We start from the raw sequence: 57,671 nt of genomic DNA, 5'->3' as shown, positions 1-57,671 counted from the left end.
AAGAAGCTAAGAAAAATGATAATACTTTGAACATCGTGAAAGCTATTTTTAAAAAGAAGTCTCTTATAAATGATTGTACGGATTTGACAATTAGTGATGAAGAAAAAGAATTGCTATTTAATTCCATCAAAAAGATTACTCCAAAAAGTTTGAAGAAAACGCTTTTGCACATAGGAAAACGAGAGGGTTTATTTTTAAAAAATAGCAAGTAAAAGTCATATACAAAATTTAAGTTGAATGCAACAGAATATAATAAGCTACAAAAGCATAGTTTCAATAAAATTGAGGATTATTTGTTTATTAATAAAATTAAAAAATGAATATGTGGAATAAAGGGTGATGTGAGAGTACTCATCTGCGCCAGTAACGACAAGAACGTAAAAATACGTTATTCGCGCAGAACGTAATCTGCAGGAGTAACGAAAGAACGGTATTGAGTGTTACTTGTGCAGTACGCTGACTGCGTCAGTAACGAAAAAACGTCATTGAGCGTTACTAGCGCAGAAACCAACCTGTACGTGTCTTAAAGACGCGTACAGGTTACTTATCTTCTTCGCGGCAGCTTTCGCATAAGCCAAATACTTCTAGCGTATGATCCACCACAGTGTACCCGTGAGATTCAGCTACTTTATGAATCCATCCTTCGTCGTCAGGCGGCTCAATGTCGACGGTTTTTCCGCAACGTTCGCACACTAAATGATGGTGATGAGTATTTTCATCGCAAATACGGAATAATTGCTGTCCATTAAAGCGCACGGTATCTACTTCGCCGCTTTGAGTTAAAGAATTAAGTTGACGATACACTGTTGCTAAGCCAATAATCTCCCCGTCTTTGGCGAGTATTCGGTGCAAATCTTGTGCAGAAACAAAATTACGAGACTCGCGTAAGTAGGAGAGTACTATTTCTTTTTGTTTTGTATGTCTACGCATAGGCTCACTAGACATTTCGCATCCTTTCGTCGTTTTTAGTCTAGCTCGTCGTCCCAGCAGCCTGTTGCATCTAATGCTGCAGCAGCGTCAACAGGATTATCGCATAGCACAGTAATATGACCCATTTTGCGATTCTTACGAACTTCAGCTTTTCCATAATCATGTATATGCCATTCTGGATGTTCCAAAATCAGCGAACGTGTAGGAGCCACATGTTGCCCAAGAACATTTACCATAACAGCAGGGGAAAGTAGCTTAGGCTTCTTTAAAGGCCAACCAACAATACCGCGAATATGTGCTTCAAATTGATCCATATCGCAAGCTTCAATCGTATAATGCCCGGAATTGTGAGGGCGAGGAGCAAGTTCGTTTACTACTACGCGATTATCTTTAGTGATGAAAAGCTCGATTCCTAATGTTCCTGCTAGTTCGAATCCTTTAGCTAAGCGCAAAGCTAATTCGTGAGCTGTTTTTTCAACTTCAGGATCAACTACTGCAGGAGCTAAAGTCATGTGCAAAATACTATTGTGATGCACGTTTTTTACTAGAGGATAAGTTACGAAATCCTTACCATTTCCAGAAACCAAGATTGATGCTTCAAAAGCAAAATCGACGAAACCCTCGAGAATTGAAGGAGGGAATTTTCCTCCGCGATCCGAGCGATGGTGAATGTTAGCAACGTCTTCTTCTGTGCGCAAAACATCTTGACCATGACCGTCGTAGCCGCCGCGACGAGTTTTAAGAATTGCTGGCAAGCCTATTTCGTCAATAGCAGCATCTAAGTCGTCCAAATTATTTACTTCACGCCACGGAGCTGTTTCGATTTTATGACTATTAATGAACGTTTTTTCACTGACGCGATCTTGAGTTACGCGTAACAGGTCAGTTCCTTGTGGGATTGCGGTTAAATGACGAACTTTATCAAGTGCGTCTGCGTTAACATTTTCAAATTCGTAGGTTAATACATCGCAACGTTCAGCAAGCTCACGCAAGCCTTCAGGATCGTCGTAATTAGCTTCAACCTGCAAATCTGCTACTTGGAACACAGGGCAGTCAAGCGTAGGGTCAAGAACACCAATACGAAAACCCATATGGCGAGCTGCAATAGCCATCATGCGCCCTAACTGGCCGCCGCCAATAATTCCAATAGTGGATCCTGGCATTAAACGTTCAACAGCGCCATTAGTTACTTCAGATAAGGTTGGCATTTGATTCCTCGACTTTTTCTTTTAGCTCATTGCGATATTCTGCTAGTTCTTTAGCAAGACGATTATCAGTTGTACTTAGAATACTTACAGCAAGCAATCCAGCATTTGTCGCACCAGAGTTTCCAACTGCAGTAGTTGCAACAGGAATACCTCCTGGCATTTGTACTATTGAAAGCAATGAATCCCAGCCTGATAGCGCATGCGAGCGTACTGGCACTCCAATAACAGGAAGCGTGGTTTGTGCCGCAATCATGCCAGGCAAGTGGGCGGCTCCGCCGGCTCCAGCAATAATAATGTGGAAACCGTTTGAGCGAGCATTATGCGCAAAATCTGCCATTAATTCCGGTGTACGATGTGCGGAAATAACTCGTTTCATATACGGAACTTGGAATTTATCTAGAATTTCACAAGCATGACGCATGGTTTCCCAATCACTTGAGGATCCCATTACGACAGCGACGGTTGGCTTTACTTCTGACACGATGAACCTCCCTGACGTGCACTTGTTACTTTACGCAACACTAGGGAGAACTCGCCGAAGTTTATCTAAAACTTAACAAATTATTTGTTCGCTTCATTGCTTTTTGGTCGCAACGATTTTACCATTTCTAGTATTTGTTTAGGATTAGCTTCCGGTAAATAGGCGTGAGTTACAGCTAGTGAAATCTGAGCTAATTTTGCAGAATCCATATAGCAAACATATACGGAACTTGCGGATGGCTGGAATTTTTTCTTGAAGAAATATAGCGATTTGAACCCATAAGCTGGTTCCAAAATGTCAGACATCATTTCTAGCGCATGATTAATAACGTTAGAAGATTTTTGACCATTTTCGTTCAATATGTCTTCGTTTATGCCAGCTAGAGGTGCTGCAGAAAGGCTCATAAATTCTACAGAACAGTCTGGGTTTTCTAATCCTTCATCTCTTAAACGTTCTGCCATTCTAGCAATTAATAATTCCATAATCCCATTAGGACTATCTGTGCGGTGACGCATAAAATCAAGTGTCCAACCAATAATTCGATTATTTCTATACGTTGGCATCCAGCTTGTTACTCCAAGTACCCTGCCGTCTTCATTAATAGCGTATAAAATTTTGACGCGGCTATCTTGAAGTTCGTCAAGTCCTCCGAGAGTAAATTTCATTTCTGGAAGAGCTTTTAACTCTGCCCATTCTTCTGAAATTTCTACAATTTGTTGCCGTACGTCCCAAGAGGCTTCGTTATAAGTTGTAAGTACGTCGGCAATTCCATCTCGTTTTGCTTTGTTTATAGCTGTACGAATATCTTGCCATTTTTTCCCTCGCGTCTGCCAAGTATTAGGGTCTACTAGCATGTCTGTTCCGACTTTAATAGAAGTAAATCCAAGTTTTTCTAGTTCTTGACGCGTTTTATCGTGCACAGCATAGAATGCTGGAGACCACGAATTTTGTTCGCAGAATTTAATAAATCCTCGAATATCTTGTGAATACTCTTTTTCATCTCCAAAAGGCTCTGTAAGAGTGAGTGCAATACCGTAATTTAGTCTATAGGCAATTGCAGATTGCCTGCTTTGAGAGAACCAATAATGGTTATTCGCCCAAGTCGTCATAAAGCTCATTGTGTTTCCACCAAGTTCTACTAATGAGCTTGCTTTTTTTCTATCGTTTTCGCTTGTAGAGATGCTGCTGCGGAACCACGTAAAGCAGACAATAAACAATATTGTCCAGAATATCACGCCCACGCTTTGTGCTAGTAAAGAAGATAGGGGTGTTTCAGTGCGAAGCATTGCGTTAGATCTGTTTCCAAATCCCATAGGCATCCAGCGCCCTGGTAAATCTCGCAATAAGTGGTAAATATCAGCAGATGGAGTAAATTCTTCAGGTATCATAAGACCAAAAGCAACATATCCAGCACCAGTTATATACAATGCTATAAAAATTGCTATTAGTCCCAAACGTGCCTGTAGTTTGCTCGTATGAACAGAAAAATGCTTTAAATTAATTATCAACAAAATAGTAAGCAATAATGGTGGGAGAGCGGTAAGCATAAAAGCAACAGCAACAGCATTATGTTGATGTTCCAAAATATTTTGTTTTGTGGCAATTAAAGGCAAAACAGTGAAATACATTCCTGCATATAGCACAGTCAGTGCGTTTATAAATATAGAAGTTAATGCAGCTAGTCTACGCCCTCGTAACATTCCCCACGCAATAATCATCAGTGTGATGCTTGGTAATAGAATGCGAATCCATAATTCGCCAATTGCAGCGTGATGTAGACCTGAATGAAGAAAACAATTATTTGTGCTGTAATTTGTCATGCATCGCGTAAGCCATGTCTTAGAGCCTAGTTGCGGTGACATAAACAAACCAAGAGTAGTAAGAATTCCTGCGTGAGAGCGCGAAGATAATGCCAACACTGGACCTAATGCAATAATGCTCTGAGCTACTGCAAAAAGCCTACGAATTTCGTAATCTGTACCTTCCCACCAGTTTACACTTCGTTTAACGCCTTTTGTTTTGCTCATAATATTGCCGATGATGTGTCCTGTAAGGGCTGCAATAATAGTGCAATAATCGCCTGGATTTCCACTATAAAGAAGCATTGCTGAAGTAGTAGCGTATCCAATTACTAAAGTTCTTCTGCGCCACAAAATAGATTCGTAAGATGCAGAAGCCATAAAAGCGCCAATAAACAGTGTGAATGGAGATAGTCGAATAGGAATCTTGGTAATCCAATGCATGTTTCGAATAATGATTGAAAGATTACCTATGATTGTTAATCCTACAATTATGCCAACAAGTGTGCTAAATATTGCAATATAAATAATATTAAGTCTACTTATACGAGTTTCTGCAACGCCAATAAGTACGGCAACAAGTAAACAATTAACCATAAGAGATGGCATATTATTTACGAAAATAAGCGAATGGCACACTTTTATCAGCAGCTCTGTGACGTTTCCGTGCCCGAAGAATAGGCTTGGACCTTTTGAATGATGATGTCGCATAAACAATTGTGCAAGAGTAGCGCTTGTGCCATAAGTATAAAAATGCATAAGTGCTAATACGAGCCAGTGTATGCAATTTATAACAATAAAAATGCATGTAAGCGTTAATGCAAAAACTTTATGTTGCATCCAGGTTATGAAATCGTGCATCAATATTTTTGTATGCCGAATTGCTGAATGTTTAGAATCAGAATCATTTTTCTTACAACGTTTATGAAAGAAAGACAGCATCATATTAGTCTCGATTCACTTGCTGGTTGATAAGAATTTGTACATTTTGGTAGGTATTAAGTTTTGGTGCAGTGCTTGAAATACCTGTTTTTTTGCAGAATTGATCAATTGCTATTTTTAATCCAGCTTTTACTGTGTGCCAATCATGACCATTGCCTTGAGAAAGCATGGTTATAACATTCATTCCAGCGCGATGTGCGCTTAGTGCGATGGTTGCCTGATTCGCTTGAGATTTAGTATCCCATGAGCCCGCAATAGCGTAATAATTTTGTTTCAAAGGAGCATTTTTACGCATTATCACGCTAGGTATATGTCGCTCATATTCTGATGTGTTTCCATTGAAATAATGATTAATTGTTTCTTGGCGATTCTTATATGTTGGTTCTAGTTCCCCTCCGGCAGAAAAAATGTTTCCAAATATATCAGGGTGAGATGGAACTAGTTGCGTTGAGCAAGTGCCTCCTTGTGAGAAGCCGCCCATAAGCCACATTTTAGGATCTTTGCTTACTGGCAAATGTTTGCGTATCCATTTAGGAACATCATTAATTAAATATGTTTCTGCTTTGCCGAACACATGTGTATCCGCACACAGAGAATTATGCGAAGATTCACCATTTTGGTCAGGGGCTACAACAATAGGTGCAAGACCGTAGTGATTTTTCGCGTAATTGTCTAAAGTATTTGCAATATCGCTTGCTGCAAAAAAGTGATTAGGGCTACCAGGTTGTCCTGCAAACATGACCATAACTGGCAGTTTTGGTGGTTTTTTAACAAGTGCAGCAGGTGGCAAGTATACGTTTGCTATTCTGGCATTGAAATGTGAAGCAGTGTTAGGGATATAAACTGAACGAACAATACCTTTTTTAGGCAGTTTTGGCAGTTTTTGTTGTGCTGCTAACTCTCTCCATTGTTTAATACTAGAGGATGCGGATTTTTGCTTATTAACTTCTAGTTTTGGAAAACCACCCATTCCAAATATTGAACCTATTGTCGTGTATTCCCCATAAATCATGTCTACATGAAGAGCTGTGCTTGCTAACGTCAAGATAATAGCTATTACTGCAACTAGTTTTCTCCATTTGTGTAAGAAAACAAATGCTGTTGCTGCAAAACCTATAAGCCCGAAGCCGCATGCAATAGAAAAAATAACGAGCCATCCAAGACTTACTTCGAATACAAGAAACACGTCAGAAATAAGCCAAGCAATTATTCCACCGACAAAAAATGTTATGACACCTATTGCAAGTTGTATTAGTAAGTGGAACATTTTCTTGCCGCGTTTTGTTTTCATAAAAAGCAACAAGACTAAAGAAATACCATTTACGCTAAAAAGGCTTACTGGTAGCCATCCTTGCAAAAGACTCACTTTTGCCAATTGCAGCATGTTTGACTCCTATACTTTCTAGTCTAATTTGCGTACCAGTTACTAATCTAAGCGACATGTACGCACAGTAATTGCCCAACCTAGTAATGTAATGCTAGTATCTGAAATTTTCCTCAATATTTGTTTTATTTTTTATTATTTATTCTATTTAAATAATAAATAACGAAACATATATTGTAATCAGTCCTAAGTATTAAAATTGCTATTTTTTCTTGTTTCAATGCATTGTTAAAAATTTATGACGATAGCAATAAGTAAACTTGCACATTATTAGTAATAATTAGTACGTGTGTGATTTATTGAGGATAGTATGAAGTCATTTTTGCGCTTGAAAGTTCCGTATTGGCTGTATGCATTTCTTTTCTTTGTTATTGACGGCATGTCGGTAATTATTGTGCAAATGGGTGTGCAGCGCGCTGGAAGAGTTGAGATGACTTCTGCAATGTCTGGTGGACGTTGGGGATTAATAACTAAAACCTGGAAAGAACTTAATTTCGTTATTGTTCTTAGTGCGCTCGTTGTTGCGATGATATACGGTTTAATTCTTTTGATTAGTAACCGATTTTGGATATCAAGTGCAATAATTCTAAGTGTTTCATTGCTTATTGCTGTTATTGAATATATGAAAGTAAATGTTCGTTATGAAACTATTCTTCCTGCGGACTTAAACTTTTTAAAAAGTAACACTGGTAATGTCGCTTCATTTTTGCCAGATAATGCTCCTATGGTCATTGGTGTTGCTTTAGGCGTTTTTATTTTGCTTTTAGTTACAACTGTTTGCTTACACATATTTGATACAAATCATGGAAAGATTGTGCGATTTAAAGATTGGCGTTATTCTGCTGGTATTCGTGTTGCAATTGCGTTGATTTTAATAGGGAATTTAAGCTGGTATATTGGCGGCGTTGGCACAGTTGACTCTTCGGCTAATGTTTTTTCTAAAATGCTTGGTGACAGTCCTGCTATGTGGGATTCTGTTTATGACGCTCAACGCAATGGTGCTATTGTGGCATTTTTGCGTAATGTAAATCCTAAAATTATGGATAGGCCGGCTGATTACAGTGAAGAAACTATGAAGGCTGTATACAAGCGTTATAACGATGAAGCTAAACGTATAAATCGTTCTCGTACAACAAATATGAACGATAATACTTTTATTCTTATCTTGTCTGAATCGTTCTCTGATCCTACTCGTGTTCCTGGTTTGAAGTTGAACAAGAATCCAATACCATTTATTAGCAATTTAAAGAAGCATACGGATAGTGGTTTGATGCTTTCTTCTGGTTATGGTGGCGGTACTGCAAATCTAGAGTACATGTCTTTAACTGGTTTGAGCATGGCTAATTTTGATCCTTCAATGACGAGTCCGTATCAGCAGTTGGTTCCTAATGCTCAATGGTCTCCAACTATTAATCAATATTGGGATGATTCTCGTAATTCTATTAAATCTATAGCTTTCCACCCGTATGAGCCGAGCATGTATTTGCGCGCTACTAATTACAAAAAGTTTGGATTTAGTAAGTTCTACGCATTGCAAGGACCTGATGTTATTGCTCACCGTGATGTTATAGATAAATCACCGTATGTTTCTGACGCATCAGCATATAAGAGTGCGTTAGAAAAGATTAAAGAGCATAAGCAACCTAGGTTCGTACAAATTGTTACTATGCAAAACCATATGCCTTATAGGGATTGGTATGCGAATAATGAATTCGAAGTGTCTTCTAAAGATGGTGCCGCTGATCTTGGTGATGATGAAAAAACTTCTATTGAAACGTATGCTAAGGGTGTGCAGCACACTGATGAGGCAACACAAGCGTTTTTGAAGAGTTTAGATAAACTAAATAAGCCTATTACTGTTATGTTTTATGGTGACCATTTGCCAGGAATTTACGGCACTGCAAGTTCAGATGAAAAGAATTCATTGTCTTTGCATTTGACTGATTATTTTATTTGGTCAAATAAAGTTGCTTTGGAGCGTAAAGAGCGTAGTGAGAAAAAATCTTCAAACAAAAATGTAGAGCATTCTAATACAAGTAAAGATGTAGATCGTACTAATAAGTATTCTTCACCTAACTTCTTTATTTCTCAGGCTGCTTTACATATGAACGCTAAAGTTTCTCCGTATCTTGCTTTCTTAACTTGTTTACATGAGCATGTGAGCGCTATGGAGCCTCCTGTTGTAAATACTATTCAAGGCTGGGATAGAATTCCTGAGGGACAATCAATTTATTTGGATAACGATGGTAATCCTATGATTTTGTCTAAGATGGATAAGAAGTCACGTCAACTTCTTCATGACTATCGCTTAATACAATACGATATTACTGCTGGAAAGCATTATTTGCGTAATACTGATTTTCTGAAATTACCGCGCTAAAAGCTAGTTTGATTATTACAATGCCCCTCGTTTGTATTTGATACATAGTATGTTTCAAATAGCGAGGGGCTTATTGATTTGCAATTTGTTAATGAAAACTATATCAATTAACAAACTATTTTAAGGCTTTAGATGCGATATCATGCCTAAAGAACATGTGTGGAAGATTAAGCTTATTTAATATGCTGTAGACGTTGTTTTGAGCGTCTTTTACGTCATCTCCATGCACTTGCACAAGAGCTACTCTACCTGAAGAAGTAAGAAGTTTGCCGCTTTCTTCATCGCTTTTTACTCCTGCATAATACACGTGTTGACCTTGATTTTCGTCAACAGGAATTTGAGGAAGAGGAGTTCCAGTAACTAAAGTGCCAGGGTAGCCTTCGCTTGCAATAATTACGCCGAGCGTAACACCGCTATCTTTCCAAGTAAAAGTAGGATTTTTATGCTGCAAAATATCCCATATAGCTGCACCAAAATCTGAAGTAAGGCGAGGAAGCACAACTTCTGTTTCTGGGTCTCCAAAACGAGCATTAAACTCAATAACTTTAGGACCTGTTGCTGTATCAATTAAGCCAGCATAAAGCACGCCAGTAAAAGGCGTACCCTCTTTAGCTAGTCCTTCAACAGTTGGGCGCACAATTTCGTCGATAGCACGCTGAACTGTTTCGTCGCTAATTTGCGGCACAGGGCTATAAGCTCCCATGCCTCCAGTATTTGGTCCTTTGTCTCCGTCATAAGCACGCTTGTGATCTTGAGAAATAGGCATAACCCAAAAATCAGTTCCGCTTACAAAACTCATAAGCGAAAACTCTTGACCTTGCAAAAATTCTTCAATAACAACTTTTGCTCCAGCTTGACCAAAACGATGATCTACGAAGATATCATCCAAAGCATCAACTGCTGTTTGCTCATCCATAGCAACAGTAACGCCTTTTCCAGCAGCCAAACCATCCGCTTTAATAACAATTGGAGCACCATGCTCAAGAACGTATGCGCGTGCCGGCTCCAAAGCGTCAAATGTTTTGTAGGAGGCAGTTGGAACGTTGTGACGAGCCATAAGCTTTTTTGCGAAATCTTTAGAGCCTTCAATTTGAGCTGCGGCTTTGTTTGGACCAAAAGCGGCAATTCCATGCGCTTCAAAATTGTCAACAATGCCATTCATAAGGGGAACTTCAGGACCAATGAACGCAAAATCGTAGTTATTGTCTTTAACAAACTTAATAAGAGCGTCATGATCTGATTGACTTATGTTTGCAGTTTGAATGCCATCTGCTGCAATACCAGGATTTCCAGGAGCAACAGTTACTTCTTCAACGCTTTCTCCTTTAAGTAGCGCGTGTGCAATAGCATGTTCGCGAGCGCCAGAACCAACTACTAAAACTTTCATTTTTGATCCTTTATTGCTTTAAGATTTTGCTGTTTTGTGGATTACAACAATTCGACTGCAACGTTTTCGCGCTTAGCCATTTTGCCAATAATATAAGCGGTTTCGTTATGCTCTTTTAGTATTCGCATTGCCTCGTCTGCTTTGTTTTCGTCAACTGCCAAAACCATGCCAATACCCATATTAAAAACGTTGAACATTTCAGCGTGAGCAACTTTTCCAGCTTTTTCAATAACTCCAAAAATAGGTGGAACGCTCCAGCTAGTGGTATCAATTTTTGCAGCCAAATCATCTGCGTACATGCGTGGAACATTTTCAATAAATCCGCCGCCTGTAATATGAGCAACTCCCTTAATAAGATGTTCTGCAAAAAGTGGCTTTAAAGCTTTTACGTAGATTCGAGTAGGTTCAAGAAGAACTTCGCCAAGTGTTTTGCCATTAAGCTCATCTAGCTTGGTGTCAACGCTAAAACCTGCTTCTTCAAACAAAGCTTTGCGAACAAGAGAGAATCCATTTGAATGAACTCCTGAAGAAGGAAGTCCGATAAGCACGTCGCCGGCAGTAATAGTGGAGCCGTCAACAATATTCGAACGTTCTGCAACGCCTACTGCAAAACCTGCAAGATCGTACTCGTCTTCGTCATACATTCCAGGCATTTCAGCAGTTTCGCCGCCAATTAAACCTGTCTCTGATTGCACGCAACCATCTGCAACGCCTGAAACTACTTGCTCAAGTATTTCAGGATTGTTTTTTCCGCATGCAATATAATCGAGGAAGAAAAGCGGCTCGGCACCTTGAGCTGCAATATCGTTTACGCACATTGCAACGCAATCAATGCCAATAGTGTTATGCTTATTCATCATTTTTGCAATCACAAGCTTGGTTCCAACGCCATCCGTGCCAGAAATCAGCACTGGCTCTTTGTAACCAAGAGATGCCAAATCAAATAAGCCGCCAAATCCGCCAATGCCGCCTACAACGCCTGGGCGCTTTGTGCGATTTACATGAGATTTAATACGACGTACTACTTCGTATCCTGCTTCTACGCTTACGCCAGCTTCTTCATATGCGTGTGGCATATTGGTTCCTTTCGTAACAATGTTATAAGTATTTTCTTAAGTTTTATTTATAAATTGCAATGAACAATTTAATTAATAAATAATCAAGTTATTAAGTTATATAAGATTTTCGTGTGAATATTTACTGTGCTTCCTTACTTCTTGCAAATGTTCGCGTTCTTCAGGAGTAAGGGAAGCCAAGAATTCTTCGCCATAATCGTCTAGTGCAGTAGGGTAGTCGCCATTAAAGTAAGCAACGCACAAACCGCCATAAGGAGCAGGCTTTTTTAATCCAATCGACTCGACTAATCCATCTAAAGACAAAAATGCTAAGGAATCAGCATCGATATACTCGCGAATTTCTTCAACTGAATGCTTTGCTGCAATAAGTTCCTTCGTAGTTTGAATATCGATACCGTAGAAGCAAGGATATTTAAGCGGAGGGGAAGAAATACGCATATGCACTTCTTTAGCGCCAGCTTCTCGAAGCAATTGCACAATGCGCTTAGAAGTAGTTCCGCGAACAATCGAATCGTCAATAACGATAACGCGTTTTCCTGCAACTACACCACGAACAGCAGAAAGTTTCATACGAACGCCTTGCTCGCGTAATTCTTGCGTCGGTTGAATAAAAGTGCGTGCAACATACTGGTTTTTAATCAATCCCATTTCGTTTGGAATTCCGCTTGTTTCAGCGTATCCTGCAGCAGCAGAAAGTGAAGAATTAGGAACTCCAATAACCATATCTGCTTCAACAGGAGATTCTTTAGCCAAACGTGCACCCATGCGCTTTCGTACAGAATGAACATTAATACCGTAAATATTAGAATCTGGGCGAGCGAAATAAATAAATTCCATTGAGCATACTGCATGCTGCACGTGCTTTGTATATTGCTCAATAGTGTAGCCATCGTCATTAATAACAATGATTTCGCCAGGCTCAATATCGCGAATAAACTCTGCTCGCACAATATCAAGCGCACAAGTTTCAGAAGCAAGCACGTACGCGCCGTTCTTCATACGACCAAGCGAAAGAGGGCGGAAACCATTTGGATCAGTTGCTCCGATTAGTGCATCTTGAGTAAGCAATAAGTAAGCAAAACCGCCATGAACAGTTTGTAAAGCTTCTTTTAGGCGATCCATAAAAGTTGCTTTACTGGAGTGGCGAATTAAATGCATCAATATTTCAGTATCAGAATTTGAGTGGAATATTGAGCCTTTATCTTCCAAGGAATTACGTAGGCTAGTGCAATTTGTCAAATTTCCGTTATGAGCAAGAGCTACGTCTCCATCGTGGAAACGGAATAGGAAAGGCTGAATGTTATCAACGCTTCCAGAACCTGCAGTAGCATATCGCACGTGACCGATAGCCCTGTTTCCAGTAAGACGATCCATAACTTGTTCATTGCTAAATACTTGAGTTAGTAATCCCAATCCGCGATACCCATGCAGTTTGCCATTGTCGTTAGATACAATGCCGGCACCTTCTTGTCCTCGATGCTGTAGCGCATGAAGTCCAAAATATGTCAGCCTAGCTGCATCTTGATGACCCCACACACCAAATACGCCGCATTCTTCGTGAATATCTTCAAGTTCTGCAGACATTCATACCCCCCTAATAATCGATGATTGTAATCGTCGAATTTTGTAGTTATTTTGATACAAGTCTTGCAACTGTAAACTAAAGCTCATGCAGTGAAATATTCAACGCCAGCTTCAAACAATGGTTGCTCGTGGAAATCAGGAATATTGACATACAAGTCACGACCTGCGCGCTCGCAATGTCCCATTTTTCCAAAAACTCGACCATCTGGGCTGGTAATTCCTTCAACGGACATAATCGATCCGTTTGGATTCACATTCAAACTCATGCTTGGAACGCCATTGCTATCAACGTATTGCGTAGCTACTTGGCCGTTGTTAATAAGCTTTTCCATAACTTCGTTAGTAGCAATAAAACGACCTTCTCCATGAGAAATTGCAACAGTATGCATGTCTCCAACTTGCGTATTTGCTAACCATGGTGAAAGATTTGAAGCAATTCTAGTGCGAACAATCCTACTTTGGTGTCTGCCAATAGTGTTGTAGGTAAGAGTTGGGCATTCGGAATTTATTGGGATAATGTCACCAAAAGGCACAAGACCAAGCTTAATAAGCGCTTGGAAGCCGTTGCAAATTCCAAGCATTAAACCGTCACGATTATTAAGCAAGTCACGAACTGCGTCTGTTACTGCTGGATTCCTAAAGAATGCTGTAATGAATTTTGCAGAACCGTCCGGCTCGTCCCCTCCAGAGAAGCCTCCTGGAATCATTACAATTTGACTCTTTTTAATCTCTTCAACCAATTTCTCAGCTGATTGTGCAATATCTTTTGCGCTTAAATTATTAATAATAAGCGTATGAGCGTCTGCTCCAGCTTTTTCAAAAGCAGCTTGAGTATCGTATTCGCAATTATTTCCAGGGAAAACTGGGATAATAACGTGAGGATGCGAAAGCGGCTTTAGTTTTCCTGTGTGCATGTGGTTTGTAGTAGAAACATTAGTTTCGTTATTAATAGTTTCTACAATCTCGCCAGGCTTTTTATACGGGAAGATTGAGGAAAGTTCGCTTTCCCAAACTTTTTGCAAATCACTTAAATCAATTTCTTCGCCATTCGATGAAGTAATCGCGTAATTTTCAGTTGTTTCGCCAACAATCTCAACGTCAACCAAGCTTGTATTCGCTAAAGACGGAACTTCAGCGTCTTCTTTAAGCTCAACGTAGAAGTTTCCATATGCTGGCTTAAATAAATCATCGTCGCTTAAATTGTTGAATAATTTAAGACCAATATGATTTCCAAGCGTCATTTTGAATAAGCTTTCTGCGCTAGCACCGTAGCCAGGAGTAGATATAGCAAGAGCTTGCTTGTTTTTCGTAATATTTTCTACAATCTCTAGTGCTTTCAGGAAGCTTTCTTTTTCTGGAGTAATTCCGTCGGATTTATATTTTGGAGCAATACGTATAACTTTATGATTTACACCCTTAAATTCAGGTGAAACAGTTAAACGTGCATCTCCAGTAGAAACAGCAAACGAAATCAAAGTTGGTGGCACATCCAGATTCTCAAAACTGCCGCTCATGGAATCCTTGCCGCCAATAGCTCCAACGCCAAAATCAAGCTGTGCACTTAAAGCACCAAGAACTGCTGCAGCTGGCTTTCCCCAACGCTCTGGAATATCGTGAGGCTTGCCAAAATATTCTTGCAAGCTCAAGTAAGCACGTTCGCGAGTGAAACCGCTAGCTGCTAGCTTTGCCAATGATTCAACAACCGCAACATAAGCTCCAGTAAACTGATTCTTTTCCATCAAATACGGATTAAAGCCCCAAGCCATTGCGGAAGCTGTGTTTGTTTCGCCAAATACTGGGAATTTAGCAACCATGGCTTGAGCAGGAGTAAGCTGGCGACGACCGCCAAAAGGCATAAGTACAGTAGCAGCGCCAATAGTAGAATCAAATCGTTCAGATAAGCCTTTATTTGAAGCAATATTAATATCCGAAACTAAGTTATGCATGCGCTTTTCTAACGGCAAATCTGACTGATTCTGCCATGGAGTTTCGTAAGATTCTCCACTTTCAATATGCAATATCTGCTGTTTTGCAGCGCCATTAGAAGCCAAGAATGCGCGGCTTAAGTCAACAATGGTTTTTCCACGCCAAGTCATTCGCATTCGTGCTTCTTCAGTAACAGTCGCTATTATTTCTGCTTCAAGATTTTCTTCACGAGCATACTTCAAAAATTCTTCAGCATCACTTGATGCAACGTCGACAGCCATGCGCTCTTGAGATTCAGAAATAGCAAGCTCAGTGCCGTCGAGACCTTCGTACTTTTTAGAAACTTTGTCGAGATTAATAGTTAAGCCGTCGGCAATTTCGCCAGTTGCGACAGAAATGCCGCCAGCGCCGAAATCGTTGCAACGCTTAATAAGTTGACAAGCATCCTTGCGTCGGAAAAGTCGTTGCAGTTTTCGCTCAATAGGAGCATTACCTTTTTGAACTTCAGCTCCGCACTCTTCAATACTTTCAACATCTTGAGCTTTAGAAGCGCCAGTTGCGCCGCCAATGCCATCTCTACCAGTGCGTCCGCCAAGAAGAATAATCACATCGCCAGGAGCTGGAGTTTCTCTGCGCACATGGTCGGCTGGGGTAGCGGCAACAACTGCACCAACCTCCATACGTTTTGCAACATAACCAGGGTGGTATAACTCGTGTACTTCGCCAGTAGCTAAACCAATCTGATTTCCGTAAGAAGAGTATCCTGCGGCAGCAGAAGTTACAATTTTTCGCTGCGGAAGCTTACCGTTTAAAGTCTCGCTAATAGGCGTGCGTGGATCTGCAGCACCAGTTACGCGCATTGCTTGATACACATAGGAGCGTCCAGAAAGAGGATCACGGATGCAGCCACCAATGCAAGTTGCAGCTCCACCGAAAGGCTCAATCTCTGTAGGATGATTATGTGTTTCGTTTTTAAACAGGAATAGCCAATCTTCGTCGTGACCGTTTACGTCCACTTTAACTTTTACTGTGCAAGCGTTGATTTCTTCTGACTCGTCCAAATTTTTAAGCTCGCCGGTATGCTTTAAGTATTTTGCGCCAATAGTTGCCATATCCATAAGGCAAACAGGCTTATTTTCGCGATTTAGTTCTTTTCGCAAATCAAGATAACGGCTAAATGCTTCTTGAACAGTGTTATCGTCAATAGAAATATCTGTAAGCTCGGTGCCAAAAGTCGTGTGACGGCAGTGGTCGGACCAGTACGTATCAATAACGCGAATTTCTGTAATAGTAGGATTTCTATGTTCTTCACGGAAATACTTCTGGCAGAACTTTGCGTCAGCCAAATCCATTGCCAAACCGCGAGTATTAATAAAGTCTTGTAATCCAGCTTCGTTTAAATCGTTAAATGAGCTAATTACTTCTACATCAGATGGTACAACTGCTTCTCGCTGTAAACTTTTTACCTCATCAAGTGAAGCTTCTCGCGCTTCAACAGGATTAATAACGTAGTGTTTAATATCGTTTAGTGCTTTTTCGTCAAGATCACCTTTTAAAGCGATTACTCTAGCAGTGCGCACTGTTGGGCGTTCGCTTTGACTAATAAGTTGAATGCATTCGCTAGCAGATTGCGCACGCTGATCGAATTGACCAGGCAAAAATTCTACAGCAAATACGTGCTCGTCGGTTTCAATAGGCAAGTAATCGTAAGTATTATCAACTGGAGGTTCGCTTAATACTGTTTGCACAGCATTGTCGAATAAATCTTTGCTGATACCTTCAACGTCATAACGGTTAATAATTCTTGCGGAAGTAATCGCGCTTATGCCAAGAATCTCCCTAAGCTCATGTAAAAGCTGTTGCGCTTGAACGTCAAAACCAGTGCGTTTTTCCACATATACGCGAAATACCACGAGAAACCTACCTTGTTGAATGTGCGGTATGAATGCAGTGTTTATTGTTGTATTGGTTTTAAATTATAAATATTAAATTATTCAAAATCACATTAAGAATGCATGTGGCTCGCACCCCCTAAAGGTACGAGCCACAACAATCATTATCGTTCTACGCAATCGTCAGGTTTGCGCACAGAGACATCCAAGCCTTCGCTTTGAGCTAAAGATGCAAGCCTATCGTAAATCTCTTCATAAGCAGGAATGATGTCGCCTAAATCGCGTCTGAACAAGTCCTTGTCCAAATGGCTTACCTCATTCGTACCAGCATTGCGCTTATCCCAAAGTCTGCAAGTATCAGGAGTTATTTCATCAGCGAGAAGAATATTACCTTGCGCGTCTACGCCCTCTTCAATCTTGAAGTCAACAAGCTGAACATCAATCTTGGAGAAAATATCCAACAAAGCATTGTTAACAGCATGAGCTTGACGAGTGACTTCCGTCATTTCTTCATCTGTTGCTAATCCAAGAGCTACAACGCCTTCTGGATTAATAAATGGATCGCCAAGCTCGTCGGACTTTACGCAGAACTCCAACAATGGCTTCTTTAAAGGTGTTCCTTCTTTAACGCTATAACGTTTTGCAAAAGAACCTGCAGCAGTATTTCGCATAATAATTTCCAGTGGGAACATGCGCATACGCTTTACAAGTTGTTCAGTATCGGAAATTCGTCCGAGGAAGTGGCTTTTTACGCCGCGCGCCTCAAGTAAATGGAATAGTAACGAAGTAATCCGGTTATTTAAACTGCCTTTACCTGCAATCTGAGCTTTCTTCAGACCGTTACCAGCTGTTGCCTGGTTCATGTATTCAACCCATAGCACATTGGTGTCATCGGTAGCATACAGTTTTTTGGCTTTGCCTTCGTACAACTTCTCAAGTTTTTCCATGATATGCCCTCTCTTATGTGCATTCACAGTTGTAGGCGCAAACCAACAATATTTGTAGGTTTACCTGACCTTTGCCAGCACGATTAGCGTAACAATTGTTACCTACAAAATTTCCCTTCGTGCATACCGTAAATTATTATCTTTTTTAACTCTTATGCCTTAATTTTCAATGTATCTAAGCATTTGTTTGTGTAGTTTTTAGCAACATGGCGATGCGTGTCGCATTTTCTCTAGCTTCTTCTTGCGTTAATCCAGTAGCTAAAGAAACTGCCATGCGTCTGTGACCATGCACAGAAGGCTTAGCAAAAATACGCAAGTTGCATCGATAATTTTCGCCAGATTGCAAAGCTTGAGCAATATTCGTAAAACCAACAGATTCTTCCGCCTTAATAACAATGGCGTGACTTGCTGCAACTTCATTATTTTTCAAAGAGAGCTCAGTATAGCTAGCTGTAACTGGAACTCCCAAAATAGCCAATGCATGCAATGCAAATTCACTGTAATGCTGCGAAATCATAGTTACCATGCCAGTATCGTGTGGGCGAGGTGACAATTCATTAAAAAGCAAAGAGCCATCAGTAAGCACGAATAATTCGACTCCATAAATGCCCCAACCTGTTTCGCCAGCTTCTTGCGCAATATCAGTCAAACCTTCTACAGCACGCTTTGCAATATCTTTCGCATTAGTGCGGATCGATTCAGGAATATTTGCAGGCTGCCAAGATTCTCTATAGTCTCCGTCTTGCTGACGCTGAGCGATCGGCTCACAAGTAGTAATTCCTGCGCAAGAGCTTATTGTAAGTACTGTAAGCTCATAATCAAGCGGAGCTAAAGCTTCAACAATAACGCGTGAACACTCATTTTCATGACCAGCTGCTGCACGCCTGCCATGCTGAGCTTCATTCCAAGCTGCAAGCAAATTTTCAGAACTACGAACTATTGACTGACCGTGACCAGAAGAGCTCATAACAGGCTTAACTACACAAGGATATCCAACTTTTTTAGCTCCATCCTCTAACTCTTCATAAGATGAAGCGAAACAATACGGTGTAGTAGGCAGCCCTAAATCTTCGTGCGCAATTCTACGCAAGCGCTCGCGATCCATTGCAATCGCGGCAATATCTGAGCTAGGAACGACTTGAATATTCTTTTTAGCAGCATCTTTCAAAACTTCAGTAGCAATAGCTTCAACTTCTGGAATAATAATGTCAGGATTCACATTGGAAATAAGTTCTTGCAATTCTTGCGGATTCGACATATCTAGCACGTGGTATTCGTGAGCTATTTGCATTGCAGGAGCGTTTTTGTAGCTATCGGCAGCGCATACTCGCACGCCTAATCGCATAAGCTCAATCGCAATTTCCTTACCAAGCTCGCCTGAGCCAAGAAGAAGTGCTGTCGTGTTGTTGCTATTTGCAGTTACGCCAAAAATGCGTTGATTTTGCTCAGAAAAACTCATACACCCATTGTTGCATTTGCCATTGTCGAATAATTGATGTTGCTACTACGACGCGCCGAAGTGTGTTGCTCTGGCGGAAATCTAGAAAATCGTGTATAGTATCCCTTTGTTGTGTGATTATGTATGTTTTCACGCGCATGGTGGCTATAGCTCAGTCGGTAGAGCATCTGATTGTGGTTCAGAAGGTCGCGCGTTCAAGCCGCGTTAGCCACCCCACTTAAACGGCTGGTAATTGACCAGCCGTTTTTTGTTAGTTTTGTAACCCTTCAAGCCAAACAGTACATAGGGTAAACTGATATGGTTAGGGTGTTTCCCGACTTAAATTGTGCGTGCGCAATGAAGTAATGCACAGAAGGAGTATTTATGGCTGGTAAGGCTTCACCTAGTGAACCATTGTGGGAGACAATTCTCCTGTTTGTGCCTAGAACTTTAGGAAAGTTAGTGCGCTCGCTTTTTGGTGTTGGAGAATACGATGAGGCATATCGCAGGGACGGTTTGTGCTTCGTTATGCTTGTTCTTGCGATTTTGTTCTGCGCATCAGAATGGTTTAGAGTTAGTGGGTTTATTGGAGTAGGTCTCCATTTTGTGTCTTCTAGTTTGCTTGGAATTATGAGCGTTGTTCTGCCTGTGTGGTTAAGCGTTGTTGCTTTTAGGTTGATGCGTAACAGTGGAGCTGGCTCTGGTAATCCTCGTGTTATTAGCGGATTTATTATTCTATTGTTGTCTGTTTGCTCAATTCTTGATATTTCTTCTGCACCTCGCGGAAAAGCGTTTAATTTAGACACTGTACAGAAGTCAGGTGGGTTATTAGGATTTGTGCTCGGATCTCCGCTATCGTGGGGTCTTTCTCGTATTTTTGCAATTATTATTTTTGTAGTAGCTGCTATTTTTTCGATATTAATGATTGCTCACCTTCATGTAACTGATATAGCTCAAAGTGTTGTTACTATTTTTGCTAAATATAACAGTAAAAAGTCTTCTGAAGATTTAGGAAACTCTGAAGAAGATAATTCTGAAAGCAAAACCAATTCTTTGGAATTTGCAGATGGCGTGCCAACTCACAATGAAGAATCGCCTAAAAATAATAGCGGATCTTCTCAAATGTCTTCTGTATTGAAACTGTTTAAATCATTCTTTAAGCGTAAAAACAGCAATAATAATGGGGAATTGCTTGACGAATATGCTGGAGATGACGCATTTTCGCATGCTGCTTCTCACGGTAATAGTGCAGATAATCCTGAAAGAGTTGAACCTCGTAAAGCAAGAACTGTGAGCAGCTCTTCAGACAATAATGCTGCAAATAATTCTCAATTTGAAAATGCTGATAATAATTCGAGTCGACTTACACCTAGAAGTGTTTCATCTTCATCAAAGCCTGTTCCTGAAGAAATATTGCCAAAAGCTCCTATGAGTGATTCCTCTTTATCTGCAAGCGATCCGTGGTCAAGTATTCCAGCTGAACGTATGGATCAATATCGCAGGGATCAAGAAGATTCAGATGATGAAAATGCTGCCGGCAGTGAAAGTGGTGCTGGCAATAATAATGAGCCTTCTTTTGATTCTTCCTCTGAACCTTACAAGCTCCCTGATTTGAATCTTTTGGCTTATGGCAAGCCTCATGTTGCGAGAACTCCAGCAAACGATAACGTTATTCGTGCGCTAACTTCTACTTTTGAGCAATTTGACGTCGACGCTCACGTTATTGGATTCCTTAGAGGGCCATCTGTTACGCAGTACGAGGTTGAGCTTGGTCCTGGTGTAAAAGTTGAAAAAGTTACGAATTTGCAAAAAAATATTGCATACGCTGTAGCTAGCACGGATGTGCGTATTTTGTCGCCAATCCCAGGAAAGTCTGCTATTGGTATTGAAATTCCAAACGTCGACCGCGAAATTGTGCATTTGGGAGATGTTCTGCGCTCGCAAAAAGCTATGAATGACCCTAATCCTATGCTTACAGGCGTTGGAAAAGATGTTGAAGGTCATTTCGTAACTGCAGCTCTCGATAAAATGCCGCATTTGCTTGTTGCTGGTGCTACTGGTTCTGGTAAGTCGAGTTTCATTAACTCAATGCTTACTTCGATTATTATGAGGGCAACTCCTGAACAAGTTCGCATGATTATGGTCGATCCTAAGCGCGTGGAGCTTTCTGCTTATGCTGGCATTCCGCATTTGCTTACTCCGATTATTACGGATCCTAAGAAGGCTGCGCAGGCTCTTGAGTGGGTTGTTAAAGAGATGGATGCTCGCTACGACGACTTGCAATTCTTTGGTTTCCGTCATGTTAAAGATTTCAACAAGGCTGTTCGTGAAGGAAAGGTTCATGCTCCGGCTGGATCTGAGCGAAAAGTTGCTCCATACCCGTATTTACTTGTGGTGGTAGATGAGATGGCTGATTTGATGATGGTTGCTAAGAACGATGTGGAAAGTTCTATTCAGCGTATTACTCAGCTTGCTCGAGCTGCAGGTGTGCATTTGGTTCTCGCTACTCAGCGTCCGTCTGTTGATGTTGTAACAGGTTTAATTAAGGCGAATATTCCTTCTCGTTTGGCTTTTGCTACTTCGTCTGCTACTGATTCAAGGGTTATTCTCGATACTGTTGGCGCAGAAACCTTGATTGGTCAAGGCGACGCTTTGTTCCTTCCAATGGGTGCTGCTAAGCCTCAGCGTGTGCAGGGTTCGTGGGTGAGTGAATCTGAAATTCGTAAGGCTGTTGAGTATGTTCGCACGCAGCGCAAGCCAAAGTATCGTGAAGATATTGAGCAAATGGCTCAAAAAGCTGATGCTCAAGCTCAAAGCAAGCTTAAAACTAGCGATATTGGCGACGATATGGATGAGTTGCTTCAGGCTGCTGAGCTTGTTGTTAGCTCGCAATTTGGCTCTACTTCAATGCTTCAGCGCAAGTTGCGCGTTGGCTTTGCAAAGGCAGGTCGATTGATGGATTTGCTTGAATCTCGAGGAGTAGTGGGACCTTCTGAAGGTTCTAAAGCTCGCGAAGTTTTGGTTCAGCCGGAAGATTTGCCAAAAGTTTTGGCTTTTATTCGTGGTGAGTCAGATTCGTTATAAGATATTGTATTGTTATGTGCAGTACCAAGTTGTGTGATGTGCTAGAAGTTTTTACTTTGCAGTAGAATGAAGGTTATGTGTATGAAGAAAAAAGCTAAGTCATCATTTTTTGCTGGCTGGAATTATGCTCCGAATATTGTGACTTATATCCGTATTTTGCTTTCGCTTGTTTTTATTGTTTTATATTTGAAAGCAGGTATATGGGGTTTTGATTCAGTTTCGTTGCGTTGGGCTGCGTTTGTGCTGTTTGTTGTAGCTGCTTCTACGGATAAGCTTGACGGGTGGATGGCTCGTAAATATCATAAGGTTACAGAATTAGGTAAGTTGCTTGATCCAATTGCGGATAAAATTCTTATTTTAGCTGCGCTTATTATTGCTTCTGTTTTCGGCGAAATTTATTGGTGGATAACCATCTTGTTCATGATTCGCGAAATTGCCATTACTCTTGTGCGAATTTATGTTGTTCATGTTCGTGGAAGGGTAATTGCTGCATCCTCTGCAGGAAAATATAAGACTCTTACGCAGTCGATTGGTATTGCAATGATTATTGCACCTCTTGTTGCAACTCTTCATGCTAATCCATTGCCTTCTTGGATGGTTTCTTACTATGCAGTTGCTTTTGGCTTGCTTGGTATTTCTTTGGGCTTTGCTTTCTATTCTGCAGTTTTGTATGTCTATAGTGCTTTCTTTGAGGGTTCTTCAAATAGCGAATCTCAAGTTGATGATGCAAAAAATGCAGTGCCTTTGTCTCCTGTGAAGTAAATAAAATATAACGAGTTAAACTTCTTGTTTGTAGCTTACGGTTTTTCATAGATTATCCCTAAAGGGTTTATGTTTTGGAAAATCGTAAGCTACAATCATATCGAGCGTATTATGAATAATTCTTCAGGTTTTAATACAGTTTCTTTAGCTGCGAATCTATTGGAAAAAAGTTTTATTAAAGGAATGCATATTGCTTCAGCAGAGTCATTAACTGGCGGGCTTTTGGCTGATGCTTTTGTTTCTGTTCCTGGTGCGTCACGAGTTTTTTGTGGATCTGCTGTCACTTATGATATTCATGCTAAATCCAAAATTCTTGGCGTAAATTCTAATCTTTTACAATCTGAAGGCGCGGTTTACCAGGATGTTGCTTTTCAAATGGCGATTGGAGCTGCTCAAATATATCGTGGCAGTGGATGGGCGTATGAGGAAGATTGTGAGTGTTGTGCAAATTTTCCTATTATTGGCTTGTCTACAACTGGTGTTGCAGGTCCTGGTCCTGATGGTAATAAACCAGCAGGTTTAGTTTATGCTGGAATATTTTTGCCTCAAGTTAGTGATGTTATGGATTCTGTTAAAGATGTAGCTCGTAAAGAACTTGAAAATGGCTGTGTGAGTAACGTCTATGATTATGATTTTGCTCAAATCGAAAGTCAAAGCGTAACTAAAATTGCGCCATCAAGTGCTGCTTTTGTTTTTGAATTGAGATTATCTGGCAGTCGTCAAGAAGTTCGCGAATCTACTGTATTTCAGTTATTGAGAATAGCCAATGACTTGATTGCTTATGTCGAAGATTGTAAGTAGTTGAGGTGTAATCAAGACACGCGCTATCGAACAAATGTTCGCATATGTAGTATACTTATGTTTGTCGAGATGATTTAAGCTGAGTTAAGTGTTTAAGTGCTTGGATTAAATGTTTTATCCACATTGCACAAAAATGCTTGTACTTGAATCTAGTATGGAACTAAGGTCGTTCGATACATAACGGCATGCGAAAGGAGTAGCATACATGGCGCAAACAAAAAGTAAAGGCAGTATTAATCGCCTTATTGATGCGGATAAAACAGATCCACGTCGCCAAGCAGCGTTAGAAACTGCTTTAGCCAATGTTGAACGACAATATGGAAAAGGTTCTGCAATGCGCTTAGGTGATAGACCTATGCAAGATGTAGAAGTTATTCCTACTGGTTCATTAGCGTTGGACACTGCTTTGGGGATTGGCGGTGTTCCTAGAGGGCGAATAGTTGAAGTCTACGGTCCTGAGTCTTCTGGTAAAACAACTCTTGCTTTGCATATTGTTGCAAATGCTCAAAAAAATGGTGGGGTAGCGGCATTTATTGATGCTGAGCATGCGTTGGATCCTGTCTATGCGCGAAAGCTTGGAGTAGACACGGATGCTCTTATTGTTTCTCAGCCAGATAATGGTGAGCAGGCATTGGAAATTGCTGATATGCTTATTCGTTCTGGTGCGTTAGATGTTATTGTTGTTGATTCTGTAGCGGCATTAGTTCCTAAAGCTGAAATCGATGGCGATATGGGAGATAGTCATGTGGGCTTACAAGCTCGCTTAATGAGTCAGGCGTTGCGTAAGATGACTGGTGCTCTTTCACAAGCTGGCACTACTGCTATTTTTATTAATCAGCTTCGTGAAAAAATTGGCGTATTCTTTGGTAATCCTGAAACTACCACTGGTGGTAAAGCTTTGAAGTTCTATGCGTCTGTGCGTATGGATATTCGCAGAGTTTCTACTATTAAAGAGGGCGAAGAAGCTGTTGGCAACCGAACTAAAGTTAAGATTGTCAAGAATAAAATGGCTCCGCCTTTCAAAACTGCTGAGTTTGATGTTCTTTACGGAGAAGGTATCTCGACTGAAGGTTCTGTTATCGATATGGGACTGCAAGCTGAAGTTATTAAGAAATCTGGTTCTTGGTTTACTTATGAAGGTGAGCAGCTTGGACAAGGTCGTGAAAACGTCCGTAAATTCTTGAAAGATAATCCAGCTATTACTGAAGAAATTAGCGAAAAAGTCAAAGCTTCGTTAGGTTTAATGCATCCTGAAGATCAATTCGCTGAAGATTCTGAACTAGATCAATTCGATGATGATTCTGTAGCTAAAAATTCTGCACAAAAGTCATCCGAATCGAAGTAATAATAAGATTACAGTGTAAAGCGAATGCAATATGCCTATTAGTGTAGAGAATTTTCTTCGCGATCATCCAGTAGAGCGTGCTGAAGAAAATGACGAAAGTAATAGTGTAGTGACACATACTCGCAAAAAAATATCGCATAAGTCAGTACTTTTAAGCGCAAAAAATAATACAAAAAACATGCCGTATGTAAAAAACGCTAAAGTAAGTGATTTAAGCGACGAACTTTGCAATAGTAGTGAAGATGATTGCAGGGAAGCTGCTTTAAGGCTTTTAGATTATGCTCCTCGCTCTGTGATGAACATGCGCAAAAGGCTTAAAGAAAAAGGTTACACGGAAGTTGCTGTTGACGCGGTTATTCATCGCTTGCTTGAATTGCATCTTCTCGATGACAATCAATACGCTCAAATGGTGATTCGCTCTTGCGCAGTGAGGCTTCTTGGTGCTAGAGCTACTCGAATGGAATTGCAGCGTAAAAATGTTGATCCTGCTGCTATTTCACAAAATGTAGCTTCTGCTCAAAACTCTGGAGTATTCACTGAAGCAGCGTGGGAACTCGGTCGCAAAACGGCTTCGCGCACGAGAAATCTTGAGCCTTTAGTTCGAAGACGAAGATTTTTCGCAGCAGCTGCAAGAAAAGGTCATGATTTAAACGTTATTAACGAAGTGTATGCAGCTTTATTTGAAAGTAATAACGAATGAATAGTAAAAGAGGCTGGATTATACAAGTAAACCAGCCTCTTTGGCTTAAAACTTTATGATTATTTTGCGAAATTATGCGCTTGAGCTAAAACATACTCAGGCATATCTTCAACATTAATAACATCATTAAAGCGTGGAGTTTTATTTTCAAGATTTCTAAGCATGCTTGGAGCTTTAGTTCCTGTAGCTTTACTAAGAGCGTCCATGCATTTGAAATCATTCATATCTTGCACATGCTCAATATTCAAAGCTTCAGCAACAACGCGAGGGAATTTGTATGGGCTTGCAGTGCTTAGCAATACTCTAGGTGTGCTTTCGTCATGTGGAATATTTTGCATAACGAAGAATCCGCAAGCAGTATGTGGGTCGATTACATACTTGTACTTGTTCCAGCAGTCATAAATAGCTTCGCGAATTTGATCTTCATTTGCCCAACCGCAGCCAAACAGTGAGCGAATCTTTGCAAGCACATTTTCTGGAATCTCAAAAGCGCCCCACTGCTGTAAATCGTTCATAAGCATTTGTATTAAACGCGTGTCTTTATCGCACATGTAATAAAGCATTCGTTCCAAATTAGAAGAAACCAAAATATCCATAGAAGGAGCAACAGTGTGATGGAATGAGCGCTGACGGTTATAAGTGCCGCTTACCAAAAAATCAAACAAAACATTATTGCTATTGCTTGCAACAATAAGATGTTTTACAGGAAGACCAAGCATTTTTGCGTAATATCCAGCAAGAATATCGCCAAAATTGCCGGTTGGTACGCAAAACTCAGCTTCGTCTCCAAGAGCTATTGCTTTACGCTCAACAAGTTGCTTATAAGCCGCAAAATAGTACACGACTTGCGGCACGAGTCGTCCAACATTTATTGAATTAGCAGAAGACAATTCAATATTCGCAGATTCTTCAATATTTTTATTAAGCTCACTATTGGTGAAAATCTGTTTTACGCCAGTTTGAGCATCGTCAAAATTGCCTCGAACTGCGCAAACTTTCACATTTTCGCCCACCTGCGTAGTCATTTGCAATTCTTGAACGCGGCTAACTTTTCCTTCTGGATAAAAAGTAACCATAGAAGTGCCTGGAACATCAGCAAAACCAGCCAAAGCAGCTTTACCTGTATCTCCAGAAGTTGCAGTTAGAATCATAACGCTTTTTTCAATATCAGATTCGTTCTCGTGTTGAGTTTTAGTGCGAGACATTAATTGTGGCAACATTTGCAAAGCAACGTCTTTAAACGCGCAAGTAGGACCATGGAAAAGTTCCATAACAAAATCGCTAGTGTTTCCAAGCTGCTGAAGTGGAGTAATAGCGTTATTAGCCCATTGATTGCCGTATGCCAGTTTAATGCAAGAAGAAAGCTCTTCTGAAGTATAATCAGGCAGCAACAGTTGCAAAATATCCTGCGCAATTTCTTGATACGATTTGCCTTGCAATTTAGAAATATCGTAACGTTCGCTACCAAGGCTATCAGCTACAAATAATCCGCCATCTTCAGCAATTCCTTTACGTATTGCCTCTTTTGATGTGCATGTTGGCTTAAGCGAACGAGTGCTATGGAAAATAGTTGTATCTGCTGCCATAATAACTCCGTAACCGTCTGTTTATAAAAAATATTTTTTACTTACATAGATTATTTATGTAAATTATTTACACAACTTATATCAAATTATGGTACCTGAAGTACTGGGCGAATGGGCGTGTGCTAATCTCATATGTATAAATGCTTTTGTTTTACTATTAATTAATTGGCGATTAGGCAAATAATCTATAGGGGGAAACGTTGTCTGTTGATGATTTAGTGAATGCTCGTGCGGATTGTGCGCGCAAAGCGTGGCGTAATTTTGCTCATGCAGACACTCGCGCAAAAAATGCGCTTCTCGAAAAAATGGCAGATGCCTTAGAATCTTCAGCTTCAAATATTGCTGAGGCTAACAAAAAAGATCTTAAAGAAGCTGAAGCTAAAGGAATGGATGCTGGAAAGCTCGACAGGCTTAAATTTGACGAAGAGCGAATCCAAGCTTCTGCAAAAAGCGTGCGAAAAATTGCACAATTGCAAGATCCTGTAGGAGAGGTTGTTCGCGGATACACTCTTCCTAATGGCATTAAACTTTCGCAAATTCGAGTTCCAATGGGCGTTATGGGAATGATTTACGAAGCTCGTCCAAACGTAACTATTGATGTAGCTGCTTTGTGTATTAAATCTGGAAATGCTGCGATTTTGCGTGGTGGAAGCGCGGCTCTCCATACGAATCAGGCGAGTATTGAAGTTATACAATCGGTTCTTAAAAATTCTAACTTTAGTGCTGATTTGATTCAGTCTGTTGATGATTTAGGAAGAGACGGAGCTACGTCAATGATGCATGCTCACGGTCATATTGATGTGCTTGTGCCTAGAGGTAGCGCAAATCTTATTGCAGCAGTTGTTCAAGAATCTACGGTCCCTGTTATTGAGACTGGAGCTGGAAACGTACATATTTATGTAGATAAAAGCGCTGATATTAAAAAAGCTGTACCGATTATTATTAATGCAAAAACGCAACGAGTGGGCGTGTGCAACGCTGCTGAAAAATTATTAGTGCATAAAGCTGTTGCGCAAGAATTTTTGCCAAAAATCGCTGCTGCTTTAGCTGAGCATAATGTAATTTTGCATGCAGATGATAAATCTTACGATATTTTACAATCCGCTAATATTCAAGGATTGCAGCTTGAGTGTGCCACTGAGGAAGATTGGAAGCGAGAATATTTGTCGCTGAATATGGGTGTGAAAGTTGTAAATGATTATACTGATGCAGCTTCTCATATTGCGAAATATTCTACTGGTCATACTGAAACCATTATTGCTGAAGATTATTCAACTATTCAAAGTTTTATTGCAAGTGTTGATTCCGCTGTAGTTATGGTAAATGCTTCAACGCGCTTTACGGATGGCGGCGAGTTTGGTTTTGGTGCAGAACTTGGTATTTCTACGCAAAAATTGCATGCAAGAGGCCCTATGGGTTTGTTTGAAATGACAACAACCAAATGGATCGGCTACGGAGATGGGCAGATACGCGAGTAGTACTGGTTTTAATAGTTACGTGGCGGTAAGGTAAGAGTATGCCTAATAATGACGTGAATTTGAGTACAGCTGAGGCGCTTGATGTTGCTGCTGAACGTTTGTCCATTGTGCGATATGTTTTTTTGGTGCAAATTGAAGATGGTATTGCTTCTGCATCGCAACGTTCATCGCTTGAGTATGCTGACGCAGTGTTGATGGGCTGGCCAGATTCTGATTCGAATGATGTGACTATTCCTGATGAAACTTCGTTTAATAATGTTCTTAAAAATGTTCGCAATATGGAAAAGAATATTATTAAGTTTAGCGAATTAGAACGTGATCATGATATTGATGGCATGACATCCATGCTTGCTAAAATTTCGGAATCTGTAGCGAAAATTCGTGGTGCGTATCAACCAGATTTCCCTCTTCCAACTTTTGCCGAAATCCAGCGTGTCGTAAAAGATGAGTGGGATGAAGAAATGGGCAATATTAATCCGGATAGTGCAAATGTTGCATCTGGATTAGTGAATGAAACTCAAGTGGAAGACAAGGAATCTGAAGCGAATGAGTCCTGAAATTCACGAAGATGCAGAACGTCGCATGTCTGACCTATTTCATGGCGCGTTTACTGGTAAAGAAGCGGCTCCTCCTGCGGTTGTGAATTCAGTTCATAAACGTACTTCTGCTCGTGGCAATGTGCATGAACGTCAGCGCATTGGAATTATGGGCGGCACATTCGATCCAATACACAATGGTCACTTGGTTGCGGCTTCGGAAGTTGCTTGGGTTTATGATCTTGACGAAGTTATTTTCGTTCCTACCGGTAGGCCTGTTTTTAAGCTTGATAAAAAAGTTACGAATGCAGAAGATCGTTATTTAATGACTGTTATTGCCACAGCCTCAAATCCAAAGTTCACTGTTTCTAGGGTTGATATTGATCGCCCTGGAGTTACTTATACTATCGATACTTTGCGAGATATACGTGCTCAACATCCTGATGCGGAACTTTTCTTTATTACTGGAGCTGACGCTATTGCTGAAATAATGCAATGGAAAAATGCGCGCGAAATGTGGAATTTGGCTCGATTTGTGGCTGTTACTCGTCCTGGCTATTCGAGGCCAGAAAAGTTAGCAGATTCTAATTCTCCGTTAATGCCTCGCCAAATGCATACGAATGATACTGGTATTGCAGCGAATCGTGACGATATGGTTCATTGTGATTCTACGCATTTGCCGGTTGATATTTTAGAGATTCCAGCGTTGTCTATTTCTTCTACTGATGTTCGTCGTCGAGCTGAGCATGGTGAGCCGGTGTGGTATTTAGTTCCAGATGGAGTAGTTCAATACATAGTTAAGCATGGTTTATATCGTGCGTAATTATTGATTTTGTAGGCTTGTCGTTTATCGTCTGTGCAAAAAGTTAGTATTGATTATGTTCATTTCGCGAATTAAAGCGAACTAATGTTTGGAGATATGGTGAGCATCGTCCTTGAAGGAAAGCCAGATAAAAACCTTGTTCTCGTTACCGGTCGCGCACATCCGAAGCTTGCTCGTGATGTAGCTGATCAGCTTGGAATTGATGTACTTGAAACTACGGCATACGATTTTGCTAATGGTGAAATGTATGTTCGCTATACGCAATCTGTGCGTGGTACAGATGTATTCGTGCTTCAAAGCCACAGTGATCCTGTTAACAAGTCCATTATGGAACAGTTAATTATGATTGACGCTTTGAAGAGGGCTTCTGCTCGTTCAATTACTGCAGTATGCCCGTTGCTTGGTTATTCTCGACAAGATAAAAAGCATCGCGGTCGCGAACCTATTTCTTGCCGCTTGATGTTTGATTTGCTAAAGACTGCTGGTGCTGATCGCATTATGAGCGTCGATTTGCATGCAGCTCAGTCTCAAGGATTCTTCGACGGTCCTGTTGATCACTTGATTGCTATGCCAGTTTTGGTTGATTACGTACGTGATCGTTTCCGCGATGATCTTGCAAACGTAACTGTTGTGTCTCCTGATGCTGGTCGTATTCGCGTAGCAGAACAGTGGGCTCAGCGCTTAGGTGGCGGTCCTTTGGCTTTTGTGCACAAAACTCGCGATATCACTTGCCCTAATAAGACGGTTGCAAATCGCGTCGTTGGTGACGTTGCTGGACGCGATTGCGTTATGGTTGACGACTTGATCGATACTGCAGGAACTATTGCAGGAGCTTGCAATGTGTTGAAGGAAGCTGGAGCTAAGTCTGTTACAGTTGTTGCAACTCACGGCGTGCTTTCTGGTCCTGCAGTCGAACGTTTGAAATCTTGTGGTGCTAGGGAAGTTGTTTTGACTGATACTGTGCCTATTCCAGAAGAGAAGCGTTGGGATGGTTTGACTGTTCTTTCAATTGCTCCGCTTCTTGCAAGTGCTATTAAAGCAGTGTTTGAGGATGGTTCGGTTGCTAAGCTTTTTGACACTTATCCTGAGCATCACGGACAAGGATTCTTATTTGCTTAAGTATTGATTTCGTACGGTTTGCTTTTCGGCACGCCAATTTGACGTTTTTCGATATTATGGCATAATAGTGACTTGGCGGTTTTTCCGCCGTTCCCTCATGGTGTAATGGCAGCACACGGGTCTTTGGAACCCTTTGTCTTGGTTCGAATCCAGGTGAGGGAGCTTACTTGAAGCGCTACTCGTTGAATCGAGTGGCGTTTTTTGTTTTGAACGCTGCTAATAAGTAATAGAATTACATACAGCGAAATTTATTAAAATAGTATAAGGAGCGTATGCGTGGAAAAGCATGATGTAACTGCGGCAATAATTTTGGCAGCAGGCGATGGGACGCGTATGCGTTCAGAAACTCCGAAAGTACTACATCCATTTGCTGGTAAAACATTTCTCAATCGTGTTATGGATGCCATGAATGGCGTAAATCCTAAAAAACTAGCTGTAGTTGTGCATGCTCAAGCTGAACGCGTAGCTGCTGCTGCTATTAGCTATAACGAAAATGTGCATATTGTAAATCAGGACGAAACTCCTGGAACCGGCAGAGCAGTGCAATGTGCTATTAAAGATCTTAACGAAATTGCTAAAAACGAAACTGGTGAAGCATTAAAAGGAGCTGTGCTGATTGCCGCAAGCGATATGCCGCTACTTGATACGCAAACTTTGCAGTCTTTAGTTGATTTTCACAATAATAATAACAATGTGGCAACAGTTCTTACAGCAGTATTAGACGATGCAACTGGATACGGTCGTATTGTGCGCGAAGCAAACGGTGACGTTTTGCGTATTGTTGAGCATAAGGATGCAAATGCTGGAGAGCTTGCTATTCATGAAGTGAACACTTCTGTATATGTATTCGATGCGACTGTATTATGTGACGCAATTGCAGATCTTAACTCTCAAAATGCCCAAGGTGAGTTCTATTTGACTGATGCTTTGGAACATGCCCGAAAGTTTGGTCATGTTGGTGCAATGTCTGCTCCAGATCCGCTTACTGTAGAGGGCGTAAATAATCGTGTGCAATTAGCTGCGCTCGCAAAAGCACATAATAAGCGCGTGTGCGAAAAATGGATGCTTGAAGGTGTAACTATTCTTGACCCTGATACTACTTGGATTGAAGATAGTGTTACGCTCGCACAAGATGTTACTGTGCTTCCTGGGTGCTTCCTTCAAGGTCGTACTACGGTTGCAAGTGGTGCTGTAGTTGGCCCTTACACGACTCTTATTGATGCGCAAATTGATGAGGATGTTGTGGTTGAACGTTCGCGTGTACAGGAATCGCATATTTGTAGGGCTGCAAACATTGGTCCTTGGACGTATTTGCGTGCAGGAAACGTACTTGGTGAGGAAAGTAAAGCAGGAGCTTTCGTAGAAATGAAGAAAGCTCATATTGGAAATGGCACTAAAGTACCTCATTTAAGCTATATTGGCGATGCTGATTTGGGTGAGCATACGAATATTGGTGGCGGTACGATTACTGCAAATTATGACGGAGTGCATAAGAATCATACTACGATTGGTTCTGGTGCTCACGTTGGTGCAGGAAACCTGTTTGTAGCACCGGTTACTGTGGGAGATGATGTTACTACCGGCGCTGGATCGGTGGTACGTCACGATGTTCCGGCTGATTCTATGGTGTACTCTGAAAATACTCAGCATGTAGTCGAAAATTGGAAGCCAGCTTGGGAACGCTAAAAAGCGTTTGTTGGAGAATTAAGGAGTAGTAACGTTATGACAGCTTTAGAAAGCTCAATTAGTGCAATTCGTATTGCTGCCGCTGCTGCAGACCGTTTGAAAGCAACGAACGAGCAGGCTTTTGATGTAAGCGATTTGCTTGGTATTACGGATGCTATGTTAGTTGTTTCTGCTTCAAACGAGCGTCAAGTATTGGCTGTTGCAGAAGAAATCGAAAAAGACTTGTACTTGAAAGACAACAAACGCAAGGCTTTATCTCGTGAAGGCTTGGAATTAGCACAGTGGATTTTGCTTGATTTTGGCGATTTTGTAGTTCATGTAATGCATGAGGAAGCACGAGCATTCTACCGCTTGGAACGCCTGTGGAATGATTGCCCGGCAATCGATTTGCAGCTGCCAGAGCATGCTAGCGAAACTGAAGATTCTAGCAAAACTGAATAATAAGAAGAAAGTACGGTACAAACCATGGTTGATTTCGTAGAAAATGTTGCGAGTAACGTAAATAATTCCATTAATAGTGCGCATGAAGGAATTGCTCGTTCTGTTATGCTTATTCGCCACGGTCAAACTCCGTATAATGCACAGTTCCGTTTGCAAGGCATGATTGATATTGCTTTGGATGAGTCTGGAATGGATCAGGTAACTCGCTCTGGAAAAGCTTTGCGCGTGCTTTTTGGTGCTTCTGACTTAGAAGATCCAAAGGATCCGAACAGCGCTGAGCATGTGCGCATTACAGCGGAAGAAGCGGACGCGAGTTTTGTGGCGATTGCTTCTCCGCTTATTCGCGCGCAGCAGACAGCTCATGCTTTTGCAGATAAGATTGGGCTTCATGTGCAAGTTGAAAATGGTGTGCGCGAGCGTTTCTTTGGCGAGTGGGAAGGTTTGAATCGCCAGCAGATTAGCGAACAGTGGCCGGAAGATTTCAAAGCTTGGGTCGAAGGTAAAGGCGGGGAGCTTCGTCATGGTGCTGAAGCTAAGCAGGAAGTAGGAGAGCGCGCTGCTACTGCAGTAGAAGATTGGACTCGCAAAACTGGCGCAGACCGCGATTTGCTAGTGTTTTCGCATGGCTCTTGCCTTTCGCAAACTGTTCATAAGCTGCTTGGATTAGATAAAGTAGATCCTTCTTACAAAACGATTGGTGGCATGGGAAATGGCCGCTGGGCGCGCTTAATTCCAAGTCTTAACGCGGATGGTTCGATTCATTGGCGTTTGGATGCTTATGATCAAGGTCCTGCAGCTGACCCTACAAGCCAGCGTCTTATTCGCATTTGGGGGGCGGCTTAATCTGCGTAATATCTCCTTTTTACCGCTTAATTACCGAAAGCTACCGTTTAGCGATTTTGTAAAGACAGACTATTTACAGTGCCGTATAGTCAAAATTACAAAACAAAAAGCTAACAAACGCTAACAGTAGTGCACGGAAAGGAGGCTTGATGAAAGTAACTATTGCTATTGTTCCGCCTGAGGAAGAGCAGTCAGTTCAGTTGTCAATTCACAATATTGACGATGAGCTTAAGCGCATTATCGCTCAGTTACAAAGCATTGACTCAAATGATGCAAATGTAAGAAGTGCTGAAAATAATACTGAAATTAATACTTCAGATAAATTAAGCAATAATAATCCATTCATATACGGTTATATTAACGATTCGATTATTGTTATGCACGAGCCGGATGTGATTATGATTTGCGTTGAAAATTCGCGCGTAATCATTCACAGTGATAAAGGTGAGTGCGTTTCTTACAAGCGCCTAATGGATTTCGACAATCCGCAATTCGCGTCGTTTGTGCGCATATCTAAATCCGCAATCGTGAACTTGAATCGCATTGTTCGAGTCGATCCAGGATTCGGCGGAAGTATGAGCGTAAAAATGGACGACGGAAGCGTTGAGTGGATTAGTCGCAGATGCTTAGCAGGGTTCAAAAAGCGCTTAGGAATGTAGTTTTAAGCGTAGTTGAATATAAAACTATCAAAATTTTTAATACTAATTTTTTAATACAAGATTTTAATACTTAAAAAGGAAACGATTATTATGGAAAAGCAAGTTACAACTTTTGGTAAAACAATGGTAAAAAACATTGTTAATGGCATTGGCATAGGGTGCACTATTTTTACTGCAATCAGTTTTGTGTCGAGCTTGTTAGCAAATACTGCGGTTGGAAACAGAATTGCATCTTATGCTGTAGCAACGTTTGTTATAGGCATAAGCTATGGAGTATTCGCTATTTTTTGGTCGAATGAGCGTATGTCAAATCTTGCAAAGTTCGTTTTTGCACTAGTACCACCAATTGCTATTCAATTTATTGTATCGGTGATTGTTGGGTGGATTTCGTTCAAAGATGAGCCAGCTGTGATTTGCGGATGGATTGCGTTCACTGTTATTTTCCCGATTGCGATTGCTGCAATAATTTATTACTTCGAGAAGAAGAAAGCGAAAGAAATGAACGCTAGACTGCAAGCATTGCGTAAAGAAAGCAAGTAAATTAGTGACAACCAAATAATCAAGTAAAAGAATTGAGTGGTGTTCATCTTCGCCGTTGAGGACGAACGCCACTCGATATTGTATGACGCCTACTATAGACGTACTAATTCGGCGTTTTGTGCAGCTATAAATTAATCTTTTGCAATAGTTTTGCCGGCAGTAGCTCCAGAAGTCAAGTCCTGAATCTCAGTGATTTCCATAACTGGAACTGCAGCCGGCTTCTTCGTACCTTTTTCTTCAGCCACACGTACCTGTTCTTCGTAAATCGCGTCATCAGTGTGAAGGGTGACGGTTCCGCGGAAGCGATAGCCTTTCTTTTCTGCCAAATTAGCAACTGCTACAACCAGCTGGCTGCCGTCTTGCAAGTTCTTATAATGCTGACCTGCAGTGCGTTCGTGGTAGGCAAGGTGGTTGTCGTCGAGTACGAACATAGACATTTTTGGTCCCAAATCAAGCTCGCCATCTTTGCTTACTGTTGCAATCCAAGCCAAATTATTCGCAATAAATTCTTTCATATCTGCGCTAAGAGTTGCCATAATATTCCTTTCCTAACAAGATTGCGTACTTTCTTCGTATGCAATTTATAAGCCTACATTGCTACATTACGCTGATTTAAAAGTGTATACGAGTGTGTAGCGTAAAAAAATTGTAAGTTGTGATATAAATCACCCAATTCTTCAATAGTTTCGTGGGCGAAATTTATACAGCAAAATACTTGATTGCCACTGTTTTCTGAAGCGTATATCGGAAATTTTACGAAGGAACGCCAGAAAGTTGTACTTTTCACGATTTTACGGCTATTCTGTCTATTTTATAAGCTAAAACGCTTTATAAAAGAAAAATTTTAAAGAATCAACTTTTATAGTTGAAGGGGAAACATTATGAAGGTGAAATATGAAACAGCTAAATCTATAGCTGAACCGCTTTCGGATAAATCGGGCATGCCTCAAGGCAAAAGTGTTCATACTGCTCAGATTATGTTGTTGATTTGTGCTGCTATTTGGGGTGGCAGCTATGTTTCTTCAAAATATGCTCTTGAAGTGTTTCCTGTGCAATGGCTTATGGGCATTCGTATGGTTGGAGCTTGCACAATTATGGCTGTTATTTTTTTCGGTACGCTTCGTAAAACTTTTACAAAAAAGCTTATTGTTCCTTCTTTGCTAACTGGAATTACGTATTATGCTACTTTAATTTTGCAAACTGAAGGGTTACGTTCAATTGATCCAGGTCGTAGCGCGTTTTTGACAGCAGCATATTGCGTAATTACGCCATTTTCTGCTTGGTTAATCGTCAAGAAAAAGCCAACTCTTTTAGGATTAGTAGCTGCAGTTATGTGCGTTGCTGGAGTAGGTTTTGTGGCATTAAAACCTGGAATGCTTGTGCTCACATTGTCTTATGGAGATTTTCTTACTCTATTATGTGCTGCAATTTTTGCTTTTAATCTTACGTTCCTTGCGTATTATTCTCGTAAATATAATCCAGTTACGTTAACTTTTGGGCAATTTGTTGTTTCAGGCGTACTTTTTGTAGCTGGTGCGCTTATTTGTGAGCCTTTGCCAAACTTTAACGCTGCTGATCATTTCTCTATTTTTGCTAATATGTTCTACCTTACAGTAGTAGTAACAGTAGTTGCACAAATTATGCAAAACTATAGTTTGGTGAATCTTTCTACTGCAAACGCTTCTGTGATTATGTGCACTGAAAGTTTGTTCACGCTTTTATTCTCTACTGTTCTTTTTCATGAGCATGTTTCTAATATGGCTTTTGTGGGATTTGCTTTAATATTTGCTGCAATTATTACTGCAAGCTTAGGTGAGCATTATTGTGATAAAAAAGCGAATTGTGAGCTTTCTTATAAAGATAGAGATTTTGAGGTTGCTAAGTCTTAGGTATTTCAGTTTTGTGTAGCTAAGTTTTATGTATATAAGACTTGTGATTTTGTTGTAAGAATGCTCTGGCAATACTGTGCAATTTTTGCGTAGGGTGATACCATCATTGTTGTAATGATGTTGGTAGTGGAATTTGCATATTTGCCATGCATTTTGGCATTATATTCGCATAAATAGTTAAGGTGCATAAGTGAAGAATTTCTTCAAAGGCATATCGTTTACGCAAGTATTAGCTGGATCGCTCGCTGCAGTGACTTCGTTTTTACTTGCTTCTAAAATTGGTATTGCTGGTTCAGTTATTGGCGTAGCTATTGGTTCTATTGTCTCAGCAGTAGCATCACAGTTGTATCAGAATGTTATTCACGCTTCATCGCGTAAACTTTCGGAAGTAAATCCGAATACTTCTACAGAACAGTCTAATTTTAGTAATGTGTCAGATTCTAGCGTGCGTTCAAATGGTTTAGAGAATGTTGATTCTAAAAGAATTGGAGATGATATTCATATGCAATATTCATCAAATTCGTTGCAATGTAATACTGATCCTTCAGATGACAAAAATATGGCTGTTCAAGATGCAAGATTTGGACGCACTGTTAGTTCGCAAGTCCGTAATCCAGAATTAGAAAATACGCGTATTTTGGAATTGTCGAAATTACGTGAACAGCATGAAGAAGACATGGAACTGTCGGAAGGCACAATTCCAGAGCCGGTGCCGTTATCTAAGGTTGTTAGTGAAAACTACGGTTACTCTTCTAGATCTTACCAAAATAGAAACGATCATCGTACAACAATTGTTGTTGCTGTTATAAGTGCTCTTATGGCTGTTATTGTTACTGCAGGTGCTGTTCTTTTGTTTACACAAGGAAAAGGCACAGACAATATTGATAAGCCTGAAGAAATTAGTCATGAGCAACAGCAAAATCAACCACAACCTAAGCAACGTCTTAATACGAATACTAATCAAGACCATAAGAAATCTCATGATGATTCTGATAGTAAAGATGGTAATGAAGATGAAAATGATGAACATGGCAATGAAAATGCAGATAGTTCGACAGGTGGTCATTCCGATAATGATTTAGGTAGTGATACTAACAATGATTCAGGAACGAATTCAGGTGATGCTGCTAGTGGGAATAGTGGATCGGGTGCTGATAGTTCTGATGCAGGTGCTGGATCTGCTGGATCTTCGGGATCTACTGGTTCTTCAAACAATGTAACTTCTCCTGGTAATGGTGATCAATCTGGAAGTGCCAATGGTAACTAATTTTCGAATTGGTTCTTGAATTGGTTTGCCGAATTGGCGACTAAATTGTTAGTAGAATTCGCAGGATTTTTGGAATTTGTAAGTTGAATTCGACACGCCGCATTTGGATAGAACGGCTATTTGTTGTAACCTATCAAAGGTTCGTTTGAACGGCATAAGTAAAAACGGGGCTATGGCGCAGCTGGTAGCGCATCTCCATGGCATGGAGGGGGTCGGGGGTTCGAATCCCCCTAGCTCCACAAATTTTAAACGTCACCTCTTTTTGGGGTGGCGTTTTTTGTTATTATTTTTTAATTTTTATGCGCCACGCCGTATTTTTTACTGTTTGTCTGCAAGTCGTACTAATAATGAACACCATCGACCAGAGGTCGCGCTCGACAAGAGTAGTAAGCATGAGCTAGGGAAAGCGTTAATTGCTTACAAAAGGGGAGAGCGCCGAAGTTTACTGCTTAATAATCCCAAAAGTAGTGAGCTGGGACTTGGCTTAATATACCAAGGACTGTCGCAGCGAGTCGGCATTCGCTGCGGAGAGCTATCGACACGCTTGCTTTTGCTTGCTTGTTTTGCCTCTGATTGTCATGAAAGGAGGAAAAATGAGTAGCTCATTATCATCTACTGCTGCACAGAATACTCAGCAGAATACTCAGCAAAATAACGATGTTCATCGAGGATTAAAAACCCGACATATTTCCATGATTGCTTTAGGTGGCAGCATTGGTACCGGCTTATTCGTTGCTAGTGGTGCAACAATCCATATGGCTGGTCCTGGTGGTGCTTTGCTTGCTTATGGTGCGATTGGCATTATGGTGTACTTCCTTATGACTTCCCTTGGTGAAATGGCAACATTTATGCCTATTAGTGGATCGTTTGCATCGTATTCTGGACGTTTTATTGATCCTGCACTAGGTTTCGCAATGGGCTGGAACTATTGGTTTAATTGGGCTATTACGGTTGCGGTGGACGTTAGTACTGCAGCAATAGTTCTGCAATATTGGTTCCCAACAGTGCCAATATGGATTTTCTCACTGTCGGTTCTTATGCTTATTTTGGTTATCAATGTGCTTACAGTTAAGTGCTTTGGAGAAACTGAGTATTGGCTTTCTATTATTAAAGTGTTGGCAGTAATCGTATTCCTTGTTATCGGTTCGCTTACGATTGTTGGCATTGTTGGCGGCAAAGCGCCATTCTTGCAAAACTTCACTCATAAGGACGCTCCATTTGCAGGCGGTGTTCCTGCAGTGTTGTGTGCGTTCGCTATTGCAGGCTTCTCTTTCCAAGGAACTGAGCTTATTGGTATTACTGCTGGAGAGTCTGCAACTCCTGAAAAGAGTATTCCAAAAGCTGTAAAGCAAGTGTTCTGGCGTATTCTTCTCTTCTACATTCTTGCAATTTTCGTTATTGCTTGCATTATTCCTTATACTGACAAGAACTTACTTGGTTCTGATGTAACTGATATTGCTATTAGTCCGTTTACGCTTGTGTTCCAACGTGCAGGGCTTGCAGCTGCAGCGGCAGTTATGAATGCAGTGATTCTGACTTCTGTTATTTCTGCAGCAAATTCCGGCATGTATGCTTCAACAAGAATGCTTTATTCGCTCGCAAAAGAAGATAATGCTCCAAAAGTATTTGGCAAGGTAAGTCTTCGTGGTATTCCTGTTCCTGCGTTGATTGCTACATTTGTAGTTGCTTTATTTACTTTCTTTATGAGTATTTTTGGTTCGCAAATTTACATGTTCCTGGTTGCTGCAAGTGGTTTGACTGGTTTTATTGCTTGGGCTGGTATTGCTGCAGCTCATTATCGCTTCCGTAAAGCATACTTGGCTCAAGGTCATTCCTTAGATGAATTAGTTTATCGAGCAAAGTGGTATCCGTTTGGTCCTATTGTTGCGTTCTTCTTATGCATTCTTGTTATTGTTGGTCAGGATTTGCATTCATTTGCAACGCTTAACTGGCAGGCTATTGGAATCACGTACATGTCTGTGCCGCTATTTATCGTTCTATACATTGGCTACAAGATTAAAAATCATACTCGAGTAATTCCTCTTGAGGAAGTCGATTTAACTCATGTTCGAGTAGCAAAATGAACGAATAGTTTATAAAGTTCAACATCGTTTACGATGTAGAGTTAGATAATGTAAAAGCTCCCAGTGATATACGCTGGGAGCTTTTATTATTGAGTTAGATAACAGAGGAATATGTTTTATGGTTTTTGTGGAGATTCTGAAGATGGTGGAGGTCCTATTAGGTCCGCTTTAGCAGAGGGATCTTGGTCGCCCTTTTTTGCTTTATCATTCGGATCTTCTTGACCATCATTTCCTTTATGGTTTCCGTCGCCAGATCCGTCTTCGCTGCCTTTTGTATCCTTATCTTTTTCTTTGTTCTTTTCCTGTTCTTTTTCCTTATCTTTGTTCTTGTCTTTGTTCTTGTCTTTGTCTTTATTCTTATTCTTCTCAGTCTTCTGTTTCTTAGTGTCTTGAGTATTTGTCGTCGGCGCTGGTGTTGGCTTTGGCTTTGGTGGGACAACATTTGAACGCTGAATTACAATTCCAGTCGATTCATTTATCTCTTGCTTCTTTGTTTCTTCGTCTTGCTTGTCTTTGTCTTTATCTTTTTTGTTATTTTCATCGATTAATGTAACAGCCAACTCGCGCACTCTTTTTGCTTTGACTGCATACCATTCAGAAGCAGCTAAAGCTTCTACGCTTTGGGAACCAAGTTCTTCAGGAGAGTTTGCTGTGCAAGATACTGCGTCAGGAACCTTTTCGCTCATGATTTTAGCAAGTTCTTTTGCGTTATCAGAGTCACCTTTTGTGAGATCTGTTATTACGCTGTTGTGTACTAAACTTTTCCATACGGCTTTGGCTTTAGAAATTTGTGCAACTTTTATTTCGCACTGTTTGCGAGCTGCTTTAGTGCGTTCAGTCTGCTTCATATACCAAAGTGTGCCAACTGCGCCAAGAGCTAAAGCTAGCACAACAATTCCCACAATGAGAATAATGAGCTTTTTCTTTTGACTCTTTTCAACACTATCGGAGCTATGTTGATTCATATTTGTCCTCTGTTATCTATTGCTGCTCAACATTAGCGCATTTGAATACGCAACTTGTTTATATAATACGCCAAAATGTTTATGTTAGCCACGCTCATGAGCGCTAAACAATCAAGATTTTGCTTGTGGATACAAGTCGTAATATTTAACGCAAAAAGCCACTGGAAAACCAGTGGCTTCATGGCTCCTGCGGCTGGGCTTGAACCAGCGACCATTCGATTAACAGTCGAACGCTCTGCCAACTGAGCTACGCAGGAATATCTTGTACTCAACTAAGCGCTGTGCACAAGACATTTATATTACACGTAATTTTCAAAGATGCAAATATGGCGTGTTTTGGCGTGTCGAAACAGTGATTATAAGCATATGTTTTATCCACAATGCTTTAAAAGCTTATGATTTTTGCAAATTAGCTGCAAAACTTTTATAAAAGTCGTTTTATAAAAATACGGATGGGGAATATATGTGTATTCGCAAAAATTATGAATTATATTACAAAATATCTGCCTGTTTGGGGATTTTTATAATCTCAGTTATTTTATTAGATACGCTGTTTTTACAACCCGAAATTTCGCAAAATAGTCATCATCTTAAATATTATGTTGTAGAATCTGCTGTGACATGTTGCCACAAGTGTGCTCTTTCTAAAGGCGCTTATAGCGAAAAAACATGCAAGTCAGCTATGCAATGGCCTGTAAAACCTGCACGAATAGTAAAAGCTTTTAATCCTCCGCCTAAACCTTGGATGGCTGGGCATCGCGGCGTAGATTTAGCTGCAAGCACAGGGACTCCTTTATTTGCGCCTGCAGATGGCATTATTAGTTTTGCTGGTAAAGTCGCTGGTAAATCAGTTGTGACTATTAGGCATGGTGAACTGACATCCACTTTTGAGCCTGCTGTAACAAAGTTTAGCGTTGGTGTTTTTGTGAAAAGAGGCCAGAATTTTGCACATGTCGAAGGAGGTTCGGACCATTGCGGCACAACTTGTGTGCAGTGGGGTTTAAAACGTAAAAATCGTACATATGCTAATCCTGAAAGAATGACTGTTAAGCGTCGCATTGTGCTTAAGCCTGTGGAATAAGCAAAATACTATATTTATATCGTAGATATTTGTAGATAAATGAACAAAATTTATTACAATCTTGTAGATATTCGCATATGCGAAGGCTTGCAAATCGCGTATAGTAAAGATATACGTCAATTCAGCAGATAGAGGAGCTAATATGCAAGAATATTCTCGTCCACTTGATGAGTCTATTGATACAGATGTTAATGTTTTCTCACTGCTAGAAGAGCGAGCAGAGCGCAATCCTAATGGTTCTTTGGTTGAATACGTTGGAGCTGACGGCGTTTGGAAGTCATATACTGCTCAAGAATTTAGAGATACAGTAATAGCTGTCGCTAAAGGCTTTATTGCTAGAGGGGTAATGCCTGGTGACGCTGTGTCAATTATTGCTCACACTTCATGGCAATGGACAATTCTTGATATGGCTATTATGTCTATAGGCGCATTGACAGTGCCAATTTATGAAACAAGCTCTTCGTTGCAAATACAACATATTGTTCAAGATTCTCAAGTATGTTCAATATTTGTGGAGTCTCCTGAAATGTTGCCAAAAGTAGAGGCTGTTCAGGAAGAATGTCCTACTCTTCACGACGTATATGTGATGAATCGTGGTGCTATCGACGCGTGCATTGAATACGGTAAAGCAGTAACTGATGCTGAATTTTATGAGCGAGTGCACGCTGTTAATGGAAGTGACATAGCAACAATTGTGTACACTTCAGGTTCAACTGGTGAGCCAAAAGGAATTGAACTTACTCATAGCAATTTTGTCTTTATTGCTAAATCAGGTGTTATTTCTATGCCAGACATTGCGTTAAAAGGCAGCCCGCGTCTTTTGCTGTTCTTGCCTCTTGCGCACGTTTTTGCTAGGTTTATGCAATTGTTCTGCTTTGCTGGAAATATAACTCTTGGTTTGACGAGTAATTTGAAAACTGTATTGTCTGATTTTCAAACTTTTAAACCAACATTTATTCTTGGGGTTCCACGCATTTTTGAGAAGATTTACAATGCTGCTTCTCAAAAAGCAGGCAGAGGAGTAAAAGGTTTTATTTTTGCTTATGCATCTAAGGTTGCTCGCGAATGGTCTCGCGCTCAGCAGTCTAGTTCAATGGTTCCTCCAATGCTCGCTCTTAGCCATTCAATATGTAAAAAATTAGTGTATGCTCCACTACTACACGTATTTGGAGACTCTGTTTCATACGCTATTTCGGGCGGTGCTCCTTTAGATTTGTCGATTGCACACTTCTTTAATGGCATTGGTTTGCCTCTTCTAGAAGGCTATGGAATGACAGAAACTTGTGCTCCTTCTATGGTGAATCCTACGACAGGTTATCGCATTGGTACCGTTGGTTTGCCTGTAAAGGGTGTATCTGTTGCTATTGCTGATGATGGTGAATTGTGTATTAAAAGTCCTGCAGTGTGCAAAGGCTACCATAATAATCCTGAGCTTACCAAACAGCAGATTGTAAATGGCTGGTTGCATACTGGAGATTTTGGATCTTTAGACGATGACGGTTTTGTGCGTATTACAGGCAGAAAGAAAGATCTTATTATTACTGCTGGCGGTAAGAACTTATCTCCAAATGCGTTAGAAGCTTCATTAATGTCTTCACCTATTATTTCTCAAGCTGTTGTTATCGGAGACAGGAAGCCGTTTGTTTCAGCAATTATTGCGCTCGATTTATCAGAAGTAAATACTTGGCTTTCTTCGCGTGGTGCATGCCCCGTACGGTCTTTAAAAGAAGCTTCACATAACGGTATTGTGCGAGCAGAAGTTGAACGTGCTGTTAGCAAAGCAAATGAGCTAGTTTCTAGAGCTGAGTCTATTCGCAAGTTCGAAATAGTTCCAGATGAGTTTACTCAAGCAAACGGTTTGATTACGCCAAGTTTAAAGGCGCGTCGTCAAGTTGTTGTAGAGCGTTATAACGACCTTATCGAACACGTTATTTATGCTCCACGCAAACGTTAGCTGTGTGTAAATTCGTGGAATATAGCTTGACTATAGCTTGAAGCTATATTCAAGCTGCAGATTGCGTTCCACAACTTATATTTCACAACTTGCGTTCCATAACTTGCGTTCAAAAATTGTATTTACAAGCCTGCGTCTGCTAATGATACGTAACCTGGGTCAATTAAACGTGACTTTAGATTTGTTGCGCTTACTGCCACTAGTCGCTCGTTAACAGTAGGGACAGTTTCCCCGTGTTCAATTTTTGTTTGCACTGTAGCGATTTTTTTGTCAAGTTTACCGTTTCTGTTCAAAGAATAACAAGTAGCAGTAAGATCTTGAACAATCTGCTTATGATTTTCTATAGTTGTCATCCATTGCTTTCCGCTCACAATGTTTGGCATAATATTTTTGTACGCGCCATAACCAGTTATTACTGGCCATTTCTTTGCTTCTGATTCTTCTTCCTCATCTTTTTTCTGCTGTTGTCGTAATTCTTTTTCGGATTTCTTTGCAGAATCTTTTGGAGCAGGAACTGGTCTTTTATTAAGATCTCGTTTCCCTATGAAGTTTCCGATAACGTCCGGCAAATTGAAAGATGGGTTTATATCTGCTGCGCTTCCTTCATAACCGAGATTGTTTAGTGCTTGTACGGCTTGTAAAGCAATTTGATCATCGAGCGCAATAATTCCATCAACGCGATGCCTTGAGTGTGAAAAAAGACTTGTACTTTTCGTAATTCGTTTTGTTAACTCATTTTTCACAGAGTCAGCTACATCTGCGTCGAAAGCAACATTGGTCCAGTCTTTTTCGCTACTATTCACATTCAATCTTCCAGAAGTGCTTATTAATGTTCCAGAAGCAAAATATGGTCTCAAAACTTTCCAAATGCCAGCGAATGCTTCTTCAGCAAAATCATCATGGAATGCTGTTTCGCTATTTGCATGCGTATTGTTGTTAGAATCATCATCTTCGCTTGCTTCGTCGCTGTTATTTTGTTGATTATTATTGTTTGCATTAATATTTTTTTGATTGTGACATGGCAAAAGAACTTCAATATAGCGTGGATTTTCTTTAGTTGCACGATCTAGAGCGATTTTTTGTATCAGAGTTGTTGCTTGAATTTCGCCAATGGTTCTTGCGTCAGATAAATGGAACATCACATCAGGTTTGAAACCGCTAACATTCCGTGAGAGCATAACAACGTGGATTCCCGCCTTTTTTGCTAGGCGAAGTGAGGATGCCAATCGTTTTTCTGCATTAAGCTCATCTTTAGATGATTGAGAGTTATCGTCGTTTTGTAAATTTAAGTCCTGAGTATTTGATTTTTGTCTATTTTCAGAATTAGACGCAGGCAACGTTGCATAATCTCCATAGTTATTATTGCCGTTTTTGCTAGTCCATGGAGCTATAACAATTGTCGTTTTACTTAATTGTTTTTTGATTTTTGAATTTTCAGAAACAGAATTGTGCTTTCCTGAATTATTCTGTTTTGCATTGTTCAATGAGCTTAGCAAATTTACTACATAATCTTGCACATCGCGGCTTTGTTCTGAAAGGCTAGAAGAAGTTTTAGTAGTAATAGAATTATCGTCAAATCCCTTATCTTTTAACGATTTTATTAATTCTGGAACCAATATGTCCCACGTGCTTAGAGGCTTATTGCGTGTTATTGCTAATCCGTCTGATGGAGTAAAAACAATAACGTTACCGTGATTCGCTTGTTCTTTATTTTCAGATTTTAAAGAAGTTTTTGTTGAACTTGCGCACGAGCTAACAACAAAAAGCATCGTAACTAATGCTGTCAGCATAACTAAAGAACGATGCATAGTTCTGTTGCACAAACGAATCATAGTAGTGACCTCTCGTTTCGTGGTCTATCTGTTGCTGTCTATATGTGATCTACTTGTAACTATCTTCTAACATTGTATATAGCCATGTGCTAAATACTTACATTGCTATTTTAGTGAGCAAAATTATCTTATAGAACTTTTTATAAGACTTTCGCACATATTACGGTATTCGCTCACGTAACCTCCACCAAAGAACACGCAATGTCCTGCAATAGGGTAGAGCTGCCAAATAATCATGCGCTGCTCAAAACCTGCTTTAAGTGGATGAACAGACTGATAGCCGTCTAAAATCTGCTTAAAATAGCTGATTCCAAACAGATGAAGCATAGCTAAATCTTCTTCGCGGTGTCCACCATGTGCTGCAGGGTCGATAAGAACAGCTTCAGTGTGTTCGCCGTCTGAACTTTTAGTCCATAACACGTTTCCACTCCACAAGTCTCCGTGAACTCGAGCAGGCTTATCTTCTGCAGCTTTTCCTAATAAATCAGGCAGCGCATCAATAACTTCGTTTGTAAGATCTAAATCGCTTTGAGTAAGCTCTCCGCGAGCAATACCAAGCTCAACCATAGGACGCAATCGTCCGTCCGCAAGGTAGTCAATAACGTTACTCCAAGTGCCAGTTGGCATTTCAACTGGATCACTTAAAGGTCCAAAATAGCATGTGCCATCGTAATTTGCTGGTGGCTCCCCAAAATATTTTGCACCGTAATCATGCATATGAGCGAGCGATGCACCAAACTCAAATGCAGCCATTGGTGTTGCTGAGTGAGTGTCAATGCGCTCAATATTAAGGTAACTGTTTCCCCAATCAAATACTTCAGCCACTCTAGGACCGCCATATTTGTGAGCTTCAGAAAGCCATTTTAAGCCTTTACCTTCGCATTCAAAGAAACGCTCAGGAGCGTATAATCTACTTTTCTTATATACAGCGTTGTTCATAGAAGCCTTCTTAACGTAGTAGCGCATACGAAACATGCGCTACACACTTAATAAAATATTTATTGATTTATTCCCAAACTCACTATTTTACTGAAGCATTAGCACAATGAGCGATGCTGCGTTTAATTTGCAATAAGATTAGTACAATACTTACGCCAAGTAGGATGTGTCCGATTCCTGCTAAACCAGTTATGGCAAAATCTATAGATGGACTGAGATGTAGACGTAGTACTTGTGCAATTCCACGAGTAACCATCATTAGTGCTGTGAGGTTGAGTCCAATATGATAAGTTACTAAGATTCGTGTAGTTTTTTCGTTACTAAAACTGAAGTTTTTCTCAACTAATATAAGTAACAGAAAAACAACCATGCCAAGCATAAAGTAGTGTGTGTGAACTACAGCAAGCATACTTTTTGCATGGAAAGCATTAAATTTTGTAAATTCGCGATAAAAGACGCCGCCAATCATGGCGAGGACAGCATACAACAAAGACGTATTAATATAACGTTTCATAACATGATTCATAGTAACTTCCTTACGTAGAGTGATAGTCAAATATTCCTTAGTAATGTTGCTGGTGTTACAAGTGTTTGTAAGCACTATTGCATAGTATGAGTGTTTTTGTAATGCGGACATACAGTTTTAACAAATTGATATCCAAAAAGCAATCCTGCTAAGGCTAATGCGGAGCCTAATCCCGTATAAAACACGGCAATAAAGCGTTCTGGAGCGATATTTGTTGCACGAAGAACAATTCCAAAAGTCATCATAAAAGCCATGATTATAAAAGATTTAACGTCAAAGAATTTAAGGAAAAACTGCTTTTCTTCCACATAGCCGTTAATTCTTTGAGTATGTTTTTTAACGAGTTTTCCAAAAATAAGGAATTGGAATATTGCAAAAACTAATAACGATAAAGCGTAATTTAGTGGCTGCAAATAATTTGGGTATGCCAATAAGCCAATCTTAAGAATATTAAAACCAGCAGCTCCCCAAACTAAGCAAGCAATAAGAAGTAACGTATTTTTTTGTACTTTCAATTCACAACCTCTTTAATATTTATAGTTTTATTGAATTTTACCTAATTTTCTAATCTTTATTTGCTCAAAAAGTTTATTTACTATTGTAATGATTTATTTTGCGAAATAATCATAAAATCTTAATCTTGTGCGCATATTAGGAAAACTTACGTTAAAACCACATATTTTCTTAATAAAATATCAACAAAACTTGTAAAAAGTGTTGCGTAATGACGATATTAGACGCTATAGTCCTAGGGTATGAACGACAACGATCAACAGTATGCAACAGCTGACAACAAAGCTACTATTGCTGAGCCAGCTTTTCGTTACAACGCGCAGCTCGCACAAGATATTGAGCAGCGCTGGCAAAAAACCTGGGATGAACAAGGCACGTTCTGGGCTGCTAATGTTAAAGGCGATTTGAAGGATGGTGAAGGCAAGCTTGCTGACGGTCGTCCTTCTTTCTTTGCAATGGACATGTTCCCGTATCCTTCCGGCAAAGGCTTACACGTTGGACATCCTCTTGGATATTTGGCAACGGATGTTGTAAGCCGCTACCATCGCATGAAGGGTGAGAATGTTCTTCATGCAATGGGTTACGACGCTTTTGGTTTGCCGGCGGAACAGTATGCTGTTCAAACTGGTCAGCATCCGCGCATCACCACTGAGACAAATATTGCTAATATGCGCAGACAGTTGCATCGTATGGGCTTGAGCTTTGACGCTCGTAGGTCTTTTGCAACGATTGACACAAATTATGTGCGTTGGACGCAATGGATTTTCTCGAAGCTTTATGATGCTTGGTATGACACTGATTTTGTGCGCAAAGACGGCGGAAAAGGTTCTGCTCGACCAATTGCTGAGCTTGTTGATGAGTTTAAGAGCGGAAAGCGCGAAATCCCAGGATTTGCAGGCAAAAAGTGGGAAGAGCTTAACAAGGTAGAGCAGGCGGATGTATTAAACGACTTCCGTATTGCCTACATTTCTAAGTCTCCTGTAAATTGGTGCCCAGGATTGGGAACTGTGCTTGCAAACGAGGAAGTTACTGCAGAAGGAAAATCTGAGCGTGGAAACTTCCCAGTATTTCAGCGCAACCTTCGCCAATGGTCCATGCGAATTACCGCTTACGGACACCGCTTGGTTGAAGATTTGAACACTATTGATTGGCCAGAAAAAGTTAAGCTTATGCAGCGAAACTGGATTGGTGAATCTCACGGTGCATCTGTGCACTTTGAAGTGCCATGTGCGGATGGCGAAACGCGCGATTTGGAAGTGTACACTACTCGTCCAGACACGCTTTTTGGCACAACTTTTGCTGTTGTTTCTGTGAATCACCCAATTCTTGAGCATGTTCCAGAAGCTTGGGGTGCAGACGTTCCAGAAGGCTGGAAGGGCGGTTACGCAAGTCTTAAAGAAGGCTTGGCAGAATATCAAGCTCAAGCTCGCGCGAAGACTGCTAAAGATCGCACGGAAGACGCAGGAGCAAAAACCGGCTTGTTTACGGGTCTTTATGCAATTAATCCTGTAACTGGAGCAAAGCTTCCACTGTTTGCTGCTGACTACGTGCTTATGGGCTACGGCACAGGTGCAATTATGGCAGTTCCTGGCGGCGACCAGCGCGATTATGATTTCGCAAAAGCATTCGGTTTGCCAGTAATTTACACTGTTGAGCCTTTGCCTGATTCCGAAGAAAAGTTGGAGGATTACGAGGGTAAAGCTCCGTTTGTTTCTCACGACGGAATTGTTATTAATTCAGCAGTAGAACATACTCATAAGCTTGGCGATGCTTTGTCTATTAACGGTTTGCGCGTGGACGAAGCTATTAAAAAGGTGACGACTTGGCTTGAAGCTGCAGGCGTAGGAAAAGGTAGAGTTTCTTACCGACTTCGCGACTGGCTGTTCTCTCGTCAGCGCTACTGGGGTGAACCATTCCCAATCGTTTACGATGAGGACGGTGTTGCTCACTTAGTGCCAGATAGTGAGCTTCCAATTGCATTGCCGGACGTTCCTGATTATCAGCCAAAAACTTACGCTCCAAACGACGCAAATTCGGAGCCTGAAGCACCTTTGAGTCGAAACGAAGATTGGGTAAAAGTTCAGCTCGACCTTGGCGACGGCGTAAAAACCTACTATCGCGACACCAACACTATGCCAAACTGGGCTGGTTCTTGCTGGTATTACATGCGCTACTTGGATCCAAACGACGCTGAGCACATGGTTGACAGTGATGAATACGACTACTGGATGGGTACGAACCGTCCAGGCAAAGAGCATGTTTCTGGCGGTGTTGACCTTTATGTTGGTGGTGTAGAGCACGCAGTTTTGCACTTGCTTTACTCAAGGTTCTGGCATAAGGCGCTTTACGATTTAGGTTACGTGGATTCTGCTGAGCCATTCCACCGCTTGTTTAACCAGGGCATGATTCAGGCTTACGCTTATACGGATGAGCGCGGACAGTACGTTCCTGCTGACGAGGTTGAAGAAGGTGCTTCAAACAGCGCTGGTGAGCCAACCTTTACATGGCATGGCGAGAGCGTGAACCGCGAGTTCGGCAAAATGGGCAAGAGCTTAAAGAATATTGTGACTCCAGACTACATGTACGAGAACTACGGTGCAGATACGTTCCGCTTGTACGAAATGAGCATGGGTCCGCTTTCTGAATCTCGCCCGTGGAATACGCGTAACGTTGTTGGTGGCATGCGATTCTTGCAGCGCTTGTGGCGTAACGTTGTGAACGAAGAAACCGGAGCTTGTGTGGTAACCGACGACGCACTCGACGAGAAGACGTTGAAGGTTCTTAACAACACAATTGCAGAAGTGACTGTGGAAATGGAAGCAATGCGTCCAAATACTGCAATTGCTAAGCTGATTGTGCTTAACAACCACTTGACTTCGCTTCCTCACGTGCCGAGAGCAGCTGTTGAGCCGCTGGTTCTTATGCTGGCTCCAATTGCGCCGCATATTTGCGAAGAAATGTGGAGCAAGCTTGGACACACAAAGTCGATTGCTCACGCAGATTGGCCTGTTGCGGATTCTCGCTACGTTGGTGAGGATACTGTTACTGCCGTTGTGCAAATAAAGGGCAAGGTTCGAGCAAAGCTTGAAGTTGACCCAAATATTGACGCTTCTGAGCTTGAAAAGCTTGCGCTAGAAGCTGTAGCTGATCGCTTGGGCGGTAAGGCTCCGCGCAAGGTGATTGTGAAGGCTCCGAAGATTGTGTCTATTGTACCAGACGAGAGGTAAGATTCGGCTTAATTAATGCTGTATTGCGCGATTTTTCGCGCTTTACAGCATTTTTTGTTATTCTTGGGTTTCGTCTATGAGTTTTGTAACTGATTTAGTTTTTTGGTTTTGACGAGGCTGGAAAAATTGTGTTTGCGTGCGTTCCGTCCTTCGTGCGCTCTGGTTGCTAAAGACGCTTATTGTGTTCGCCTATATTTAAAGAATGTAGCTTCTCAGTCCTCTTTTAGCACTGAACACAATTTTTCCAGCCTCTCAACACGCTAACCGTCAACACAAAACTCATAGACTCGTGCAGAAAGTTACGTAAAGTGCGTGGTTTACTAAGTGCAACTAAAGTCGCTTAATTAAGCTGCGCATTGACTTGCCGGAGCGCTCAAAGCGTAGCGCGCGTAGGCATTTCAATGCGGAAACTCGCTTAAGTTGGAAGTCCAGTGGACTTCCAACGCGAGTTTCGTAGCGAGCGCGTTAACCGCGCGAGCGTTCCTTCAGTCGCTTTGGCTGTTAAAGGTTTTAACCACAGGCGCGTATTTTTGTTGCGAAGTGTTACAAGTTGCCCAATAGTTAAGTTAAGAACTTTAAGAGTTGGGGGATTTATGGAAGACTTTGGGCAGAATTTTGGGCAGAATTATGCGCATAATTTTAGGTTTAATAAGCCTGCGTCTGATTTGCCTCGGAGACGAATTGCAACGTCTTTAGAAGAATTTTCTAACAGCAATTTTGGTAAAAATTTTAGTGACGACTATTGCGAAAAAGCTTGTAATTCTTTTGATGAAGAAATTATAAGTAGCAAAACTTCTCCTAGATTTCACATGAAGCCTGTGCATACGCTTGCTTTAATGCTGATACTAGTTGCGGCTCTTTGTGCAAGCTTGACAATGCTTATTTCTCAATCCTTAACATATCAACGAGTTCAGAACGAAAAAGCAGGCGCGTTTGCAATAGAAAACGACGATACTAGTCGCGAAAAGCATTCTTTTAGCGATTTAAAAGGTAACAATAAAAATGATGATGAAGAAAAAAGTGTAAGTAATGAACTCGACGAAAACAGCGGAGGTGACGGAAGTAAAGGCAACAGAGGAAGTAAAGGTGATAGTAACGACAAAAGCGACGTGAGCAACAAAAGCGACAGAAGTAATAAAAGTGACAGAAGTAATAAAAGTGACAGAAGTAATAAAAGTGACAGAAGTAATAAAAGTGACAGAAGCGACAAAAATACTGCTTCTAATCAAAGTAGCACTGGCAGAATCAATATAAACACGGCAACGCTTGATCAACTAGAAACCTTAAAAGGAATCGGTCCCAAAACTGCTGCGCGCATTATCGCTCAGCGTAAAAGAGTTGGTTATTTTCGCAGTTTAGAAGATTTGATGCAAATTAAAGGAATTGGGTCTAAAACCTTAAATAAATTCCGTGGGAATGTTGACGTCAAATAGGTGAATTATGCGAGAAAACGTAGAAAAAGTAGAAAACGTTTCTAGAAGTCGTGACTTTCGTATGATTCCTGTTGCTGCAGCGTGCTGGGCTGGGTGCTTAATTGGAAAATTCTTATGCGATTTTACTATAATTTATTGCATTTCAATAGTTTTATTCAATGCAACTATAGTTTCGATTTTTATATTTTGCAAAAAATTTAAGTTTTTTATATGGCGTAGAACAGTTTTAGTGATAATAAACGCTTTTGTAGCTGCGTTCATGCTTTCGTACATAACTCAATATGTGATATCTGGTGACGTTATTATGCGAGAAATATGCGGCAATAATCCTACTAAAGCACTGTATTCTCGAGGAAATAATGCCGGGCGCGCACATTTTGCAGAATTTACAGTAGTTGCTCCTGTGCGCTCGTCTAGAAGTTTTAAAGGAGATTGCCAAGCGAATGTTCAAGTGCATAAGTTTGATGCGCAAAAAAGTTACGTTCAAGCGCGACTGTATGCGTATTCGCCAATATGCAAGCAACTTAGCTATGGTTCGAGCCTAAGCGTTCCTGTTAGCGTGAAAGCTTCGAGATTTGATAGTAGTAAGCCTGAATTGCATGTAGAAAAAACTCAACGAAACTTGCATGTTGTACAAGACTCAGACTTTTGGCATAAAGCTGTTAGTAATTTGTGGAAATCGTTTTATGACGTAACAAATAAGCTCGATATGCAAGGCAGAATGTTGGTTCCTGGAGTAACTGTTGGCATGCTTGGGCAAGAATATGTGCCAGTAGAGGATGCAAGTTCACTTGAGCCTGTCGACGAAACTTATGCGAATATGACACGTCAACATTTTCAACATGCTGGAATCATGCATGTTATGGCAGTTTCAGGCGGACACTTTTTGCTACTTAGTATGATTATTCGCAAGTTTTGCGCACGATTACTGTTGCCTCGTTGGTCTACATCTTTAATACAAATTACGTTGCAAATTGCTTTGGCTGCAATAGTTTACCCTTCTGCATCTGTGCTTCGAGCGTTAATTATGGGAATAATATCCGCTGTTGCATGGTGTTGTAAACGACCATACCAGTCAGCTAGTGCTTTAAGTTGGACTGTTATAGGCGTGCTTGTGGTAAATCCCTCATACGCTTGGGACTATGCTTTTGCTCTTTCTTCCGCAGCAACTTTGGGAATTGTTGTTATGGGAGTGCCGATTTCTAAAACGTTTGCAAAATATATGCCATCTTGTGTTGCTTCTGCGCTAGCTATAACGCTTTCTGCACAATTTTGGACTATGCCAGTGCAAATTCTTATGCAACCGGAAGTGTCTTTTATGTCTGTGCCAGCTAACTTAATAGTTGCGCCTCTTATGGATTGGGCAACAGTGTTCGGCTTAATTTCGCTAGTTTGTACGAGCTTTAACGATGGATTATCGCTTATTTTTGCGAAAGCTTCATCAATTGGAACGAGCTTTATGGAAAAGTGCGCGTATTGGTGTGACGAAGCAGCTTTTGGTGTGTTTCCTTGGATGAAGGGTGCTGCTGGAGCGTGGATGATGGCAGGGGTAGAAGTTGCAATATTTGCTGTTTTTATGCTTGCTTTTCGTGTCTTTCACAATCGATCTTGCGTTCAGCGTATGAGCATAATCGGGCAATTATGGGAATCTTCTGCAAAGCGAACCATAAGTGAAGCCGCGCAAATCTTCGAGTAATACTAAACACGCACGCATATTCGAGAGGAATATTATGATGGTTAAAGTTGGTTGGTTTAAGGAGCATTATGGCAGCAAATAATAAGCGCGCGCAACGCGTTATGCCAGTTACGCTGGTAGTTGGAGGTGACGCTTACTTAAACGAGCTTAATGCTCGAACTGTGCGTGAAAAAGTTCAAGAAAGTGCTCCGGATGCTGAAATTATTGAACTTGATGCGTCAACTGCGGATCAGTACGCATTTGACGAAGCTGTAGGTCCTTCGCTTTTCGGTGACGGAACGATTGTAATAATAAATAATTTGCAACAAGCAGACGAGTCTTTAGTGGAAGCAATCGAAAATTTCTGCAAACAAGCGCAAAATAGTGAAAATAGCGAAAATAATTTTGTAGACTCTTCTGCAACTTGGGTTATTGCACGTCACGAAGGTGGGCTTAAAGGAAAGTCTATTATTACGCGCCTTACGAAAGCTGGCGCAAACACAATTACAGTGCCGGATCTTAAAAAAGACGATGCCAAGCTCAACTTCGTTATGAGCATATTTGAGCGTCACAATCGAAGCGTTGAGCCTCAAGCAGCACAACGTCTTGTGTCAGTTTTGGGAAGTAAAACAGGAGAGCTTGCAGCATTATGCTCGCAATTATGCTTCGATTATGACGATAATCCAATAACGCTTGATATTGTCGATCGATACTTGATTGCAGATCCGCAAGTTACCGGCTTTTTTGTTGCGGATAAAGCTGTTGCAGGTCATGCAGGTTCTGCTGTGCTTGCAGCAAGAACTGCAATTGCTCAAGGAGTTGACGCCATAGCATTAATAGGTGCTTTGGCTGCAAAAGTACGCGTAATTGCGCTCGCAATGGCAATTCGCAACGGCACGATTTCTAGTGCTGAAGCGAAAGTAAACCCGTGGGCGCTTAAAATGGCAATGCGTCAGCTTGCTGGATGGAATAGTGCAGGTGTTTCTCAATGTTTGCAATCTTTAGCTTGGGCGGATGAGCAGTGCAAAGGCGGATCTAGTGATGCGAATTATGCGCTTGAAAAATGTATTATGCTCATTGCGGCTCGAGGAAATTAGAAAGCGTAAATTAAGAATCGTAATTAAGAATCGCAAATTAATAACTGCAAATTAGAAAGATTGTGTTAAGTATGAAAGAAGAAACGGTGTCAGAACAGCAAAAAGTTTGTACTGTGCCTACGGATACTAATATGCGCGAACTTGGTAAAGCTGTGGCAAAACTAGTTAAAGAAGGCGACGTTCTGCTGCTTTCTGGCCCTCTTGGAGCTGGTAAAACAACGTTTGCGCAAGGTTTTGGCGCAGGGCTTTCAATTAGTGAGCCGATTGTGTCTCCAACTTTTACGATTGCGCGAGAATTGCATGGCACTTTTGCGGATGGCAAGCCTGCGACGTTAATTCACGTTGACGCTTACCGTTTGGGTGGCGAAGATTTTGCTCCGGGTCAAGATACTGTTTCGCGTTTGCTTGACGAGCTTGAATCTTTGGGGCTTGACGAAGCTTTGGAAGAGCCGGGAGACGGCACTGTTGTGCTTATGGAGTGGGGTGAGCAAATGGCTGGAGTGCTTGCTGCTGAGCGTTTAGAAGTTCATATTGCAAGACCTATTGATTCTTCGCAAGTAGACGATTTTACTAGCGACGGTGAGCGAATCGTAACTTTGAAAGCTGTCGGCAAGGATTGGCTTAATCGACTTGCAAAATTGTAATTAAGAAATAGGCAGAGTAATACGCGAGTAATACATAAGTAAATAACGCAGTAAATAACGCAAGTTGTGCTAAGCGAGTAAGCTAGTCTGGTACGTGATTTCGAGGAATAAATATGAGTAATACGCTGATTATTGACACATCATTTGGCTCTACTGTCGGAATTGTGGGTCATGAGCCGATTGTTGAAACCGACTCGCGCACTCACGTGGAGCGTTTACAAGTAAATATTGCAAAAGTTGTGGAGGACGCGGGACTTAAGCCTTCGGATATTGATCGCGTGGTTGTGGGAGTAGGTCCTGCTCCTTTTACTGGTCTTCGCGCGGGATTGGTTGCAGCGAAAGCGATCGCGTTTGCAAATAATGCTGAAATTTTGGGGTGTGATAGTCTTCTTCCTCAAAGTTTGATGATGCGCTCTGGTGCGTTTGAAAAAGCTCGCAAAAATGGCGTTATTTGCAAGGATTTGCTACTAAATATTCCGGATTCTGTGGATTTTTGCGACTCTAATATTCGTCACTACGTGCTTTCACTAAATGATGCGCGCCGTCGCCAAGTGTACATGTCCTTGTATGACGGCGAAGGCAATGCGCTGATAAATATGGATATTGACTATCCGCAAAATGTTGTGGCTCGTGTGAATGAGTATTTAGCAAGCAAAAATTGCGAAAATTATTGCGTGGATGTGCTCGGTCACGGTGCTAAAAAATACGTTGAAGATTGGCGCAATATTGCCAATGTTGGCGTTATTGCTGAAGTTTGCGCGCTTGACT

45 protein-coding genes, 4 tRNA genes and 1 riboswitch (2 of these 50 only partly in view) are annotated in these 57,671 nt (G+C 40.9%); of the genes, 30 read left to right on the top strand and 19 right to left on the bottom strand.

Going from position 1 to position 57,671, the window contains the following annotated elements; genetic code table 11:
* Nucleotides 1-212, top strand: the 3' end of a protein-coding gene (locus D0T18_RS03500; RefSeq protein ID WP_103013835.1) for an SIR2 family protein. Its footprint begins 1,723 nt before the window's first position; the window shows 212 of its 1,935 coding nt (coding positions 1,724-1,935); its start codon lies off the left edge, out of view; it ends in the stop codon at nt 210-212.
* A 328-nt stretch (nt 213-540) separates the two neighbouring features.
* On the opposite strand, the gene D0T18_RS03495 is transcribed toward D0T18_RS03500, so the two are convergent.
* From D0T18_RS03495 to D0T18_RS03475, 5 genes are all read right to left on the bottom strand, one after another.
* The gene (locus D0T18_RS03495; RefSeq protein WP_004106002.1) at nt 541-945 is read right to left on the bottom strand and encodes a Fur family transcriptional regulator; all 405 of its coding nucleotides are present in this window, start codon (nt 943-945) and stop codon (nt 541-543) included.
* 20 nt (nt 946-965) lie between these two features.
* The gene (gene purK / locus D0T18_RS03490; RefSeq protein ID WP_004108378.1) at nt 966-2,138 is read right to left on the bottom strand and encodes a 5-(carboxyamino)imidazole ribonucleotide synthase; all 1,173 of its coding nucleotides are present in this window, start codon (nt 2,136-2,138) and stop codon (nt 966-968) included.
* Nucleotides 2,122-2,586, bottom strand: a complete 465-nt coding sequence (gene purE / locus D0T18_RS03485) for a 5-(carboxyamino)imidazole ribonucleotide mutase (protein WP_004108375.1) — start codon at nt 2,584-2,586, stop codon at nt 2,122-2,124. Before purE ends, purK begins: the two co-directional genes overlap by 17 nt.
* A 113-nt stretch (nt 2,587-2,699) precedes the next feature.
* Nucleotides 2,700-5,363 (bottom strand): bifunctional lysylphosphatidylglycerol flippase/synthetase MprF, encoded by a 2,664-nt coding sequence (locus D0T18_RS03480; protein ID WP_116440485.1) that lies wholly within the window; start codon nt 5,361-5,363, stop codon nt 2,700-2,702.
* Between the two features lies 1 nt (nt 5,364).
* The gene (locus tag D0T18_RS03475) at nt 5,365-6,744 is read right to left on the bottom strand and encodes an alpha/beta hydrolase (RefSeq protein WP_012914357.1); all 1,380 of its coding nucleotides are present in this window, start codon (nt 6,742-6,744) and stop codon (nt 5,365-5,367) included.
* A 310-nt stretch (nt 6,745-7,054) separates the two neighbouring features.
* Here D0T18_RS03475 and D0T18_RS03470 point away from each other — a divergent pair, with 310 nt between their 5' ends.
* Entirely contained in the window at nt 7,055-9,124 is a 2,070-nt protein-coding gene (locus D0T18_RS03470; protein WP_102703186.1) for an LTA synthase family protein, read from the top strand.
* A 115-nt stretch (nt 9,125-9,239) separates the two neighbouring features.
* Here the strand turns inward: D0T18_RS03470 and purD are convergent, their stop codons facing one another.
* The 6 genes from purD to purT all read right to left on the bottom strand — a co-directional run bounded on the left by purD (nt 9,240) and on the right by purT (nt 19,395).
* The gene (purD, locus tag D0T18_RS03465; RefSeq protein WP_116431604.1) at nt 9,240-10,511 is read right to left on the bottom strand and encodes a phosphoribosylamine--glycine ligase; all 1,272 of its coding nucleotides are present in this window, start codon (nt 10,509-10,511) and stop codon (nt 9,240-9,242) included.
* Between the two features lie 41 nt (nt 10,512-10,552).
* Nucleotides 10,553-11,587 carry a phosphoribosylformylglycinamidine cyclo-ligase gene (gene purM, locus D0T18_RS03460; RefSeq protein WP_103013838.1) on the bottom strand — a complete coding sequence of 345 codons (1,035 nt, stop codon included), beginning with the start codon at nt 11,585-11,587 and terminating at the stop codon, nt 10,553-10,555.
* 96 nt (nt 11,588-11,683) lie between these two features.
* On the bottom strand, nt 11,684-13,171 hold the full coding sequence (gene purF / locus D0T18_RS03455) for an amidophosphoribosyltransferase (protein ID WP_004105975.1): 1,488 nt from the start codon (nt 13,169-13,171) through the stop codon (nt 11,684-11,686).
* Between the two features lie 83 nt (nt 13,172-13,254).
* Entirely contained in the window at nt 13,255-17,010 is a 3,756-nt protein-coding gene (locus D0T18_RS03450; protein ID WP_116440484.1) for a phosphoribosylformylglycinamidine synthase, read from the bottom strand.
* Between the two features lie 143 nt (nt 17,011-17,153).
* Entirely contained in the window at nt 17,154-17,936 is a 783-nt protein-coding gene (gene purC / locus D0T18_RS03445; protein ID WP_103013840.1) for a phosphoribosylaminoimidazolesuccinocarboxamide synthase, read from the bottom strand.
* A gap of 175 nt (nt 17,937-18,111) precedes the next feature.
* Nucleotides 18,112-19,395 (bottom strand): formate-dependent phosphoribosylglycinamide formyltransferase, encoded by a 1,284-nt coding sequence (gene purT / locus D0T18_RS03440; RefSeq protein WP_116440483.1) that lies wholly within the window; start codon nt 19,393-19,395, stop codon nt 18,112-18,114.
* Nucleotides 19,396-19,535: 140 nt separating this feature from the next.
* Here purT and D0T18_RS03435 point away from each other — a divergent pair.
* From D0T18_RS03435 to D0T18_RS03410, 6 genes are all read left to right on the top strand, one after another.
* Nucleotides 19,536-19,611: transfer RNA gene (locus tag D0T18_RS03435), tRNA-His, on the top strand.
* Nucleotides 19,612-19,758: 147 nt separating this feature from the next.
* A complete protein-coding gene (locus tag D0T18_RS03430) occupies nt 19,759-22,458 on the top strand; it encodes an FtsK/SpoIIIE family DNA translocase (protein WP_116440482.1) in 2,700 nt (899 codons plus the stop codon).
* Nucleotides 22,459-22,539: 81 nt separating this feature from the next.
* Entirely contained in the window at nt 22,540-23,220 is a 681-nt protein-coding gene (gene pgsA, locus D0T18_RS03425) for a CDP-diacylglycerol--glycerol-3-phosphate 3-phosphatidyltransferase (RefSeq protein ID WP_004108344.1), read from the top strand.
* 111 nt (nt 23,221-23,331) lie between these two features.
* Entirely contained in the window at nt 23,332-24,021 is a 690-nt protein-coding gene (locus tag D0T18_RS03420) for a CinA family protein (protein ID WP_162861133.1), read from the top strand.
* A 205-nt stretch (nt 24,022-24,226) separates the two neighbouring features.
* A complete protein-coding gene (gene recA, locus D0T18_RS03415; RefSeq protein ID WP_064621600.1) occupies nt 24,227-25,366 on the top strand; it encodes a recombinase RecA in 1,140 nt (379 codons plus the stop codon).
* A 31-nt stretch (nt 25,367-25,397) separates the two neighbouring features.
* Nucleotides 25,398-26,066 (top strand): regulatory protein RecX, encoded by a 669-nt coding sequence (locus tag D0T18_RS03410; RefSeq protein ID WP_064621599.1) that lies wholly within the window; start codon nt 25,398-25,400, stop codon nt 26,064-26,066.
* 59 nt (nt 26,067-26,125) lie between these two features.
* Here D0T18_RS03410 and thrC read toward each other — a convergent pair whose 3' ends face one another.
* Entirely contained in the window at nt 26,126-27,652 is a 1,527-nt protein-coding gene (gene thrC, locus D0T18_RS03405; RefSeq protein WP_116440480.1) for a threonine synthase, read from the bottom strand.
* A 200-nt stretch (nt 27,653-27,852) separates the two neighbouring features.
* On the opposite strand from thrC, the gene D0T18_RS03400 reads away from it, so the two are divergent.
* The 10 genes from D0T18_RS03400 (at nt 27,853) to D0T18_RS03355 (ending at nt 35,777) form a co-directional block, all read left to right on the top strand.
* Complete coding sequence (locus D0T18_RS03400; protein ID WP_116440479.1) at nt 27,853-29,130, top strand: glutamate-5-semialdehyde dehydrogenase; 1,278 nt, start codon at nt 27,853-27,855, stop codon at nt 29,128-29,130.
* 38 nt (nt 29,131-29,168) lie between these two features.
* Nucleotides 29,169-29,687, top strand: coding sequence for a hypothetical protein (locus tag D0T18_RS03395; RefSeq protein WP_004108325.1), 519 nt, complete (start codon nt 29,169-29,171; stop codon nt 29,685-29,687).
* On the top strand, nt 29,677-30,489 hold the full coding sequence (gene nadD, locus D0T18_RS03390) for a nicotinate-nucleotide adenylyltransferase (protein ID WP_012914348.1): 813 nt from the start codon (nt 29,677-29,679) through the stop codon (nt 30,487-30,489). Before D0T18_RS03395 ends, nadD begins: the two co-directional genes overlap by 11 nt.
* A 96-nt stretch (nt 30,490-30,585) precedes the next feature.
* A complete protein-coding gene (locus D0T18_RS03385) occupies nt 30,586-31,608 on the top strand; it encodes a ribose-phosphate diphosphokinase (protein WP_032837849.1) in 1,023 nt (340 codons plus the stop codon).
* A 91-nt stretch (nt 31,609-31,699) separates the two neighbouring features.
* Nucleotides 31,700-31,770, top strand: a tRNA-Gln gene (locus tag D0T18_RS03380).
* A 114-nt stretch (nt 31,771-31,884) separates the two neighbouring features.
* On the top strand, nt 31,885-33,294 hold the full coding sequence (gene glmU, locus D0T18_RS03375; RefSeq protein WP_116440478.1) for a bifunctional UDP-N-acetylglucosamine diphosphorylase/glucosamine-1-phosphate N-acetyltransferase GlmU: 1,410 nt from the start codon (nt 31,885-31,887) through the stop codon (nt 33,292-33,294).
* A 36-nt stretch (nt 33,295-33,330) separates the two neighbouring features.
* Nucleotides 33,331-33,735: a ribosome silencing factor gene (rsfS, locus tag D0T18_RS03370; protein ID WP_004108303.1), complete on the top strand. Its 405-nt coding sequence runs from the start codon at nt 33,331-33,333 to the stop codon at nt 33,733-33,735.
* 24 nt (nt 33,736-33,759) lie between these two features.
* Nucleotides 33,760-34,578 carry a histidine phosphatase family protein gene (locus D0T18_RS03365; RefSeq protein ID WP_064621533.1) on the top strand — a complete coding sequence of 273 codons (819 nt, stop codon included), beginning with the start codon at nt 33,760-33,762 and terminating at the stop codon, nt 34,576-34,578.
* Nucleotides 34,579-34,727: 149 nt separating this feature from the next.
* Complete coding sequence (locus D0T18_RS03360) at nt 34,728-35,237, top strand: LytTR family DNA-binding domain-containing protein (RefSeq protein WP_004108298.1); 510 nt, start codon at nt 34,728-34,730, stop codon at nt 35,235-35,237.
* Between the two features lie 90 nt (nt 35,238-35,327).
* Nucleotides 35,328-35,777 (top strand): DUF3021 family protein, encoded by a 450-nt coding sequence (locus tag D0T18_RS03355; protein WP_076002936.1) that lies wholly within the window; start codon nt 35,328-35,330, stop codon nt 35,775-35,777.
* Nucleotides 35,778-35,908: 131 nt separating this feature from the next.
* Here the strand turns inward: D0T18_RS03355 and D0T18_RS03350 are convergent, their stop codons facing one another.
* Nucleotides 35,909-36,313, bottom strand: a complete 405-nt coding sequence (locus tag D0T18_RS03350; protein WP_004106472.1) for a pyridoxamine 5'-phosphate oxidase family protein — start codon at nt 36,311-36,313, stop codon at nt 35,909-35,911.
* A 345-nt stretch (nt 36,314-36,658) separates the two neighbouring features.
* Here D0T18_RS03350 and D0T18_RS03345 point away from each other — a divergent pair, with 345 nt between their 5' ends.
* From D0T18_RS03345 to D0T18_RS03330, 4 genes are all read left to right on the top strand, one after another.
* Entirely contained in the window at nt 36,659-37,666 is a 1,008-nt protein-coding gene (locus D0T18_RS03345; RefSeq protein WP_116440477.1) for a DMT family transporter, read from the top strand.
* Between the two features lie 190 nt (nt 37,667-37,856).
* Nucleotides 37,857-38,933 (top strand): hypothetical protein, encoded by a 1,077-nt coding sequence (locus D0T18_RS03340; RefSeq protein WP_064622000.1) that lies wholly within the window; start codon nt 37,857-37,859, stop codon nt 38,931-38,933.
* A 166-nt stretch (nt 38,934-39,099) separates the two neighbouring features.
* Nucleotides 39,100-39,172, top strand: a tRNA-Ala gene (locus tag D0T18_RS03335).
* A 114-nt stretch (nt 39,173-39,286) separates the two neighbouring features.
* Nucleotides 39,287-39,476, top strand: a riboswitch (Lysine riboswitch).
* A gap of 149 nt (nt 39,477-39,625) precedes the next feature.
* Nucleotides 39,626-41,017 carry an amino acid permease gene (locus D0T18_RS03330; protein WP_162861137.1) on the top strand — a complete coding sequence of 464 codons (1,392 nt, stop codon included), beginning with the start codon at nt 39,626-39,628 and terminating at the stop codon, nt 41,015-41,017.
* A 116-nt stretch (nt 41,018-41,133) separates the two neighbouring features.
* On the opposite strand, the gene D0T18_RS03325 is transcribed toward D0T18_RS03330, so the two are convergent.
* Together D0T18_RS03325 and D0T18_RS03320 are read right to left on the bottom strand one after the other, a co-directional pair.
* Nucleotides 41,134-41,982, bottom strand: coding sequence for a flagellar basal body-associated FliL family protein (locus D0T18_RS03325; protein WP_102703173.1), 849 nt, complete (start codon nt 41,980-41,982; stop codon nt 41,134-41,136).
* A gap of 181 nt (nt 41,983-42,163) precedes the next feature.
* Nucleotides 42,164-42,239 (bottom strand) — tRNA-Asn (locus tag D0T18_RS03320).
* A gap of 206 nt (nt 42,240-42,445) precedes the next feature.
* Here D0T18_RS03320 and D0T18_RS06930 point away from each other — a divergent pair.
* Together D0T18_RS06930 and D0T18_RS03310 are read left to right on the top strand one after the other, a co-directional pair.
* Entirely contained in the window at nt 42,446-43,063 is a 618-nt protein-coding gene (locus D0T18_RS06930; protein ID WP_240318276.1) for a M23 family metallopeptidase, read from the top strand.
* Between the two features lie 142 nt (nt 43,064-43,205).
* A complete protein-coding gene (locus tag D0T18_RS03310) occupies nt 43,206-45,017 on the top strand; it encodes an AMP-dependent synthetase/ligase (protein WP_102703172.1) in 1,812 nt (603 codons plus the stop codon).
* A 122-nt stretch (nt 45,018-45,139) separates the two neighbouring features.
* Here D0T18_RS03310 and D0T18_RS03305 read toward each other — a convergent pair whose 3' ends face one another.
* The 4 genes from D0T18_RS03305 to D0T18_RS03290 all read right to left on the bottom strand — a co-directional run bounded on the left by D0T18_RS03305 (nt 45,140) and on the right by D0T18_RS03290 (nt 48,829).
* On the bottom strand, nt 45,140-46,849 hold the full coding sequence (locus D0T18_RS03305) for a substrate-binding domain-containing protein (RefSeq protein ID WP_116440475.1): 1,710 nt from the start codon (nt 46,847-46,849) through the stop codon (nt 45,140-45,142).
* A 123-nt stretch (nt 46,850-46,972) separates the two neighbouring features.
* Nucleotides 46,973-47,788: a fructosamine kinase family protein gene (locus D0T18_RS03300; protein WP_116440474.1), complete on the bottom strand. Its 816-nt coding sequence runs from the start codon at nt 47,786-47,788 to the stop codon at nt 46,973-46,975.
* Nucleotides 47,789-47,870: 82 nt separating this feature from the next.
* On the bottom strand, nt 47,871-48,314 hold the full coding sequence (locus D0T18_RS03295) for a DUF2871 domain-containing protein (protein WP_012914288.1): 444 nt from the start codon (nt 48,312-48,314) through the stop codon (nt 47,871-47,873).
* A gap of 74 nt (nt 48,315-48,388) precedes the next feature.
* Nucleotides 48,389-48,829 (bottom strand): hypothetical protein, encoded by a 441-nt coding sequence (locus tag D0T18_RS03290; protein ID WP_012914287.1) that lies wholly within the window; start codon nt 48,827-48,829, stop codon nt 48,389-48,391.
* A gap of 240 nt (nt 48,830-49,069) precedes the next feature.
* Here D0T18_RS03290 and leuS point away from each other — a divergent pair, with 240 nt between their 5' ends.
* From leuS to tsaB, 6 genes are all read left to right on the top strand, one after another.
* The gene (leuS, locus tag D0T18_RS03285) at nt 49,070-52,054 is read left to right on the top strand and encodes a leucine--tRNA ligase (RefSeq protein ID WP_116440473.1); all 2,985 of its coding nucleotides are present in this window, start codon (nt 49,070-49,072) and stop codon (nt 52,052-52,054) included.
* Between the two features lie 593 nt (nt 52,055-52,647).
* Nucleotides 52,648-53,487, top strand: a complete 840-nt coding sequence (locus D0T18_RS03280) for a ComEA family DNA-binding protein (RefSeq protein ID WP_116440524.1) — start codon at nt 52,648-52,650, stop codon at nt 53,485-53,487.
* A 7-nt stretch (nt 53,488-53,494) separates the two neighbouring features.
* Nucleotides 53,495-55,183: a ComEC/Rec2 family competence protein gene (locus tag D0T18_RS03275; protein ID WP_116440472.1), complete on the top strand. Its 1,689-nt coding sequence runs from the start codon at nt 53,495-53,497 to the stop codon at nt 55,181-55,183.
* Nucleotides 55,184-55,251: 68 nt separating this feature from the next.
* Nucleotides 55,252-56,259: a DNA polymerase III subunit delta gene (gene holA, locus D0T18_RS03270; RefSeq protein ID WP_116440471.1), complete on the top strand. Its 1,008-nt coding sequence runs from the start codon at nt 55,252-55,254 to the stop codon at nt 56,257-56,259.
* A gap of 71 nt (nt 56,260-56,330) precedes the next feature.
* Nucleotides 56,331-56,903 carry a tRNA (adenosine(37)-N6)-threonylcarbamoyltransferase complex ATPase subunit type 1 TsaE gene (gene tsaE, locus D0T18_RS03265; protein WP_116440470.1) on the top strand — a complete coding sequence of 191 codons (573 nt, stop codon included), beginning with the start codon at nt 56,331-56,333 and terminating at the stop codon, nt 56,901-56,903.
* Between the two features lie 113 nt (nt 56,904-57,016).
* Nucleotides 57,017-57,671, top strand: the 5' portion of a protein-coding gene (gene tsaB / locus D0T18_RS03260; protein ID WP_004108251.1) for a tRNA (adenosine(37)-N6)-threonylcarbamoyltransferase complex dimerization subunit type 1 TsaB. The gene runs 173 nt beyond the window's last position; only the first 655 of its 828 coding nucleotides appear in the window; the start codon lies at nt 57,017-57,019; the stop codon falls past the right edge of the window.

The sequence above is a fragment of the Gardnerella swidsinskii genome, assembly GCF_003397705.1.
In the GTDB taxonomy this organism is placed as follows: domain Bacteria; phylum Actinomycetota; class Actinomycetes; order Actinomycetales; family Bifidobacteriaceae; genus Bifidobacterium; species Bifidobacterium swidsinskii.
Note: the sequence above shows the minus strand (reverse complement) of the source record. Positions and strands in the feature narration are given on the sequence as shown.

Excerpts from the sequence above, each read along its gene's own strand:
- D0T18_RS03495 (WP_004106002.1), bottom strand. The coding sequence starts at position 945 with ATGTCTAGTGAGCCTATGCGTAGACATACAAAACAAAAAGAAATAGTA.
- purK (WP_004108378.1), bottom strand. The coding sequence starts at position 2,138 with ATGCCAACCTTATCTGAAGTAACTAATGGCGCTGTTGAACGTTTAATG.
- purE (WP_004108375.1), bottom strand. The coding sequence starts at position 2,586 with ATGGGATCCTCAAGTGATTGGGAAACCATGCGTCATGCTTGTGAAATT.
- D0T18_RS03480 (WP_116440485.1), bottom strand. The coding sequence starts at position 5,363 with ATGATGCTGTCTTTCTTTCATAAACGTTGTAAGAAAAATGATTCTGAT.
- D0T18_RS03475 (WP_012914357.1), bottom strand. The coding sequence starts at position 6,744 with ATGCTGCAATTGGCAAAAGTGAGTCTTTTGCAAGGATGGCTACCAGTA.
- D0T18_RS03470 (WP_102703186.1), top strand. The coding sequence starts at position 7,055 with ATGAAGTCATTTTTGCGCTTGAAAGTTCCGTATTGGCTGTATGCATTT.
- purD (WP_116431604.1), bottom strand. The coding sequence starts at position 10,511 with ATGAAAGTTTTAGTAGTTGGTTCTGGCGCTCGCGAACATGCTATTGCA.
- purM (WP_103013838.1), bottom strand. The coding sequence starts at position 11,587 with ATGCCACACGCATATGAAGAAGCTGGCGTAAGCGTAGAAGCAGGATAC.
- purF (WP_004105975.1), bottom strand. The coding sequence starts at position 13,171 with ATGTCTGCAGAACTTGAAGATATTCACGAAGAATGCGGCGTATTTGGT.
- purC (WP_103013840.1), bottom strand. The coding sequence starts at position 17,936 with ATGGAAAAACTTGAGAAGTTGTACGAAGGCAAAGCCAAAAAACTGTAT.
- purT (WP_116440483.1), bottom strand. The coding sequence starts at position 19,395 with ATGAGTTTTTCTGAGCAAAATCAACGCATTTTTGGCGTAACTGCAAAT.
- D0T18_RS03430 (WP_116440482.1), top strand. The coding sequence starts at position 19,759 with ATGGCTGGTAAGGCTTCACCTAGTGAACCATTGTGGGAGACAATTCTC.
- pgsA (WP_004108344.1), top strand. The coding sequence starts at position 22,540 with ATGAAGAAAAAAGCTAAGTCATCATTTTTTGCTGGCTGGAATTATGCT.
- D0T18_RS03420 (WP_162861133.1), top strand. The coding sequence starts at position 23,332 with ATGAATAATTCTTCAGGTTTTAATACAGTTTCTTTAGCTGCGAATCTA.
- recA (WP_064621600.1), top strand. The coding sequence starts at position 24,227 with ATGGCGCAAACAAAAAGTAAAGGCAGTATTAATCGCCTTATTGATGCG.
- D0T18_RS03410 (WP_064621599.1), top strand. The coding sequence starts at position 25,398 with ATGCCTATTAGTGTAGAGAATTTTCTTCGCGATCATCCAGTAGAGCGT.
- thrC (WP_116440480.1), bottom strand. The coding sequence starts at position 27,652 with ATGGCAGCAGATACAACTATTTTCCATAGCACTCGTTCGCTTAAGCCA.
- D0T18_RS03395 (WP_004108325.1), top strand. The coding sequence starts at position 29,169 with ATGCCTAATAATGACGTGAATTTGAGTACAGCTGAGGCGCTTGATGTT.
- nadD (WP_012914348.1), top strand. The coding sequence starts at position 29,677 with ATGAGTCCTGAAATTCACGAAGATGCAGAACGTCGCATGTCTGACCTA.
- D0T18_RS03385 (WP_032837849.1), top strand. The coding sequence starts at position 30,586 with ATGGTGAGCATCGTCCTTGAAGGAAAGCCAGATAAAAACCTTGTTCTC.
- rsfS (WP_004108303.1), top strand. The coding sequence starts at position 33,331 with ATGACAGCTTTAGAAAGCTCAATTAGTGCAATTCGTATTGCTGCCGCT.
- D0T18_RS03365 (WP_064621533.1), top strand. The coding sequence starts at position 33,760 with ATGGTTGATTTCGTAGAAAATGTTGCGAGTAACGTAAATAATTCCATT.
- D0T18_RS03360 (WP_004108298.1), top strand. The coding sequence starts at position 34,728 with ATGAAAGTAACTATTGCTATTGTTCCGCCTGAGGAAGAGCAGTCAGTT.
- D0T18_RS03355 (WP_076002936.1), top strand. The coding sequence starts at position 35,328 with ATGGAAAAGCAAGTTACAACTTTTGGTAAAACAATGGTAAAAAACATT.
- D0T18_RS03350 (WP_004106472.1), bottom strand. The coding sequence starts at position 36,313 with ATGGCAACTCTTAGCGCAGATATGAAAGAATTTATTGCGAATAATTTG.
- D0T18_RS03345 (WP_116440477.1), top strand. The coding sequence starts at position 36,659 with ATGAAGGTGAAATATGAAACAGCTAAATCTATAGCTGAACCGCTTTCG.
- D0T18_RS03330 (WP_162861137.1), top strand. The coding sequence starts at position 39,626 with ATGATTGCTTTAGGTGGCAGCATTGGTACCGGCTTATTCGTTGCTAGT.
- D0T18_RS03325 (WP_102703173.1), bottom strand. The coding sequence starts at position 41,982 with ATGAATCAACATAGCTCCGATAGTGTTGAAAAGAGTCAAAAGAAAAAG.
- D0T18_RS06930 (WP_240318276.1), top strand. The coding sequence starts at position 42,446 with ATGTGTATTCGCAAAAATTATGAATTATATTACAAAATATCTGCCTGT.
- D0T18_RS03310 (WP_102703172.1), top strand. The coding sequence starts at position 43,206 with ATGCAAGAATATTCTCGTCCACTTGATGAGTCTATTGATACAGATGTT.
- D0T18_RS03305 (WP_116440475.1), bottom strand. The coding sequence starts at position 46,849 with ATGATTCGTTTGTGCAACAGAACTATGCATCGTTCTTTAGTTATGCTG.
- D0T18_RS03300 (WP_116440474.1), bottom strand. The coding sequence starts at position 47,788 with ATGAACAACGCTGTATATAAGAAAAGTAGATTATACGCTCCTGAGCGT.
- D0T18_RS03295 (WP_012914288.1), bottom strand. The coding sequence starts at position 48,314 with ATGAATCATGTTATGAAACGTTATATTAATACGTCTTTGTTGTATGCT.
- leuS (WP_116440473.1), top strand. The coding sequence starts at position 49,070 with ATGAACGACAACGATCAACAGTATGCAACAGCTGACAACAAAGCTACT.
- D0T18_RS03280 (WP_116440524.1), top strand. The coding sequence starts at position 52,648 with ATGGAAGACTTTGGGCAGAATTTTGGGCAGAATTATGCGCATAATTTT.
- D0T18_RS03275 (WP_116440472.1), top strand. The coding sequence starts at position 53,495 with ATGCGAGAAAACGTAGAAAAAGTAGAAAACGTTTCTAGAAGTCGTGAC.
- holA (WP_116440471.1), top strand. The coding sequence starts at position 55,252 with ATGGCAGCAAATAATAAGCGCGCGCAACGCGTTATGCCAGTTACGCTG.
- tsaE (WP_116440470.1), top strand. The coding sequence starts at position 56,331 with ATGAAAGAAGAAACGGTGTCAGAACAGCAAAAAGTTTGTACTGTGCCT.